This window comes from Agromyces sp. NPDC058064 (assembly GCF_042885275.1).
Classification (GTDB): domain Bacteria; phylum Actinomycetota; class Actinomycetes; order Actinomycetales; family Microbacteriaceae; genus Agromyces.
In genome coordinates, this window is record NZ_JBHVSE010000002.1 from 728,961 (window position 1) to 783,927 (window position 54,967).

Sequence of the window (54,967 nt, forward strand, 5' to 3'; positions counted from 1 at the left end):
CACGATGCAGATGCCCGGGCAGGAGACGCCGGCGTACTCGCTGTACTCGACGTTCATCCCCGAGGCGCGCGGCGACGAGAGCCGCAACGTGCTGCGCGGCTACCTCGCCGTCGACTCCGACGCGGGCGCGACCGACGGCGAGCGCTCCGACGGCTACGGCAAGCTGCGGCTCCTCACCCTGCCCGAGGACGACAACGTGCCCGGCCCCGGCCAGGTGCAGGCCAAGTTCAACTCGGACCCGAGCGTCTCGCAGTCGCTGAACCTGCTGAAGCAGGGCCAGTCCGACGTCATCAACGGCAACCTGCTGACCGTGCCGGTCGGCGGCGGCCTCCTCTACGTGCAGCCGGTCTACGTGAAGTCGACGGGTGACACGAGCTACCCGCTGCTCCAGAAGGTGCTCGTCGCGTTCGGCGACCAGATCGCGTTCCAGGACACCCTCGACCAGGCGCTCGACGTGCTGTTCGGCGGCGACTCGGGTGCATCGGCGGGCGACAACGAGGTGGAGCCCGGCACCACCCCGACGCCCGGGGAGGGCGACGGCGGCACGCCGACCTCGCCCGAGGCGCCGAGCGACGAGATGCAGGCGCTCCTGAACCAGGCGGCGCAGGCCCTGAAGGACAAGCAGGCCGCACTCGCCGAGGGCGACTGGGTGGCGTACGGCGCCGCCGACGCGAAGCTCGCGGAGACGATCTCGAAGATGATCGCCCTGACGAACGACGCGGAGAGCGGCACCGGGGGCTCGGAGGAGTCGAGCGGCGAATGACCGTCGGACTGCGGGAGGGCGACTGGCTCGACGACAACCGGGCCGGCTGGGACGAACGCGTCGGCGTGCACCTCGCGAGCACGTTCTACGACCAGGCTCCGCTGCGCGCCGGCGGGGGCGTGCTCGACCCGATCGCGCGAGCGGGGGTCGAGCGGCTCTTCCCCGACGGGCTCGAGGGCGTGCGCGTGCTGCACCTGCAGTGCCACTTCGGCTCCGACTCGCTCTCGCTCGTCAACCGCGGGGCGAGCGTCATCGGCATCGACTTCTCGCCCGCGGCCGTCGAGGAGGCACGGCGCATGGCCGCCGAGATCGGCGTCGCCGACCGCGCCCGCTTCATCGAGGCGAACGTGTACGACGCCCGCCACATGCTGCCCGAGCCCGAGTCGTTCGACCTCGTGTTCGTGACGTGGGGCACGATCAACTGGCTGCCCGACGTCGCCGAGTGGGCGCGGATCGTCGCGTGGTACCTGAAGCCCGGCGGTCGCCTCTACTTCGCGGAGGGGCATCCGACCGCGATGGTCTTCGACGGCGCCGACGGCCCCGGCGGTCTCCCGTCGATCAGGTACGCCTACCGGAGCGACGAGCCCGAGATCCTCGATGATCCCGGCGACTACGCCGACCCCGACGCGCGTCTCGAGCACGCGCGCACGTGGGAGTGGTCGCACCCGATCGACGAGGTGCTGGGAGCGCTGCGCGACGCGGGCCTCGAGCTCGAGGCGTTCACCGAGCACTACTCGGTGCCATGGCGGGTCTTTCCGGCGACGGTCGAGCTCGGCGAGGGCATGTACGGCTGGTCGGCCGAGCGCTGGCTGCCGCTGTCGTACGAACTGGTCGCACGCAACCCGGTGGTCGACTAGCGAAGAAGCCCCGGTGGTCGAGTAGCGAAGCGCATCGAGACCCCACCCTCGAACACGGCGGATGCCTCGGAGCGGGCTCGCTCCGAGGCATCCGTCATTCGGGGTCGGCTCAGTCGAGCGGCCCCTCCTCCGCGGCGCGCAGGGTGTCGCCGAGGGTGCTGCCGAGCTCGTTGCGGTAGTCGCCCGAGAGGTCCCACCACATCGCGCCGCCGAAGCCCTGCTCGGCGAGCCATTCGGCCTTCTGCGCGACCGACTTCGGGTCGTCGAGGCTCCACCACTGGCCGGTGACGGCGTCGTAGCGCCAGGAGGCGCCGATGGCGGGGTCGTAGTAGCCCTCGCCGATCGAGCGGATCTCGTAGTACGGCTTCGTGCCGATCGAGGTCACCGTCGGGTCGGGCGTCCAGACGGCGCGGTCGCCGACGGTGACGTTCGTCCAGCCCTGTCCGTAGGCGGGGATGCCGATGTTGAGCTGGTCGGGTCGCGCTCCGGCAGCCGTGTAGAGGCCGACGGCGTTGTCGAGCGCGAGGCCCCAGTTGTTCGCGCCGTCGGGGTGCAGGTTGCCCTGGTGGCCGGTGTTGCCGGTCCATCCGCCGGCGTAGTCGTAGCCCTGGATGTTCAGGAAGTCCACGACCTCGAAGAGGCGCGGGTCGGTCCATCCGCCGGCGTTCGTGTTCCATCCGCCGGCCGGGGCGAACGCGGTGAGCAGGTAGTCCTCGCCGGTCTCGTCGCCGTAGTCGTCGAGCTGGCGGCGGAACTCCTCCATCAGAGCGAGGAAGTTCTCGCGGTCGGCGGGGCTCGCGTTCGACGTCTCGCCGCCGTTGACCGGCCACTCCCAGTCGACGTCGATGCCGTCGAAGATGCCGGCGGCGACGCCCTTGCCGCCGAGGTCGCCGACCTTCGGCAGGTCGCCCTTCAGGTAGATGTCGAGGCACGAGGAGACGAGCTTCTCGCGGCTCTCGGGCGTCGCGGCCGCGGCCGAGAAGTGGTCGGACCAGGTCCAGCCGCCGAGCGAGACGAGCACCTTCGTCTCGGGGCTCACCTGCTTGAGCTTCTTCAGCTGGTTGAAGTTGCCCGCGAGGCGCTGGTGCTTGTTCTTCTGGTCGCGCTTGCCGTCGACCGAGTCCTGCGGGGAGACGAGGCGGAGGTAGTCGTTGTACGCGTCGCCCTCGCCGGGTACGTCGGTGATCTCGCAGACGAGGTTCTCGGTGACGTTGCCGAAGGCGTAGTTGATGTGGGTGACGTCCTCGATGGCGCCGTTCTTCAGCAGGTCGGCGATCTGGAAGTCGCGGGTGACGGGGGTGTCGGCCATCAGGTAGCCGACGCTGCGGTAGCCGTTGATCTCGCTCGGGCCGTCGGGGGAGTGCTTGCCGTGGGCGGCGGCCGGCGCGGTCGCCGCGGTGGCGATGAGCGCCGTGGCGGCGACGGCGACGGCCGCACCGCGGAGCAGGGGGAGTGGTGACATGGAATCCTCATCGATCGTGGTCCCGGCCGCCGCGATCACGGCGGTTGCGAGACGGTACCAAGCGAGCGGGCTGAAAGGAAAGAGTCTTAACAAAGCTTCGCGGATGCCACGGGCGAAGGCGTGCGCTCGCTGTGGAGATCTCCAACGGAATCGGCGGGGTGTGCAGATACTGCACGTTCGCCGGGTCGATCGTCGGCGCGACCTGGTTCGACCTCTGTTCGCGTCGAGGCCGACCAGGTGGTCGGGGAAGGCGGCTCGATTGGACCACCGGGGCTTCCCGTGCTAGTGTTTTCTCTTGTGCCGCGGGGTGGAGCAGCTCGGTAGCTCGCTGGGCTCATAACCCAGAGGTCGTAGGTTCAAATCCTGCCCCCGCAACAAAGAAAAGGCCCCTGATCAGGTGTTTCACCAGATCAGGGGCCTTTTGTCTTGCCGGGTTCCCGCGCAGCCCGATCATCGTTGTGCGCACGCGACGGGCCTCACTTCGTCCAGTGCGCGGAGTGCCCGTGGGTCCGAGCCGGCGCCGGGGCCGTGTAGACTCGTCCTTGTGACGCGGGGTGGAGCAGCTCGGTAGCTCGCTGGGCTCATAACCCAGAGGTCGTAGGTTCAAATCCTGCCCCCGCAACCAACAGATGAAGGCCCGGAATCGTCGAGATTCCGGGCCTTCGCCATCTCCCGGCCGGTGAACCCGGGCGACCGTCAGGACGGCAGGATGCCGGTGACCACGTCTCTCTCGCGGTGTCCGTGTTCGCGTTCCACCACGGCGATCAGGCCGGCCAGGTCGGAGGCGAGCACTTCGTCCAATCCGGCCATGCTCGAGGCGAGCTCTTCCGCCCGCGGCCCGTCGATCCGAGCGTGCAGCTCCAGTCGACTGCCCGCGTCATCGCGGTGCGACTCGTGCCGCACCGTCAAGGTGCCGCCATCGAGGAAGACGGTGTCCTGAAATGCGAGTCCGGGCACGATGTCGCTGACCATCATCGGGGTCTCCTCGCCGTCGCGGGTCTTCATCACGCCGCGGACGCCGATGCCCAGTGGTTCCTCGAGTCGGATGTACTCCATTCCGGGCGCCCACTCGGGATGCGTCGTCACGTCGCACCAGCGGGCGTGGAAGTACTCGGGGGCAACCAATGATCTCGCGGTGATCACCGGGAACGTCATCATGCCGTGGATCATACCGAGCCGATGAGATGACGCCACTTGACGAAAAATAGTTTTGCCACAAAACTATCCCTGTCGATCGCGAGCCGATCGAGCATGACAAGGAGGACATGTTGAAGATCGTCATCGCAGGGGCCGGCATCGGCGGACTCGCCACCGCACTCAGCCTGCATCGCGCCGGGTTCACCGACGTCGTGGTCTACGAGCGCGTCGGCGCGCTGCGTCCGCTCGGGGTGGGCATCAACCTTCTGCCGCACGCGGTCCGCGAGCTCACCGAGCTCGGCCTCGCCGAGGCCGTCGAGCGCATCGCCGTGAAGCCGAGCCGGCTCTCGTACTACAACCGGTTCGGCCAGCCGATCTGGTCGGAGCCCCGCGGCACCGACGCCGGCTACAGCTGGCCGCAGCTCTCCGTGCACCGCGGCGAGTTCCAGATGCTGCTCGTCGACGAGGTGCGCCGTCGCCTCGGCGACGACGCGATCCGCCTCGACAGCCGCCTCGTCGGGGTCGAGCACGGCGAGCACCACGAGTACGCGCGCTTCGCCCGCTCGAACGGCGAGGAGTTCGAGGTCACCGCCGACGTGTTCATCGCGGCCGACGGCATCCACTCGACCCTGCGCGCGCAGGAGTACCCCGAGGACGGCGCCCCCGTCTGGTCGGGCCTCGTGCTCTGGCGCGGCACCGCCACGGTGCCGGCGTACCTCGACGGCCGCACCATGATCATGGCGGGAGACGGCGAGCAGAAGTTCGTCGCCTACCCGCTCGCGCCCGCCGACGGCGACGACCCGGGGTCGCTCCGCCTCAACTTCATCGCCGAGCGGCGCGCCCCCGAGGGCACGACCGAGCTCGCCGACTGGAACCTCCCGATCGACCCCGCACCGATCGTCGAGCGCTTCTCGGAGTGGACCTTCGACTGGCTCGACGTGCCGGCGACGATCGCGGCGGCCGACCAGATCCTCGAGTACCCGATGGTCGACCGCGAGGCGCTGCCCGCCTGGCGCTTCGGCAGCTCGGTGCTCCTCGGCGATGCGGCGCACGCGATGTACCCGAACGGGTCGAACGGCGCGTCGCAGGCGATCCTCGACGCGCGCACCCTGGCCTTCCACCTCGCGAACGGCGTCGCCGCGCTCGAGACGGCGGACGGCCGCCCCGACGCGTCGGGCACGACGGCCGCGATCCGCACCGCGCTCGACGCGTACGACGCCGACCGCCGCCCCGCCACCGCACGCCTGCTCGAGATGACCCGCGCCCTCGGTCCCGAGCGCGTGATGCAGCTCGCGTACGACCGCGCGCCCGAGGGCTTCGCCGACATCCACGACGTCATCCCGGCCGACGAGCTCCAGCAGATCGCCGACGACTACAAGCGCACCGCGGGGTTCCACCCCTCGACGCTCAACGAGCGCGCCTCGCTCTCGGCGTCCGTCGAGCCGGGCCCGGTGGCAGACTGACCGGATGCCGGTGACCCGACCCGAGACCTCAGCACCCGCCGTGACGCCGACGGCCACGCAGCCGGACCCGGCGCAGGCTGCTGCCGCGCCGGCGCTCGCGCGGCTCAACCTGGTCGTCTCCCCGCTGCGGCGCGCGCTGCTCTCCGCGGCGCGCGCCGCCGAGGGGCTGCCCGACATCCCCGACGCGCAGATCGAGGTGCTGCGGGCGATCCCCGGCGGCGTGCGATCCTCGCCGGGTGCGCTGGCCGAGCAGCTCGGCCTCAGCCGTCCGACGGTGAGCAACCTCCTGAAGTCGATGGAGTCGGCCGGGCTCGTCGAGCGACTCGCGCAGGCGGGCGACGGCCGGCGCGTCGAGGTCCGCGCGACGACGAGGGCGCTCGAGCTGCTCGCCCGCTTCGACGAGGCGAGCGCGGTCATCGTCGGCGACGCGCTGGCCGAGCTCGACGCGGACGAGCGCGAGGCGCTCGCGGCGGCACTGCCGGTGCTCGAGCGCCTCAGGGGCATCGTCGAGCACCGCACCCGGCACTGAGCCGCACGGGGGAGAGCTCCCCATCGCGACGCCCCGCGGCGGGCTGCTAGCGTGCGACCGCACGCCGGGGCATCCGCGTGCGACCCCTCGAACCCTGCTCGGCCGAGACGCCGATCGAGAACGGAGTACCGTGATCCAGCGCGCCGCCGCGACCGTCGCCCTCGGGGCCGTCGCCCTCCTCCTGGCCGGCTGCGCGAGCGCAGCGACGGGCGCGAACGAGGGCGGCGAGGGCGCCGAGCAGCTCGGGAGCACCGGGGCCGGCGGCTTCGAGGCCGCGCTCGCCGCGGTGCCGGGCCCCGGGGCGGGGCCCGCCGACATCGCGTTCGCCGACTACGCCGCCGCGCGAGCCGCGCTCGGCGCCGACGAGGCGGGCGCCGGCGTCGACGCGCTGCGCCTGCTCGGCGACGAGCTCGGCATGATCCTCCCCGCCCCGTTCGGCTGGAACCGGGCCGAGCTCGCCGGCGAGGTCGACGAGACGATCGGCGTCTCGCTGGCGGACGTCACGGCCTTCGTCGACTGGCAGGGCGACGTGGGCGACGTGCTCGCGTTCGACGCACCCGACGACGCCGGCGCCCGGCTGACCGCCGCGCTCGGCGAGCCCGCCGACGGCGTCTGGGCCCATGGCGAGGAGGACGGCGGCGTCGACCTCTCGCTCGGCGAGGCCGCGATGCGGTCGCAGCGCATCGCCGAGGTCGACGGGCGCGTGGTGATCGCGAGCACGGGCGAGCTGCTCGAGCTGGTCCGCGAGGGCGACGTCGCGGCCGACGACGAGGCGCGGGCCGAGGCGGCCCGGGCGCTCGACGAGCGCGAGGTGCTCGCGGCGATGCTCAATCGTCCGTCGCTCGGCGCCGACTCGTCGTTCAGCTGGGTCGGCGGCGGCGTCTCCCACGACGGCGGCGTCACGCGCGACCACCTCGTCTGGGTCGTCGCCGAGGGCGGCGACGTCGAGGCTTCAGCCGAGCGCGTGCGCGAGAACCTCGCCTCAGGGGCGACCGCCGACGGCACGCCGTTCTCCGAGCTCCTCGAGGTCGAGGACGTCACGGTCTCGGGCCGGCTGATCATCGCCGACGCACGCCCGGTCGGCTCCGCCCCCGTCTGGTCGCAGCTGCTGTACCGCGGCGACCTCGGCTGATCGGCCGCCGCGGCCTACGCTGGAGTCATGACACCCGCTGCGGACTCCCACCACGACCACGCGGCGCCCGACGCCGGGCAGGGCGGCGAGGCATCCGACGGCGGCGAGCTCGCGATCGCGATCGCGCAGTTCGCCCCCACGGCGGATGCCGCGGCGAACCTCGACGAGATCGAACGCCTCGCACGTCACGCGGTGGGGCGCGGTGCGCGGCTGGTCGTGTTCCCCGAGTACTCGATGTTCTTCACGCCCGAGCTCGGGCAGGAGATGGCCGACGCGGCCGAGCCGCTCGACGGCGGGTTCGTGCGTGCACTGGGGGCGCTCGCGGGCGAGCTCGGCGTGCACCTCGTCGCGGGCGTGCTCGAGCGGGTGCCGGGCGACGACGCCCGGTTCTCGAACACGCTCGTCGCGCTCGACGACGGCGGGCAGTTGGTCGCCCGCTACCGCAAGCAGCACCTCTACGACGCGTTCGGCCAGCTCGAGTCGGAGCGAGTCGTCGCCGGAGCGCTCGACGAGCCCGAGATCTTCGCGGTCGATGGCGTCGAGGTCGGCATGCAGACCTGCTACGACCTGCGGTTCCCCGAGGTCACGCGGGTCATCGTGGATGCCGGCGCCGACCTCGTGCTCGTGCCCGCCGAATGGGTGCGCGGCCCCCTGAAGGAGCACCACTGGCGCACCCTCGCGCTGGCGCGGGCGATCGAGAACACGGTCTACCTCGCGGCCGCCGACCAGACGCCGCCGGTCGCCGTCGGGCGCAGCCTCGTCGTCGACCCCATGGGCGTCGAGCTCGCGGCGCTCGGCGAGCAGCCCGGGGTCGCGGTCGCCTGGATCTCGCGCGAGCGGCTCGCCGCCGTGCGACGCACGAACCCCGCCCTCGCACTCCGCCGCTACGGGGTCGTGCGGCGCTGAGGGCCCGCCCGGGCCTCGCGGCGTCGCTGCGCTAGCCGGCGGCGCCGAGCGTGGCGAGTCGCGCCGAGGCCTCCTCGAGCACGGGCATCCGCTTGCAGAAGGCGAAGCGCACGAGGCTGCGGTACGCGTCGTGCCGGTCGGCGTGCACGAACGCCGACACGGGAACCCCGACGACGCCCGCCAGCTCGGGGAGCCGCCGGCACAGCTCGGCCGCGTCGGAGAACCCGAGCGGCGTGGCATCCGCGACGACGAAGTAGCCGGCCCGGGGGAGCGCGACGGTGAACCCGGCCTGCTCGAGTCCCGCCGTGAGCACGTCGCGCTTCGCCGCGAGCGTCTCGGCCGCGCCGGCGAAGAACGCGTCGGGGAGGCCGAGGCCCGTGGCGATCGCCGGCTGGAACGGCGCGCCGTTGACGTAGGTGAGGTACTGCTTGACGGCGAGCACCGCGGTCACGAGCGGAGCGGGAGCGGTGATCCAGCCCACCTTCCACCCGGTCGTCGAGAAGGTCTTGCCGCCTGAGGAGATCGAGATCGTGCGCTCGCGGGCGCCGGGCAGCGCCGCGATCGGGCGGTGGGGCGCGTCGAACGCGAGGTGCTCGTAGACCTCGTCGGTCGCGATGAGCGCGTCGTGGCGCTCGGCGAGCTCGACGATCGTCGCCAGCACCTCGTCGTCGAAGACGGCGCCGGTCGGGTTGTGCGGCGAGTTGACGATGACGAGCCGGGTGCGGTCGGTGACCGCCCGCCGCAGCTCGTCGAGGTCGACGCGCCAGGATGCCCCGCGCCCGCCCCGCTCGTCGGCCGTCCAGTGCAGCGGCACCGTGCGGTGCACGCCGCCCGCCCGGGCGATGAGCGCCGCATAGGCGTCGTAGTACGGCTCGAAGGTGACGACCTCGTCACCGCGGTCGACGAAGGCGAGCACGGTCGCGGCGAGCGCCTCGGTCGCGCCGGCCGTCACGAGCACCTCGCTCGCCGGGTCGAAGGAGAGTCCGTACCAGTGGTGCTGGTGGGCGGCGATCGCCTGTCGGAGCACGGCGTGGCCGAGCCCGGGCGGGTACTGGTTGACGCCGTCGGCGATCGCGGCGCGGGCGGCCTCGAGGACCTCGGCCGGGCCGTCCTCGTCGGGGAACCCCTGCCCGAGGTTGATCGCCCCCGTGCGGGTCGCGAGCGCGCTCATCTCGGCGAAGATCGTCGCCGCGACGCGGCCGTCGTCGCCGAGGAGGCCGGCTCCGGCGGCGGTGCGCTGCCACGGACTGAGCCCCGACGCGGGGGAGAAGTCGCTCATGTTCACACCGTACGCGAAGCCGCGCACGGGTACGCTGGCGCAGGGCGTCGCCGCCCGTCCGGCTCGCTCGGACGAATCCCTGCTCGGTGATAGCAAGGTCATAGGAACCGCCGATCCGGGGCACAGCTTGGCGCGGGATGCTGGCATCGCTTTGGAAGGAGCAGACATGACCGACACGACTGACGGCGCACAGGGCGAGGCCCGCGACGCCGAGGTCACCGAGGAGCTCACGGCTCCCGAGGCCAGCACCACCGAGACGACCGCCGCCGCGAGCACCGCAGCCGAGACGGCCACCACCGAGACCATCGCCGAGGCGCCCGAGGCGCCCGAGGCTGCGGCTCCGGCCGCTGCTGCGGCTCCGGCCGCCGCGACGCCGGCCGCCGAGGCTCCCGCTGCACCGGCCGCCGCTGCATCGGCCCCGGCCGCAGCCGCTCCCGTCGCGCCGACTCCCGCAGCCGAGGCTCCGGCCGCTCCCGCGGCTCCGGCGCCCGCCGCGCCCGTCGCGACCGGCACCGTGTACGAGCCGGGCCAGGCCCCGCAGCCGTACCACGCCCCGCAGTACACGAAGCAGGCGGCCGCCCCCGCGACGGCCCCGACCGTTCCCGTGGCCGGGCAGGTCCCGCCGGCCTTCGGCGGCCCGCAGCCCGGAGCGACCCAGCCGACCACCCCGGTCGCGGGGGTCCCGCCCTACGGCACCGGCCCCGAGGCATCCGCCGCGCCGGCCCAGAAGCCGCGCCGCGTCGGACTCGGCGTCGCCGCCGCGATCGTGGCGGCCGCCCTCATCGGCGGCGCGTCGGGCGCGGGCATCACCGCCCTCGTGACGAGCAACCAGGACTCGAGCTCGACCGCGAGCTCGGGCACCGCCCAGAACATCGTCGTGAACGACACCGACCAGGTGACCGCGGTCACCGCCGTCGCCGCGAAGGCGAGCCCGAGCGTCGTGACCATCTCGGTCGCGGGCAACGAGGGCGCCGGCACGGGTTCGGGCATCATTCTCTCCGACGACGGCTACGTGCTGACGAACACCCACGTGGTGACCCTCGACGGCGCGACCGGCGACCCGACGATCCAGGTCAAGACGAACGACGGCCACCTCTACGAGGCCGAGCTCGTCGGCACCGACCCGCTGTCCGACCTCGCGGTGATCAAGCTCGTCGACGCCTCGGGCCTCGCCCCGCTCGAGTTCGCCGACTCCGACCAGCTCAACGTGGGCGACACGGCGATCGCGATCGGCGCGCCGCTCGGTCTCTCGGGCACCGTGACCAACGGCATCGTGAGCGCGCTCAACCGGTCGATCGACGTCGCCTCCTCGGCGGCGCCGGCCACCCCCGACGACGCGCAGAGCGACGACGGCTCGGGCGAGGGCTCGGGCGAGGGCGACGGCGGCCAGCAGGGCGGCGAGGGCGACAACCCGTTCGACTTCTTCTTCGACATCCCCGAGCAGGGCGGCGGCCAGGCCCAGCAGCCGGCAGCGAACGCCGGGCGCGTCTCGCTGCCGGTCATCCAGACCGACGCCGCGATCAACCCCGGCAACTCGGGCGGCGCGCTGCTCGACGCCGAGGGCCGCCTCATCGGCGTCAACGTCGCGATCCTCTCGGCCGGCGAGTCGGCCGAGGCGGGCAACATCGGCGTCGGCTTCGCCGTGCCGTCGAACCTCGCCGAGCGCATCGCGAAGGAGATCATCGAGGACGGCTCGGCCTCGCACGGCCTGCTCGGCGCGACGGTCACCTCGGCCGAGGCCGACGAGAAGAGCACCACGGTCGGCGCGCTCATCACCGACGTCACGCCGGGCGGCGCGGCCGAGAAGGCCGGGCTCGAGGACGGCGACGTCGTGACCGAGTTCAACGGCACCCCGATCACCGACCAGACCGACCTCACCGCCCAGGTGCGCGCACTCGCGGGCGGCTCGAAGGCCGAGCTCACGGTGATCCGCGACGGCGAGACCCAGACCGTCGAGGTCACCCTCGACACCTACGAGGGCTGAGCCGGAACGGCACGGATGCCACGGGGCGGGGCCGGATCGAGATCGATCCGGCCCCGTTCGGCGTCCACCCGGATGCCGCCCGCGCGAGCACGGCTGCTAGGCTCGATCGACCCCAGCGCGAGTGAGGAACATGCCCGAGCACCACCCCGAGACGACCCCGTCGTCGCTCGTCGGCGTGTCGTACGTCATGCCCGTGCTCAACGACGTCGCGCACGTGCGCCAGGCGGTCGAGTCGATCCTCGCGCAAGACTACGCGGGCCCCGTCGAGGTGCTCATCGCCCTCGGGCCCTCGATCGACGGCACGAACGAGCTCGTCGCCGACCTCGCGTCGCGCGACGAGCGCATCCGCGTGCTCGAGAACGCGGTCGGGTCGACGCCCGCCGGGCTCAACATCGGCATCCGCGCCGCCCGGTACCCCGTCGTCGTGCGCGTCGACTCGCACTCGATGCTGCCGAGCGACTACGCGCGCATCGCCGTCGCGACGCTCGAACGCACCGGCGCCGACAACGTCGGCGGCATCATGGACGCACGTGGCGAGACGCCGTTCGAGCGGGCCGTCGCGCTCGCCTACACGACCAAGGTCGGCCTCGGCGGCTCCGCGTTCCACGTCGGCGGCGCTGAGGGGCCCGCCGAGACGGTCTACCTCGGCGTGTTCCGCCGCGACGCCCTCGAACGCGTCGGCCTCTTCGACGAGTCGATCAAGCGAGGTCAGGACTGGGAGCTCAACCGGCGCCTCCGCGAGACCGGCGGCACCGTCTGGTTCACGCCCGAGCTCGCCGTGACGTACCGGCCGCGTTCGAGCGTCGACCGGCTCGCCCGCCAGATGTTCTCGACGGGTCTCTGGCGCGGCGAGCTCGCCCGCCGCTTCCCTGCGTCGAACGGCATCCGCTACTTCATCCCGCCCGTGATGGTGGTCGGCGTCGCCCTCGGGCTGCTGCTCGGCATCGGCGGCATCGTGCAGGCGATGCTCGGCGCGACCCCGTGGCTGCTCGTCGGCTTCGCGGCGCCGCTCGTCTATCTGCTCTTCGTCGCGGTCGCGACGTTCTCGGCCGCGCGCGGGCGCGGTGCGAGCACGGCCACATGGTTTCTCGTAGTGTTGCCGTGCATACATGTCACGTGGGGCATCGGCTTCGTACTCGGCTATCTCTCGCTGACCAGCAACATCGCACGGCACACGGGAAGGTGAGCGCGGATGTCTGACGCCCGACCGGCGACGGCGCGGCCGGCGAGCATCGCCGAGCTGCGTGCCGTCGCGCAGCCGCCCGAGGTGCGCGGGCGCCGCAACGCCGAGCACTGGACGGCGTCGCTCTACCTCCGCCGCTTCTCGATCTACCTCACGTGGCTGCTGCTCAAGACGCCGATCTCGGCGAACGGCGTCACGGGGCTCATGATCCTCGTCGGCTGGTCGACGGCGGCGGCGCTGCTCATCCCGGGCGTCTGGGGCGCGCTGCTCGCGGTCGTGCTCGGCCAGCTGCAGATGCTGGTCGACTGCTGCGACGGCGAGGTCGCCCGCTGGCGGCGCACCTCCTCGCCCGCCGGGGTGTTCCTCGACAAGGTCGGCCACTACACGACCGAGGCGCTCATCCCGCTCGCACTCGGCCTCCGCGCCGCCGCGTACCCGCTCGAGTTCCCCGCCGACTTCCTCTGGACGACGATCGGCGCGCTCCTCGCCCTCGTGATCGTGCTCAACAAGGCCCTCAACGACATGGTGCACGTCGCCCGTGCCAACGCGGGGCTCGCGAAGCTCGCCGACACCCATGGCGAGACCGCGCCGCGCGGCGGGCTCATCGCCACGCTCCGCAAGGCGGCCAGGTTCCTGCCCTTCCACCGGCTGTACCACTCGGTCGAGCTCACCCTCATCGCCTTCGCGGCCGCGCTCGTGGGTCTCGTCGCGGGGCAGCCGCTCGTCGACCGCGTGGTCGTCGCCGTCCTCCTCCCGCTCGCCGTGCTGGCCGTGATCGGGCATTTCGTCGCGATCATGGCGTCCCGTCGTGTCCGTTCCTGAGCCGCACCCCGTGCCGCGCGTCGGCGTCGTGGTGCTCACGATGGGCAAGCGCCCCGACGAGCTCCTGCGAGGCGTCGACAGCGTGCTCGCGCAGCAGGGCGTCGAGACCGACGTGGTGGTCGTCGGCAACGGCTGGGATCCGGCGACCGCCGAGCCCGCACTGCCCGCGGGCGTGCGCACCCGGCACCTGCCCGAGAACCTCGGCATCCCGGCCGGCCGCAATGCGGGCGTGCCCGACGTGTCCGGCGCGGTGCTCTTCTTCCTCGACGACGACGCGTTCCTGCCGAGCGACTCGTTCCTCGCCGACGGCGTACGGCTGCTCGCCGACCGCCCCGAGCTCGGGCTCGTCCAGCCCCGCGTCGTCGATCCGACCGGCCTCGCCTCACCGCGCCGCTGGATCCCGCGCATCCGCAAGGGCGACCCCGCGCACTCGAGCCCCGTCTTCTCGTGCTGGGAGGGCGCGGTGCTCATGCCGCGCGCGGTGTTCGACGAGACCGGCGGCTGGGCCGACCCGTTCTTCTACGCCCACGAGGGCATCGAGCTCGCCTGGCGCGTGTGGGACGCGGGTCGCGTCGCCTGGTACGAGGGCTCGCTCGAGGCCGCGCACCCCGTCATCGACCCCGCACGGCACTCGTACTACTTCCGCCTCAACGCCCGCAACCGGGTCTGGCTCGCGCGACGCAACCTGCCCGCGGTGCTGGTGCCGCTCTACGTCGGCTCGTGGACGGGCATCCAGATGCTCCGCTGGGCGCGGCAGCCCGCCGCGCTCAAGGCCTGGTTCGGCGGCTGGAGGGCCGGCTGGCGCGAGTCGCCCGGCGAGCGCCGCCCGATGCGCTGGCGCACCGTCTGGCGGATGACCCGTGCGGGTCGCCCCCCGGTCGTCTGACCGCCGAGCATCACGATCGGCGATCGCCTCGGGCAGCGCGTCCGCCACGCGGCATCCGCCCAGTCAGACCTCGCTACCCTTGGACGGTGGGATTGAGGAAAGACGCGCGACGCGCAGTGAAGCTCGCCAAGGACATCATGTGGTCGCGGCGTGCGCAGCGCGCGCTCAGGGCGAAGCTCGCCGACCGGGCGCCGCTCGAACCGCACCGCTTCAAGATCGGCGTCTACTTCGCCGACGGCAAGGTCAACCTGTACCAGCTGCGGCAGTGGTACGCACCGCTCGCAGAGCTCGCCGAGACGCACCCGGTGCTCGTGCTCACGCGGGCGTCGGGCGCCGCGCTGAAGCTCCTCGACGAGTCGCCGCTGCCCGTCGCCTACGTGCGCCGCGTCGCCGACCTCGAGCGGGTCATCCACGAGCAGGACCTGCACGTCATCCTCTACGTGAACCAGAACGCGAAGAACTTCCAGATGATGCGCTACGGGCGCCGCTGGCACGTGTTCATCAACCACGGCGAGTCCGACAAGATGTACATGACGACCAACCAGTTCAAGGCGTACGACTACGCCCTGATCGCCGGCGACGCGGCGCGTGCGCGCCTCGACAAGGTGCTGTGGGACTACGACTTCGACAAGCGGGCGATCCCGATCGGGCGTCCGCAGGCCGACCACTACCTCGACGGCAGCCCGCTGCCGTACACGCCCGACGAGCGCGAGGTCGTGCTCTACGCCCCGACGTGGGAGGGCGACCGCGCGGCCGCGGCGTACGGCTCGATCGCGTCGCACGGCGTCGCACTCGTCGAGGGCCTGCTCGCGACCGGGCGGCACCGGGTGATCTACCGGCCGCACCCGCGCTCGGGCGTCGTCGACGAGGCGTACGCGGCCGCGAACAAGCGCATCATCCAGGCGATCGAGCAGGCCAACGCCGCCGACCCCGGTGCGCAGCACGTCTTCGACGACGGGCCGAAGCTCGGCTGGCAGCTCGCCGCGGCCGACGTCGCCATCGTCGACATCTCGGCGATGGTCTACGATCGGCTCGCCGCGGGCAAGCCCCTGCTCATCACGCGGCCCGCGAACCCCGCGGCGCAGATCGACACCGGCGGGTACCTCCAGGCGTGCGAGTGGCTCGTGGCGGGATCCGGCGAGCAGCTCGTCGCCCGCGTCGACGAGGTCGCGCACGACGCCGAGGCGCTCGCCCGGCTCGGATACTGGGTCGAGCGCTACTTCGGCGACACGACGCCGGGCGTCACGACCGCGCGCTTCCACGCGGCGATCGACCACCTCATGGCCGAGTGGGAGCGGTTCGCCGCCCTGCACGCCGAGGACGGCGAGGTCGACGAGCACGACGAAGAGGGCGAGACCGACGACGAGGAGCTCGTCTAGCCGCTCGCCGGCCGCCGAGCGGTCGTCCGCCCCGTCGAGCGGGCGCCGCTCAGTGCTGCTCGGGCCGAGGGGCCGCCGACCCGATGGAGCCGACGCCGCCCTCGGCACCCTCCTCTACGCCGTGCTCGGCTCTGCTCTCGGCACCGTGCTCCGCGCCCTCGATCGGCTCGGCCGCCTCCGCCTCCGCCTGCTCGCGTCCGGCCGCGAGCCTCGTGAACGGCCGCTTCGCGGCTCGGCCGACGGCGCCGCCGACGATCCCCGCCGTGCGCGCGAGCCGCTTGCCCGTCGCGGCGAGGACGGTGTCGTCGCCGCGCGGCTCGAGCTCGGCCGGCAGCAGCGCGGGCGCCGCGCCGAAGGCCAGCCGCGACTGCGTGAGTACGCGTCGCCCGAGGACGTGGTTGCCGATGCCGCCGATGGCGGCGCCGATGCCGAACGGGATCGCCTTGCCGATGATGCCCGCGCCGCCCTTGACGGCGAACTGCTTGATGAAGACCGAGCGGAGGCGGTCGACGACGGTGCCCATCACGGCCTTCGGCAGGCTGTTCGTGATGAGCTCGCCCCAGTAGGCGCTGCGCGCGATGCCCGAGCCCGTCGCCTGGCCGGCGAACTGGCGCACGAGGTCGCTGCCCTCCTGGCCGAGCATGAGCGTCATGACGAGCGCGCGGGCGCGCTCGGGGTTCTCGACGTGGATGCCGTGCACCTCGGCGACGGACTGCGCGAAGAGCGCGGTCGCCTCCAGGAACCCGGCCGTCTCGACGCCCGAGAGCGCGAGGGTGACCCCGGTGCCGATGCCGGGCACGACGGCGGTCGCGCCGACGGCGGCGCCGCCCGTCGTGACGGCGGCGAGGTAGCGGCGCTCGAGGATGCGCACCAGCTGGTCGGGGGTCGCGCCCGGTGCGCGGCGGCGGATGCTGCGCAGGTGCGCGACGACGATCGGGCGCTGGATCGCGAGGGCCCGGTCGATCGCACGCTCGACGCCCTGCGCGCGGCCGGAGTCGGCGGCGGGGCCGGTCTGCGAGCCCGCGCCCTCGCGCGGTTCGCTCGGGCCCATCGAGGTGATCGTGTGCACACGGTCGGACATGGCGACGATCCTAGACGCCATGTCTGAGTACGAACCCTACTTGCCGGTGCCGTAGTCGTGGTTGTAGCGCGTGAGCACCTCGTCGATCGGGCCGTCGAGTGCGAGCTCGCCCTTGTCGAGGTAGAGGCCGCGGGTGCAGAAGCGGCGCAGGTCGCGCTCGTTGTGCGAGACGAAGAACAGTGTGCGCCCGCCCGCCAGCAGTTCGTCGATGCGCTCGTAGCACTTCTCACGGAACGCCTTGTCGCCGACGGCGAGCACCTCGTCGACCAGCATGATCGGCTCCTCGAGCTGCGAGATCACGGCGAACGCGATGCGCACCTTCATGCCGCTCGAGAGGTGCTTGTAGGGGGTGTCGAGGAAGTCGCCGATCTCGGCGAAGCCGATGATGTCGTCGAACCGGGCGTCGATCTGCGAGCGCGCCATGCCGTGCAGCCCCGCGGTCAGGTACACGTTGTCGCGCACCGTCAGGTCGTCGACGAAGCCGCCCGTGATCTCGATGAGCGGCGCGACGCCGCCGGCGACCGTCACCGAGCCCTCGTCGGGCAGCATGACGCCGGCGACGAGCTTCAGCAACGTCGACTTGCCCTGGCCGTTGCGGCCCACGACTCCGATCGCCTCGCCCTGGCGCACGTCGAACGAGACGTCGCGCAGCGCCCAGAACTCGCCGGGCCGGGTGCGGCGGCGGCGACCGGCGAGGAGGTCCTTGAAGGAGCGACGGCCGCGCCGGTTGCGCCGGAATCGCACCCCGAGCCCCTCGACGCGGATGTCGAACGGCTCGGTCGTCTCGCGGCCGATGCCGTCGCGCACGGATGCCTCGGTCATCAGATCTCCTTCAGCACCTGTCGCTCGGATCGACGGAAGACCCAGAGCCCGAGGGCGAGGAAGGCGAGCGACATGACCGCGGCGACCGCGACCTCGAACCAGATCAGCTGGTCGGGGAAGAACGCGGCCCGGTAGAGCGAGAAGATGCCCGAGAGCGGGTTGAACGCCGCCCAGAACTGCATGCCCTCGGGCAGGTCGGTCGAGGCGTAGATGATCGGCGTCGCGTAGAAGAGGAACCGGAGGACGAGCTTCACCGCACGCTCGAGGTCGCGGAAGAACACCACGAGCGGGGCGACGATGAGGCTGACGCCCGCGGTCAGCACGGCCTGCATGAGGATCGCGAGCGGGAAGTAGACGATCTGCCAGTGGAGCTCTGCGCCGAACAGGACGGCGAAGAGCGCGAGCACCGGCAGCGCGAAGACGAACTCGATGCCCTTCGAGAGCACGATCCTGTTGACCCAGATGGTGCGCGGGATCATCGTCGACCTGACGAGCTTCGCGTCCTTCAGGAACGCCCTGGTCGAGTCGGAGACGGCGCCGTTGAACCACATCCACGGCAGGAGCGCCGAGAGCAGGAAGACGATGTAGGGGTCGGTGCCCACGCCCTTGTTGAAGACCTGGGTGAACACGAACCAGTAGATGCCCGCCATCACGAGCGGATCGAGCACCGACCAGACGTAGCCCAGCGCGGAGGTCGAGTAGCGCACCTTGAGGTCGCGGGTCGTGAGCAGCCAGAGCGCATGCCGGTACCGCGCGAACGGCGTCCGCTGCAGCGGATGCGCGTCTCGGTACGACACCGATGCTGTGCTCATCACGCCTCTCATCGTAGATGCCTCTCCGGGGTAGATTTGATGCAGACGGGTGGCGACGTGCCGAGCCCGACTCGGAAGGAACCAGCGCCCCGTGCACCGCACCAGCACCCGCGTCATTCTCAGCTGCGCCGCGATCGGCGTCGGCGGCGGTCTCGTCGCCGCGGGCTCCGGGTACTTCGCCGGCCTCATCGCGGGCATCGCGCCCATGCTCTACGGCATCACGATCGGCACGCACTTCCTGCCGAGCGCCGTGGCACTGGCGCTCCTCAAGCGCCCAGGGGTCGGCATCCTCACGGGCTTCATCGCGGGCCTCGTCGGTGCGGCGTTCGCGCCCCACTGGATCCTGCGGTTCCTCGGCACCGGCCTGCTCGTCGGCGCGCTGCTCGAGCTGCCCTTCTTCCTCACCCGGTACAAGAACTGGTCGCCGTGGCTGTACTACGTCGCCGCGGCCGGCTCCGGCATCGTGCTCGCCGTGGGCACGTTCATCGCCCTCGGCCCCGAGCACTACGCGCCGTGGTTCTGGGTGCTCTACCTCGCCATGTTCGCGCTGAGCCCCGTGCTGTTCACCTGGCTCGGCCGGGTCATCGCCGCGTCGCTGTCGCGCGCCGGCGTCGCGCGCACCTTGCGCTGAGCGCCGGCCCGGCCGCGACGGCGCCGGGTACGACGAAGGGCGGATGCCGCAGCATCCGCCCTTCGTCTCTTGCGCTGTGTGGAGCAGGTCACACGAAGTGGTTCGCGCGCTCCAGATCTTCGGCGAAGTCGATCTCGACCGCGTAGAGGTCGGAGACGTCCATCGGCTCGACGAGGAGGCCGTTGTTCTCGATCGCGAGCTCGAGGCCGCGCTCGAAGTAGTCCTGGTCGCCGACCCGCTGCAGGTGGGCGAGGAACGTCGCCTTGTCGCGGCTCGAGATGTAGTTGATGCCGACGGCCTCGCCGAGCCCGCCCTTGACGGTCTTGGAGAGCTCCTTGATGTAGCCCTCGGCGCTCGTCGTGTACTTGACCTCTTCGTCGGAGACCTTCGCCGTGTTCACGGTCACGAACGACTGGTCGCGAGCGATGAGGGGGAGGGCCCGGTCGAGGATGGCCGGGTCGAAGACGACGTCGCCGTTCATCCACAGCACGCCGCCCGCCTGCGAGGCCGCGAGGGCCCGCATGAGCGACTTCGAAGTGTTCGTCTGGTCGTACTCCTCGTTGTAGACGAAGGACGCCTGCGGGAACGCCTCGATGATGTGCTCGAGCTTGTAGCCGACGACGATCGTCACGTCGGCGTTCGCGCCGAACGCGTGCTCGACGTTGTCGAACTGCTGGCGCATGATGGTGCGGCCGTCGCTGAGCTCGGTCAGGGGCTTGGGGAGGGATCGCCCGAGCCGGCTTCCCATGCCGGCCGCGAGAATCACGATCTGGGTGGTCACTGCATCTCCTTCGGTGGGTCGGATGCCCCCACCGGGCGACCTCGGTCAGAGGAGTTCGCCCGGAGTTCATCCGGAAGTTCACATGTGGACACGCCGTTATGCCGCAACCCAGCGTATCCGGCGGTGCTCTCGGGTCGCCATTCGGGGCAGCCGGTCGTAGTGGGATCGTGATATGACGCACAGGGAATCCACAGTCAGGCGATCGCAGCGTCGACGCGCGCTCGGCGGGCGGTCATTGGTAGGTTTGCTTGGTGACTTCCGTTTCGCGCTCTGATCACGACGACGAAGCTGCCGAAGGCACCGGTGCGGGGGCGCCTCGAAAGGGCGGAACCGCGTCGGGAGCGTCGGGCAGCGCCGCTTCGGGAGCCCGGAAGAGCGCCGGGAAATCCTCCGCGAAGACGATGACCCCCGCCGAACGGGCCGCCGCGCGATCGGCCGCCGCGAAGAAGGCGGCCGCGACCCGGCGCGCGAACAAGGCGGCCGCCGAGGCCGCCGAGCAGGGCGTCGCGACCGACCCGGGCGACTCGAAGCGCACGGGCGCGTCGAACGCCGCCTCCGCCGCCGCGCGCACCGCACGCGGGGCCGGGGCCAAGAATGCGCGCACCGCACGCGACTCGGCCGCCAGGAGCGCGGCGAGCACGCCCGGCGACCGCAGCAGGGCGACCGCGGCGGCCAGTGCGCAGCGGCAGGCGCAGCAGCGCGTCGCGGCGTCGGTCACGACCGAGACCACCGCGGCCGAGCGCGCCCCCAGGAAGCCCGCCGACCAGACGATCCCCGCGGCGGCGAGCGAGCCGCCCGTCGTCGCCGAGCGGCACGAGCCCCGCCGCGACGAGATCGACGAGACCACCACCGAACGCCGCACGCCGGTCGCCGAGGTGCGGGCGGCCGCCGTCGCGGCGAGCGAGGCGGCGCTGGCAGAGTCGGCGACCGACGAGGCCGCGTCGGGCGACGCGGAGCCGGCGGCCGTCGAGGAGCCCGTCGTCGAGGCCGTGGCGCCGGTCGCGACCGCCGCCGAGGCGATCGTCGCGGAGCCCGCGGTCGTGGAGCCCGCGGTCGAGGCGACCACCGCCGACGAGACCGCGATCGAGGAGGCCGGGCCCGAGGCATCCGCACCGCTCATCGCGGCGCAGTCGGTCGCCGTGATCCCCGCCAAGAAGAACGCCGCCCCGCGCAAGAAGCGCACCCTGCGGGTCGCGCGCCCGGCGCCGCCCGAGGGCACGCCGAACGTGCTGTCGATCACGGGGCTCGTCAAGCGCTTCGGCGAGAACACCGCCGTCGACGGCATCAGCCTCGACGTGCGTGCGGGTTCGTTCTTCGGCATCGTCGGGCCGAACGGCGCGGGCAAGACCACGACGCTCTCGATGATCACCGGGCTCCTCCGGCCCGACGCCGGCACCGTCCGCATCCACGACATCGACGCCTGGGCCGACCCGCACGCCGCGAAGCGCGCGACCGGCGTGCTGCCCGACCGCCTGCGGCTCTTCGACCGCCTGACCGGCGCGCAGCTGCTCTACTACTCGGGCATCCTCCGCGGCCTCGACAACCGCACCGTGCGCGAGCGCAGCGCCGACCTCATCGCGGCCTTCGGCCTCGACGACGCCGTCGACCGGCTCGTGGCCGACTACTCGGCCGGCATGACGAAGAAGATCGCGCTCGCGTGCGCCATGATCCACTCGCCGCGGCTGCTCGTGCTCGACGAGCCGTTCGAGTCGGTCGACCCGGTGTCGGCCGCGAACCTCACCGAGATCCTCGAGCGCTACGTCGCCGGAGGCGGCACGGTCGTGCTCTCGAGCCACGGCATGGACCTGATCGAGCGCGTCTGCGACTCGGCCGCGATCATCGTCTCCGGACGGGTGCTCGCGGCGGGCACCCTCGACGAGGTGCGCGCCGGTCACACCCTCGAAGACCGATTCGTCGAGCTCGCGGGCGGGCGCAAGGCAGCGGAAGGCATGGAATGGTTGCACAGTTTCTCCGACTGAAACTGCGCCTGCTGGCGAACATCTTCCGCCGCAGCACCTGGCAAGTGGTCGGCATCGTGCTCGGCCTCGTCTACGGTCTCGGTCTCGCGCTGCTGCTCTTCCTCTCGCTCGTGGGGCTGCGCCTCGTCGACGACGTCGAGGTCATCCGCGACGTGCTCGTCGTCGCGGGGGCTGCGACCGTCGTGGGCTTCATCGTGTTCCCGCTCGTCTTCGGCACCGAAGACACGATGGACCCCCGCCGCTTCGCCTTCTTCGGCCTGCCCGACCGCACCCTCGCGCTCGCGCTCGCGGTCGCTGGCCTCATCGGCATCCCGGCGCTCGTGCTCGCGATCGTGCTGCTGGGCACCGTCGTGACCTGGTCGCGCGGCGTCGCCGAGACGCTGCTCGCGCTCATCTCGGCGGCCCTGGCCTTCGCGACCTGCCTCCTGCTCGCCCGCGTGACGACGGCGCTCGCCTCGTTCCTGCTCTCGACGCGACGCTCGCGCGAGCTGCTGGGCGTCATCGGCCTGCTCCTCATCGTCATGCTGTCGCCGATCATCGTCGTGCTCGTCACGCTCGACTGGGCGAACTCGGGGCTCGAGATCCTCGGAGTCCTCGGCGACATCCTCGGCTGGACGCCCTTCGGCGCCGTCTTCGCGGTGCCCGGTGACGCGGCCGCCGGCGCATGGGGCCCGGCCATCCTCGAACTGCTGATCGCCGCCGCCACCCTGGGCGCGATCTGGCTCGCCTGGCAGGCGCTCGTCGCGAAGATGCTCGTGACCCCCGGTCGCGAGGCGTCGGCGAAGAGCTACCGCGGGCTCGGCTGGTTCGACCGGATGCCCCACGGTGCGACCGGTGCCGTCGCGGCGCGCAGCTTCACCTACTGGTTCCGCGACGCCCGCTACTGGGTGTCGATCGTCATGGTGCCGATCGTGCCGGTGCTCGTCATGGTGCCGCTCGGCGTCGCCGGGGTGCCCCTGCAGTACCTCGGCCTCATCCCGGTGCCGCTCATGTGCCTGTTCCTCGGCTGGAGCCTGCACAACGACACCGCGTACGACTCGACCGCGATCTGGCTGCACATCACCTCGGGCGTGCGCGGCAACGCCGACCGGCTCGGGCGCCTCATCCCGGTGCTCGTCGCCGGCGTGCTCGTGATCGGGCTCGGCAGCGCCGTCACCGTGTTCGTCCTCAACGACTGGCGCCTGCTGCCGTCGCTGCTCGGCGTGAGCACCGCGCTGCTGCTCGCCGGCCTCGGCGTCGGGTCGATCACCTCGGCACGGTTCCCGTACCCGGCCGTGAAGCCGGGCGACAGCCCGTTCCAGCAGCCGCAGTCGACGGGCGGCATCACCGCGCTCGTGCAGTCGCTGACGATGCTGGCCTCGGTGCTCGTGGCGGCGCCGGCCGCGTTCTTCGCGGCGCTCGGCATCCTCGTCGACCCGGGCTGGCACGCCGCCGCCTTCGCATCCGGCGTCGGGCTCGGCGTGCTGGTGCTCGTCATCGGCGTCTGGTTCGGCGGGCGCGTCTTCGACGCGCGCGGGCCCGAGATGATCGCCGCGGCGATCCGCGCCTAGCCGCCGCCCTCGCCGACGGCCGACCTCGCCGCCCGATCGACGCGTAGAATCGAGCGCATGATCCACACCGTGCGCGCGAGCATCGCCGACCCCGGTCAGCCGGGCGGCGGCACCGACGTCCTCGACCGCGAACTCGAGAAGCTCCTCAACGAAGAGGCCATCGAGCCGGGCGATCACGAGCGCTTCTCCCACTACGTCCAGAAGGACAAGATCCTCGAGTCGGCGATCACGGGCAAGCCCGTGAAGGCGCTCTGCGGCAAGAAGTGGACCCCGGGGCGCGACCCCGAGAAGTTCCCGGTCTGCCCGAGCTGCAAGGAGATCTACGAGCGCATGAAGGCGGGGTAGTCCGCGCGTTCGTCGCCGTCGTGCGTCGCCTCCTCGTCGATCGTGGTTCAGTGGTGGCCACGATGGCATCCCGACCGGCTTCCGGTACGTTCCGATGCGTCGGACCGGGGGTGACCGTTGGCGATCGTACGCACGGGCAAGCGCAGCACGACGGCCGTGCTGTGCGTCGCGCTGCTCGGACTCGCGGGATGCACCGCCGCACCTGAGCCCCCGGACGCCGGCGACGCGGGCGTCACGACGCTGCGCCTGGCCCGCACGGGATCGTTCGCCGACGTGCAGATCGACGCCTTCTCGGAGGCGGTGGCCACGGACTCGGGCGGCGCACTCGAGATCTCGATCGCCGAGGAGTACGAGACCGACACCAACCTCATCGAGGAGGAGATCGTCGGGGCGGTCGCCGCGGGCGAGGTCGATCTCGGCTGGATCGGCAGCCGCGTCTTCGCGGGCCTCGGCGTCCACGACCTCGACGCGCTCACCGCGCCCATGCTGATCGACTCGCTCGATGCCGAGCGGGCGGTGCTCGACAGCGGGATCGCGGCGGAGATGCTGCCGGCGCTCGACAAGCTCGGCGTGGTCGGACTCGCCGTCATGGGCGGAAGTCTCCGCCACCCCATCGCGGTCGACGCGCCGGTACTCGGGGTCGCCGACTACGCCGGCCTGCCTTTCCACGTCTTCCACGGCGAAGGCGCGTTCGAGACGCTCGCCCTCCTCGGGGCCGCGCCCGTCGACGTCCCGCCGCCCCAACGGGACAGCGGGCTGCTCGACGGCACGATCGGCGCGTTCGAGAACAGCGTGCCGTACTTCGCCTCGTCGTTCGCCGAGAAGGGCACGCCGTACCTCACCGTCGACGTCGCGCTCTGGCCGTCGATGGGCGTGCTGATCGCCGACCCCGAGGCGCTCGCGTCGCTCGACGAGTCAGCCCGCCAGGCACTGACGGGCGCCGCCGAGCAGACCGCCGAGCAGTCGGTCGACCTCGTCGACGACGAGGGCGGCGTCATCGCCGCCGCGTGCGCGGAGGGGGCGACGTTCGCGCAGGCCGGGCCCGATGCGGTCGCCGAGCTGCGAACCGCGGTGGCGCCCGAGCGGGCGCGGCTGGCCGAGTGGCCGGCGAGCCGGGGATACCTCGACCGGATCACCGAGATCGTCGCCGAGGTGGACCCGGTGACGCCGGAGATCCCGGCGGACTGCTCGGGCTGAGCAGGCCAGCGGAGCAGTTCAGCGGAGCAGTTCAGCGGAGCGGTTCAGCGGTAGTTCGTCGGAATGACCGGTTCGCCGCGGCCGAGCCGGAACGCCTCGATCGGCAGCTCCTGCATGACCTCGGCGCGGTGCGCGCGGGCCGCGGTCGTGCCCGCGGCGCCGAGGAAGGCGGGGTCGACCTCGCCCTTCGCGACGAGCTGCACCATGAGCGGGCGCAGCCGGTCGCCCGCGTCGAACTCGGCCTCGCCGTCGGGGCCGTCGCCGACGAAGACGAGCTCCTCGCGCGCCGTGCGGGTGGCGTCGAGGCGGCGGGCCGCGTTCTTGCGACCGCCGACGCTGGCCTTCTGCGTCGAGGCCTTCGCGACGGGGATCCACTCGCCGGCGTCGTCGCGCCGGGCGACGAGCTTGTAGACCATGCCGGCGGCGGGGAATCCGGATCCGGTGACGACCGCGGTGCCCACGCCGTAGGCGTCGACGGGTGCGCCCGAGAGGCCGGCGATCGTGAACTCGTCGAGGTCGCTCGTCACGGTGATCTTCGTGTCGACCGCACCGAGCGCGTCGAGCTGCTCGCGCACCGCGGCGACGACGGTGGGCAGGTCGCCCGAGTCGATGCGCACGGCGCCGAGCTCGGGGCCGGCGACCTTCACGGCGAGCTCGACGCCGCGGGTGATGTCGTAGGTGTCGACGAGCAGCGTGGTCTTCGGGCCGAACGCCTCGACTTGGGCGCGGAACGCGGCCTCCTCGGTGTCGTGCAGCAGCGTGAAGGCGTGGGCTGCCGTGCCCATCGTCGGGATGCCCCAGGTGCGGCCCGCCTCGAGGTTGGAGGTCGCGTCGAAGCCGGCGATGTAGGCCGCACGCGCCGCGGCGATCGCGGCGCGCTCGCTCGTGCGGCGCGACCCCATCTCGGAGATGGGGCGGCCGAGCGCGACCGAGACCATGCGAGCCGCGGCGCTCGCGACCGAGGAGTCGTAGTTGAGGGTCGACAGCACGATCGTCTCGAGCATGACGGCCTCGGCGAAGCTCGCCTGGATCGTGAGGAGCGGCGAGCCGGGGAAGTACGCCTCGCCCTCGCGGTAGCCCCAGATGTCGCCGGCGAAGCGGTAGTCGGCGAGCCAGTCGATCGTCGCGGGCCGCACCACCTCGTGCTCGCGGAGCCACTCGAGCTCGGCGTCCTCGAAGCGGAACCGCTGCACGAGCTCGAGCAGGCGCCCCGTGCCGGCGACGACGCCGTAGCGGCGGCCGTCGGGCAGGCGTCTCGCGAAGGCCTCGAAGAGGCTCTCGCGGTGGGCGGTGCCGTCGAGGAGGGCGGCATCGACCATCGTCAGTTCGTAGCGGTCGGTGAAGAGGGCAGCTGAGCCGGTCACGGAGTCGAGCCTACTGGGGCGGGCAGGGCGGTCGACGCGAGTTCGCCGAGCGATTCGGGGGAACTCCCGGCCGGCTCGGAGCTCCAGGCGATGACGGGCCGGTCGTTCGCGGCGGCGAGCTCGCCTCCGACGAGGGGGCAGCGTGCCGGGTTCAGCCCCCTGATCGGGGGATTGTCTCCGGTTCTAGCCGCGTTGTACCGTGTGCCAGGTCGTGCAGACGCACCCCCGCAGTCAGCGGGAAGAGCCCGACGACGTCCTGCACCGCCCGTGGGTCCGCGGCAGCGCCGCCGCAGGAGGAGGCTCTGATGTCTGATCGGTTCGGACGCCGTCCCGGCGTCGTCGCCGCGGTCGCGTCGATCGCCCTCGGGGGTGCGGTGCTCGCCGGTGCAACGCCGGCGATCGGCACGCCCGTCGTGTCGGAGCAGCGCCTCGACGCCTCGGATGCCGAGGCGTTCGACGCCTTCGGATCCGCGGTCGCGGTGTCGGGCGACCGGGTGGTGGCGGGAGCGCCGAACGGCGACGCCGACGAGATCGACTTCGGCGCGGTGTACGTGTACGAGGCGGATGGCTCGGGCGGATGGGCGGAGCGCAAGCTGACCGCGTCCGACGGCGCGGCCGGCGACCAGTTCGGGAATGCGGTCGCGGTGTCGGGCGACCGGATCGTGGTCGGCGCGCCGTCCGACGACGACCGCGGGACCGGGTCGGGTTCGGTGTACGTCTTCGAGGCGGACGGCTCGGGCGAGTGGGCGGAGCACAAGCTCACCGCGTCCGACGGCGAGTCGAACGACTGGTTCGGCCACGCGGTCGCGGTGTCGGGCGACCGGATCGTGGTCGGCGCGCCGTTCGACGACGACGGCGCGTCCGGGTCGGGTTCGGTGTACGTGTTCGAGCCGGATGGCTCGGGCGGCTGGTCGGAGCAGAAGGTGACCGCGTCCGACGGCGCAGCCGACGACACGCTCGGGTACTCCGTCGCGGTGTCGGGCGATCGGATCGTCGCCGGTGCGCGGCTCGACGACGACCGCGGTCCCGAGTCCGGTTCGGCCTACGTGTTCGAGGCGGACGGCTCGGGCGGCTGGGCGGAGCAGAAGCTCACCGCGTCCGACGGCGCAGCCAGCGACACCTTCGGATTCGCGGTGGCGGTGTCGGGCGGGCGGATCGTGGTGGGCTCGCGACTCGACGACGACTCCGGCGACGCCTCCGGCTCGGCGTACGTGTTCGAGGCGGACGGCTCGGGCGGCTGGGCGGAGCAGAAGCTCACGGCATCGGACGGAGCCGAACTGGACATGTTCGGGCACGCCGTGGCGATCTCGGGCGATCGGATCGCGGTGGGGGCGCGGCGTCACGACGGCGCGGGGTCCGATCGCGGTGCGGTGTACGTCATGGAGCTGGACGGCTCGGGCGGATGGGCGGAGCAGAAGCTCGTCGCATCCGACGGCGATGACAGCGACTTCCTCGGAACCTCACTCGCGCTGTCGGGCGACCGGGTCGTCGCAGGAACCCCGTTCAGGATTGTCGGGGGCGCGGCGTACGTGTTCACGCTCGAACCGCTCGTGACCGACGCCGACGGCGATGGAGTCGCCGATTCCCACGACGTGTGCGCGGGCACCGAACTCTCCCAGGCCGCACCGGCGGGACTGAAGAAGAACCGGTACTGGTCGACCGCGACGGGAGCCTTCGTCGACGCGAACGGCAGGCTCGCGCCCTACACGGTCGCCGACACCGCCGGATGCTCGGCGTCGCAGGTCATCGCGGTCGCGGGGCTCGGCAACGGGCACACGCGCTTCGGCATCACCCTGAGCGCGCTCGAGGCCTGGGTCGCCGCTCACTGACGCGAACCTGCGCGGCTCGCCTAAGCTAGACCCTTGTGACGGATGCACCGATCGGAATCTTCGACTCCGGGGTCGGCGGGCTCACCGTCGCCCGGGCGGTGAAGGACCAGCTGCCGAACGAGTCGATCCTCTACATCGGCGACCTCGAGCACTCGCCCTACGGGCCGAAGAAGATCGCCGACGTGCGCGGCTACGCCCTCGCCGTGCTCGACGACCTCGTCGCGCAGGGCGTCAAGATGCTCGTCATCGCCTGCAACACGGCCTCGGCGGCGATGCTCCGCGACGCGCGCGAGCGGTACGACGTGCCGGTCGTCGAGGTGATCCAGCCGGCCGTGCGCCGTGCGGTCGCCGCGACGAAGACCGGTCGGGTCGGCGTCATCGGCACCCAGGGCACCGTCTCGTCGCGGGCGTACGACGACGCCTTCGCCGCCGCCCCGCACCTCGAGCTCTTCTCGCAGGCCTGCCCCCGCTTCGTCGAGTTCGTCGAGGCCGGCGTGACGACCGGCGACGAGCTGCTCGCCGTCGCCGAGGAGTACCTCGCGCCGCTCCGCCGCGCCGACATCGACACCCTCGTGCTCGGCTGCACGCACTACCCGTTCCTCAAGGGCGCGATCTCGTACGTCATGGGCGAGGGCGTCACCCTCGTCTCGAGCGACGTCGAGACCGCGAACGACGTGTACCGCGTGCTCGTGGGCGGCGGCATGGAGCGCCGCGCCGCCGAGCCGCCGAGCTACCGCTACGAGGCGACGGGGCAGTCGACGAGTGCCTTCCTCGACCTCGCCCACCGACTCATCGCCCCCGAGATCCCGAGCGTCGAGCTCGTGCAGACGGGGGCCGTCACCCTTCCCGACCGCGAACGACTTCGACTGGAGAACAACGCATGACCGAGGCATCCGCCACCCCGATCGTTCGCGCCGACGGGCGCACGCCCGACCAGCTGCGCGAGGTGACCATCGAGCGCGGCTGGAGCGCCCACGCCGAGGGCAGCGCGCTCATCTCGTTCGGCGGCACCAAGGTGCTGTGCACCGCGAGCTTCACGAACGGCGTGCCGCGCTGGCTCAACGGCAAGGGCAAGGGCTGGGTGACGGCCGAGTACGCGATGCTGCCGCGCGCCACGAACACCCGCAACGACCGCGAGAGCGTGAAGGGCCGCATCGGCGGCCGCACGCACGAGATCAGCCGCCTCATCGGCCGCAGCCTGCGCGCGGTCGTCGACATGAAGGCGCTCGGCGAGAACACCCTCCAGATCGACTGCGACGTGCTGCAGGCCGACGGCGGCACCCGCACCGCGGCGATCACGGGTGCGTACGTCGCGATGGCCGACGCGATCGAGTGGGCACGCGGCCAGAAGTTCATCGGCCAGCGTGCGACGCCGCTCATCGACACCGTCTCGGCGGTCTCGGTCGGCATCATCGACGGCACGCCCATGCTCGACCTCGCCTACGTCGAGGACGTGCGCGCCGAGACCGACATGAACGTCGTCGCCACCGGCCGCGGCCTCTTCGTCGAGGTGCAGGGCACGGCCGAGGGTGCGCCGTTCGACCGCCGAGAGCTCGACTCGCTGCTCGACCTCGCGCTCGCCGGCACCGCCTCGCTCACCGAGCTCCAGCGGGCCGCGCTCGCCGCGTCGCTCGCGGCGGGGGAGTGAGCGTGGCCGCGCTCGAGGTCGTGCTCGCGACCCACAACGCGCACAAGGTCGCCGAGTTCCAGCGCATCCTGGGCGAGCGGATGCCCGGCATCACCGTGCTGCCGTACGACGGGCCCTCGCCCGTCGAGGACGGCACGAGCTTCGCCGAGAACGCGCTCATCAAGGCGCGCGCGGCGGCGCTGCACACGGGCCGGATCGCGCTCGCCGACGACTCGGGCATCGGGGTCGACGTGATGGGCGGTGCGCCCGGCATCTTCTCGGCCCGCTGGGCGGGCCACTCGGCCGGCGATGTCGAGAACGTGCGGCTGCTGCTCGCGCAGCTCGGCGACGTGCGCCGGCCGAACCGCGGGGCGGCGTTCCACTGCACGATCGCGGTGGTCGTGCCGGCTGCGCTGACGGGCTCCGGCACCGATGACGAGTTCGTCGCCGAGGGGCTGTGGCGCGGCGCGCTCGCCTACGAGCCGCGGGGCTCGCACGGCTTCGGCTACGACCCCGTGTTCGAGCCCGAGGGGCACGAGGTCACCGCGGCCGAGCTGCTGCCCGAGCAGAAGAACGCGATCAGCCACCGGGCCCGCGCCTTCGAGGCGCTCATCCCCGAGCTCGAGCGCATCGCGGCCCGGGTCCGCACCGCGGCCGAGTAGCCCGCGGTCGGTTCGGGCGCCTCGGCGACGGGCCGGCCTCAGCCGGTGATGAAGGCCGTCACCCGGTCGGCGAAGGCGTTGAACGCCGTGCCGGTCGTGAGCATGGCCCAGCCGTGGCCGACCCCGTCGGCGATGATCGTGACGTCGTCGCTCGCGGTCGCGTCGGCGAGCTGCTGCAGCTCGTCGACGCCGACGGTCGTGTCGTCGGGCGCGACCGCGAGCAGGATCGGCGCCGTGAGCGCGGGTGCGTCGTCGAGCGAGTCGTAGCCGCGGAAGGCGAGCGGTCCGGAGAGGTCGACGACCCCGTCGAGGACACCGTCGTCGCCGTCGCGCCCGCCCGCGACGATCGCCGCGGTGCCGCCCATCGAGGCGCCCACCACGACCACCCGTTCGGCGCCGTGCTCGCGCGCCCACTCGGCGGCGGCGAGGATCGCATCGGCGCCGTCGTCGACGACGTGGTTCGCCTCGCGGGGGCACTCGGTCTCGCCGTAGCCGCACGAGTTCACGAGCAGCACCTGCACGCCCCGCTCGGCGAGCGTCGAGGCGTAGGGCCAGAACCCGCACCCGTCCTGGTTGCGCTGGTGCGCGAAGATCGCCGTCGTCGCGCCCTCGCCCGCGACGCCCACGTCGAAGCTCGCGTCGCCGACGGGCAGCCGCATCGCGGTGGACTCGACGCCGGTGTCGCCGCAGCGCTCCGACGGCGGCAGCGGCTCCGACGGGGCGGCGTCGGCGGGCGAGGCCGGCGCGGCCGCCTCGTCGGACGCGGCCGCGCCGCCCGGGTCGGAGCCGGCCGCGCATCCGGAGAGCGCGGCGACGAGGCATCCTAGGGTGAGAGCGAGTGCGATGGCGGGCGTGCGACGCGACGGCATGCCCCGCAGCCTAGGGCCGGGCGGCGACGGGCCGCGACCCCCGGCCGACCCGCTGCCGCGCCCGCGGCGGCTGCCATGCCGATGAGAACGCGACTCATTCCTGATTGGCCGAACGGGCCCTCGGGCCCCTGCGGGCGACCTACGCTGGAAGGGACATGGCACACGATCACTCCCACGACCACGCGGCGACCGCGAATCGCACCCGCCTCGGGACCGCGATCGCGATCATCGGCGCCTTCGTCGTCGTGCAGGTCGTCGGCGGCCTCGTGAGCGGCTCGCTCGCGCTGCTCGCCGACGCGGGACACATGACGAGCGATCTCATCGGCCTCGTCGTCGCGCTCGTCGCCGCGTTCGTCGCCGCGCGGCCGGCGACCGACCGGCAGACCTACGGGTTCCGCCGTGCAGAGGTCTTCGGGGCGCTCATCAACGGGGTCATCCTCATCGTCGTCGCGGTGAGGGTGACGATCGGCGCGATCGGGCGCCTCGTCACGGGCGCCGAGGGCGAGGCGCACGAGGTGCAGGGCGGCCTGATGCTCGCCGTCGCCGTGGTCGGGCTCGCCGCGAACATCGCCGCGATGCTCGTGCTGCGCGGCGGCGCGAAGGACTCGATCAACCTGCGCGGCGCGTACCTCGAGGTGCTCGGCGACACGATCGGCTCGGCGCTCGTGATCGTCGCCGCGATCGTCATCCTGCTGACCGGGTGGAGCGCCGCCGACCCGATCGCCTCGCTCGGCATCGCCGCGCTCATCGTGCCGCGCGCGCTGTCGCTCCTGCGCGACGTCGTGCGCGTGCTCAGCGAGGGCGCGCCGGCCGAGACGGATGTCGCGGAGATCCGCGAGCACATCCTCCGCACGCCGGGCGTGGTCGCCGTGCACGACGTGCACGTGTGGCAGATCACCTCGGGGCAGCCGGTGTTCACGGCGCACGTCGAGGTCGAGCCCGAGGTCTTCGAGACGGGGCGCACGGGTGCGCTGCTCGACGAGCTCGGCGGATGCCTCAGCGAGCACTTCGACGTCGCGCACTCGACGTTCCAGCTGGAGCCCGGCGGCCGCGCCGAGCAGGAGCAGGGCTCGCACTGCTGAGCCTCGCCCCGCCCACGACGACGAATGCCCCGGGGCTGCCGCAGGCGGCGGCCCCGGGGCATGCTCGAGGATTCGACGGTCAGTGCTCGTCGTGCTTGGGGCCGCGCTCGAAGACGTCGGCGTCGAGCACGAGCTGCTCGGCCTCGGCCTCGTCGGTGATGACGTCTTCACCGGCGGCGGCGGCCTTCTTCGCCTTGCGGCGCTCGCTGAGGTAGTGCCACAGGGTGACGAGCGCTGTGCCGCCGACGGCGGCGAGGAGGATCAGGTCGATGTACTCCTTCACGAGGTCGGCGACGAAGGGGATGAACCCGATCGCGTAGCCGAACATCGTGAGGCCGAAGCCCCAGAGCACCGCGCCGATGAAGTTGTAGAGCGTGTACTTGCCCTTGGGCATGTGCCCGACGCCCGCGGCGACCGGCGCGAAGGTGCGCACGATGGGCACGAAGCGGGCGAGGATGATCGTCAGGCCGCCGAAGCGCTCGAAGAAGGCGTTCGTGCGTTCGACGTTCTTGACGCTGAACAGCCCCGACTCTTTGCGTTCGAAGATCGTCGGACCCGCCTTGTGGCCGATGTAGTAGCCGACCTCTCCGCCGAGGAACGCGGCCAGGCCGATGAGCAGCGCGACCCACCACACGCTGATGCCGAACACGCCCTCGGGCGAGCCGGGCAGCGGGTGCGAGAGCAGGCCCGAGATCACGAGCAGGGTGTCGCCCGGCAGCAGGAAGCCGACGAGCAGGCCCGTCTCGGCGAACACGATGCCGCACACGACGAGCAGTGCCCAGGGGCCGGCCCCGGCGATGATCGTCTCAGGATCGAGCCAGGGGATGAGTGCGGTGTGGACCATGTGCGGTGGCTCCAGTCGTCGGACCCGGCGCCGTGCTTACGGCACGGCGTGGTCAGCAGGCGGCGGGGTTTCGTTGCAGTTTACCGAGCGCTCGCCGAGCGCGGCATCCCACTGCAGGATGACCCGTGCCTCCCTCCGCGGAGTGATCGCCCCCGCCCGCGACCGTGCGGCGCGGGTCAGGCCGCGAGCGCGTCGAAGATCGCGCCGTTGAGCCGGAACGAGTTGCGCACCTCGTCGATGAGGGCGTCGACCTGCGCCGGCTCGAGGGCGAGGGCGTTCATCGCCTCGCGGTAGCCGCGCTTGTACCGCACGACGCCCTCGTCGGCGGCGATGTCGAAGCGGTAGAAGGCGAGCTGCTCGGGCGTCGCGCCGTAGTGGCGGGCCACGAGGCGCGCGATGGCCTGGCCGCCCGAGAGGTCGCCGAGGTAGCGCGTGTAGTGGTGCGCGAGGAAGCGCACGTCGTCGTCGGCGAGGGCGCGGAGGTGCGCCGCGTACTCGGCGGTGGCGGGCAGCGCCGGGTGAGTCTCGCGCCAGTCGGCGGCGCCGAGCGCCGCGAGGTCGGACTCGATGGCCGCCATGCGCGCGAGCTCGGGGTCGAAGACCGCGGGGTCGCCCTCGCGGATGCCCCGGGCCTCGAGCGCCTCGTAGACCCACGCGAACTGCGCGAGGTAGCGGGTGTAGTCGTCGAGCGTCAGCTCGCCGCCCATGAGCTCGGTGATGAAGCCGCGCGACTCGGTGGCACGGTGGTCGTCGGCCGAGGCGGCGCGCACGAGGGCGGCCACGTCGAGCGGTTCGGCCGCGTCGTTCTCGGCTGCGAGGGAGCTCGGGGCGGCGGTGGTGGTGACGCTCGACATATCGGTCCTTCGGGTGGAGAGGTTCGGCAGGGACACAGGTAAGGCTTACCTTACCGTGCAGGAGTCGGGATTTCAGCACCTGTGTCGGACGTCGGGCGTAACGTCGCCGCCATGCGCTACGGATTCATCTACCCGGGCAGCGATCCCGAGGTCGCGGTCGAACTCGCCGAACTCGCCGAGCGGCACGGCTGGAACGGCTTCTTCGTCTGGGAGGGCATCTGGGCGACCGACCCGTGGTCGGTGCTCGCGGCGGCGGCCATGCGCACGAGCCGGGTGCGGCTCGGCACCATGCTCACGCCCGTTCCGCGCCGGCGCCCGTGGGAGCTCGCCGGCCAGACGATGACGGTCGACCGGCTCTCGCGCGGGCGGGTGACGCTCTCGGTCGGGCTCGGCGTGCCCGAGGAGGCCGAAGACCGCTTCTGGATCTTCGAGCACGACCCGGGCCGGCGCGAGCGCGCCGAGCTGCTCGACGAATCGCTCGAGCTGCTGCCGAAGCTCTGGCGCGGCGAGCCGTTCGAGCACGAGGGCCCGCACTACACGGTGCGTCGCGCCGACGCGATGCTGCCGCTGCCGCCCGTGCAGGCGCGCATCCCGATCTGGGCGGTCGGGCTCTGGCCGAGCACGAAGTCGATGCGCCGCGTCGCCCGGCTCGACGGCTGGCTGCCGAACTTCGCCCCGCCCGGTGAAGGCGCCGCCGGCCCCGACGCCCAGCGCGAGCTGTTCACGCCCGCGATCGGCGCCGAGGCGATGGCCTGGCTCACCGCCGAGCGCGAGCGGCTCGGGCTCGCCGACGCCCCGTTCGACTGGGTGCAGGAGGGCACGACCGCCGGCGTCGACCCGGCGGCCGATGCGGCTGCGGTGCGACCCTGGGCCGAGGCCGGGGCGACGTGGTGGCTCGACACCGACTGGTCGGTGCCGGCCGAGCGCATCACGGAGTACTCGCGCGAGCGGGTCGCGGCGGGGCCGCCGCGGGTCGACTGAGTCGACGACGAGGTGGCGCATCGCCCCGTCTGGGTGCACCCTGGGTTCCGCCCGACCGACGAAATCGCGTAGCCCCACCGAGGCGATCCGTGAGATCCTCCTCAGCATGCGCCGCTCTGTGATCCTCGGGATCGTCGGAATCATGCTCGTCGCGGCCTCCGCGATCGGATGCGTCGTCGACCGGATCCACTGGGCCGGGATTCCCGAGATGGCGTTCGCCCAGCCCTGGCAGGGTCCTGCCATGTTCGGCCTCCTGTCCGTCGTCTCGGTGCTGGCGGGCTTCATCGGGATGCTCCTGATCGGAATCTGGATCGGGGAGGCGTCGGCTCGTCGGCGCCGACGGTGAGATTCGCGGAATACTCCCAACAGAGGCAGTGTGAAGTGATGGCCTCGGCGACGGGCCATGAGGCCGGAGTACGGCGACGGCGATCTCGCGGTTTGCCCATACCCTCGACGAGGATGCAGCAGCCTCAAGAACGGTCTGGGCACTTGCGCCCAGACCGTTCTTCGCATCAGTCGGTATCAGCTGCGACGAAATCAGCCCGTCGTCGATACCGAGGCATCGTCGATGACGAACGAGGTCTGCAGCGAGTAGTCCTCCGCACCGGTGAAGGTCAACGTGACCGTCTTACCGGCGAACGCGCCGAGCGAATAGCTCTTCGCCGTGTAGTTGGCTTCGTTGAGGTTCGACCACTGTGCGAGGGTCGTTGCTGCCCCGCCTGCCGGGGTGGCCGTGAGCTTCAGCGTGTCGTACGCGTTCGCGAGGTTCTCGGCCGAATCGATGCGCAGCCAGAATCGCAGCGTTGCGTTCGTGCATCCGGCAGGCACGGTCACCGTCTGAGACAGGGTCTCGGTGTTTGCCGATCCGAAGCCGTTCAGCCACGCCTTCCAACTGCCGGTGCGGGGAGGTTGAAGGGTAGTGCGGTTGTCGACGACGCCGGAGCTCGCGGTCCACGGTGAGGCCGTGCCGGTCTCGAATCCGCCGTTGCCGATCAGTTCAGCAGCTGTGCAGCTGCTGCCGCCTCCACCGCCGGCCATCTGGGCGAGCTTGTTCGACTGCACGACCGCGTTGCTCCACGCGAACTCGTTGTTGTCGCTGAACACGTAGTAGCTCGACCCGTTCGGCATGAGCGCCACCGTGATGCCGCCAAATCCCGACATGAATGGTACGGAGAACGGGTTTGTGAAGGAGGCGTTGTCTGCGGTCGTGAACTCACGTGCCCAGAACGCGTTGTTGTAGCGGAACGGCACCGACCCGGAAGTTGTCACTCCACGATCGGCCGAATCGCGTTGAAGGGTCGCGTCGAGCAGGCCGGGATGCAGAAGCTGTTGACCGCCGGCGACGCCGTCATCGACGGTGAGAAGCTTCGCCATCTTGGCGATGTCATCTCGAGTCCAGAACATGCCGTAGCCGCCGAACGCTGCACCGGTCGCGGAGTTATCGGTGCGGAGGGTGGTCAATGCGTCCGGGCCGATCTTCGCAGGCTTGAGCACCTCGTCGCGGAACATCGCGAAGATCTCCGCGCCGGACCCGGCGCGATCCTTCAGCAGGTCGTCCATCGCCCGTGTCGCGAGGAAGGTGTCAGACGTGTGATAGGTCCAGACGCTCCCGGGCGTCGTCTTGTGCGGGAAGGACAGCGCGGTCGACATCTTCTGGGTGTAACCCTCCGCGGTGAAGAAGTCGAGCATCGTCGAGCCCGATTCGTCCACTTCGTAGTCGGCTGAGGTGTAGTTGCCTGTGGCCATGTCGAGCGCATGGTTGATCGTGACGCCGTTCCAGGCGGTGAGTCCCGATGCTTCGGTGACGTGGTCCTTCACGAGCTCGTTGGCGACTTCGGCCCCGTATTTCTGTGCGAGGCGCATGAGCGCGACTCCGCCGAACGCGGACTTGGCCGTCGAGTACGACGGGAGGAGGAGTTGCCCGCAGAACGGGTATGCACCCTGCCGGGTCGGGCAGTCACCGACGTAGTTGGTGCCGTTGTAGAAGAACCCGTACGTGCTGAGGGCGCTCGCAGTTATGCCGCCGCCGAACGCAGAGAGGTCGACCCCGGCAGTCGGGTTGTCGGTCGCGAGTGCGGCGATCGGCTTGGTCGGTAGCCGGTCGGCGACCTCCGCTGCGTAGGCGTTGCGCACGACATCCGGTGAGGCGACGCCGCCGGCGGTGTAAGTAGCTCCGACTTGACCCCAGAGATCGAACTGGAAGTACTCGCACGTCTCACTGGTCACCTGGTAGCGCACCTTCGACACCGAGGTAGTGGTGAACAGAAAGCTGAGGACGCCGTTGTGCACGCAGTTCGCATTGCGTTCGATCAGCGCGAACGGGAGGGCGGCGCGGGTCTGGCCCCCGTCCCCGTTCTCCTGCCAGGCGCGGCCGGGGCCGACCGCGAGGTTCCAGTACGGGCTGCCGGTTATCTGCACGCCCCGGACCAGGGGCACCAGATGGCTGCCGTTCTGGACCAGTTGCACCGAGAATGGCGGCAAGTGCTTGAGTGCTTCGGTGCCGGCATAGCCGTACGGGTCCTTCAGCGCCGTGAAGCCGCCGGCGGTCGCGACCCCGTTCAAGGTGAGCGTTCCCTCGAAGGCATTGGTCGGCGGCGCGGCGGCGGTTGGCAGTGCGAATGCACTGTTGGCGACGGTCGCCGCCGGGGCGGTCGTGGAGGTCAGCTGAGCCGCGGTCAGCACTGACCGGGTCACAGCACCGGACCCAGTAAGCGGGTCACCTGGCACCGGAGTCGCAGCAGCGGACGCTGGAGCGACTCCAAGTCCGAGGACGGACGCCGCAGCCAACGCGATGATGGCTGCGGCGGAGAATGTTCGACGCATCTGCGTTCCTTTGTTCGAGTGGACAGCTCAGTAGTTCGAGTCGAGAGGTGTTCGGGGAGCTCAGCCGGCGACGGGCAGGGCGACGTCGTCGATGACGAACCAGGTCGCTCGGCGCAGGTTCTCGCTGCCGTTCAAGGTGATCGTGATCGTCTGGCCGGCATAATCGCCGAGCGGCACCGTCTCGAGCGTGTAGTCCTGGGCGTCCTGGTTCGTCCACCGGACGAGGCGCGTGGTGCTGCCGGTGGCATTGGTCACGTTGAGGTCGAGCTTGTCGTAATTGTTCGCGAGGACTTCCTCGGTGACGATCCGTAGCCAGAGTCGCAGCGTCGCAGTGCTGCAGCCTGCTGGGATTGTCACGGTCTGGCTCAGCGATGCGGTGCTCCCGCCGTCACCGACACCGTTCATCAGTGCCTTCCATGAGCCGGAGTGCGCTGGCTGCACGGCGGTGCTGCCGTCGATGACCCCGGCGGATGCCGTCCATGGTGCGGCGTTCCCCGTCTCGAAGCCACCGTTGCCGATTGCGTCGGCGGCGCTGCATCCGCCGCCACCGGATCCACCGCCCTCGACCATCGGGGCGAGCTTGTTGGATTCCATCACGGTGGCTGACCAAGCGAATTCGTTGTTGTCGCTGAAGACGTAGTAGCTGGAGCCGTTCGGCATGAGCGTGACCGTGATGCCCCCGTACCCCGACATGAACGGCACCCAGAACGGCGAGGCGTAGGCGGGGTCGTCGCTGCTGTCGAAGTCGAGCGCCCAGTATCCGTTGTTGTACTTGAACGGTGTGGTGCCACTCGTGGTGAGGCCGCGGTCGACGGGGTCGCGTTGCAGGCTCGCATCGAGGAGGCCGGGGTGCAGCAACTGCTGACCGTCGGCGATGCCGTCGTCGGCCGTCAGGAGTTTCGCGACTTTCGCGATGTCGTCCTGGGTCCAGAACATCCCGTACCCGCCGAAGGGAGCACCGTTCGGTGAATTGTCGGTGCGCAGCGTGGTGAGGGCATCGGGTCCGACCCCAGCAGGTTTCAGCACTTCGTCGCGCAGCATCGAGAAGAGGTCGACGCTCGCGCCCGCCTGGTCCTTCAGCAGGTCATCCATCGCGCGCGTCGCGAGGAAGGTGTCGGAGGTGTGGTAGTTCCATTTCGTGCCAGGCGGCGCCTTGCGCGGGAACGAGAGGGCGACGGACATCTTGTCCGCATACGCCTCAGCATCGAAGAAGTCGAGCATGACCGCGCTCGATTCGTCGCGCTCGAAGAGGGCCGAGTTGTAATTGCCGGTCGCCATATCGAGTGCGTTGCCGATGGTGACACCGCTCCAGGCCGCCCCGCTCGCCCCGGGGATGTGAGCGGATATCGTCTCGTTCGCGACGGTCTGTCCGTACTTCTGTGCGAGCCGCATGAGCCCGATGCCGCCGAAAGCGGACTTGGCCGTCGAGTACGAGGGCAGCAAGAGCTGACCGCAGAACGGGTAGGCGCCTTGTCGAGTCGGGCAGTCCCCGACGTAGTTGATGCCGTCGTAGACGAAGCCGAATGTGCTGAGAGCGCTCGGAGTGACACCCGAGCCGAACACCGAAGGGTTGACTCCCGTGCCCGGATGATCAGTCGCGAGTGCCGCAATCGGCTTCGTCGGGAGTCGACCCGCGACTTCGGACGCATATGCGCTCCGGATCCCGTCGGCGTCGGGGATGCCGCCGGGACTGTAGCTCGCGTCGACCTGCCCCCAGAGGTTGAACTGGAAGTACTCGCACGTCTCACTCGTCACCTGGTAGCGCACCTGCGAGACGGTCGTCTGGTCGAACAGGAAGCTGAGCAGTCCGTTGTGCACGCAGTTCGCGTTGCGCTCGATGAGTGCGAATGGCAGGGCCGCGCGAGTACGGCCACCGTCGGCGGTTTCGCTCCACGCCCGTCCGGCTCCGACCTGGAGGTTCCAGACCGGGCTGCCGGTGAACTGCAGACCGCGGGCGACCGGTACGAGGTGGCTTCCGTTCTGCACCAGCTGGACCGAGAACGGCGGCAGATGCTTCCGGGCTTCGACGGCGTCGTAGTTCGCGGAGTCCTTCACTTTCGCGAACCCGCCGGCGGTCGCGACGCCGTCCAGCGTGAGCGTGCCCTCGAACGAGGCGAGCGGGGCAGCGGCGTCAGAGGGGAGCGCGAAGGCACTGTTCGGGATGACGCTCGTCGCAGTGCCAGCCGTGAGCTGCGCTGCGGTCAGCAAAGTTCGCGGTGCAGCGCCTGAACCTGTGAGCGGATCGCCCGGAACCGGGGTGGCGGCTGCCGCCGCCGGCGGCGCGATTCCGATGAATGCGGACGCTACGAGCGCCGCGGTGACGAGGATGGGGGTGGAACGACGCACGGGATCTCCTTCAGGCCATTCGGAAGGGACGGTTCGAACGTTGCCCAGTGTGGCCGTGCACCCGTGATTCGTCCACGACCTCTTCGGCCCCAATCCGATGCTCAGCGGGCATCGTGAGGCGAGGGAGTTCCTCAGGCTGTGGTCAACCCTGGTTCGGCGGATACGTCTCGACGAGGAATCGCTCCAGCTCGTCGACGCACTGCTCGATCTGCGTACTTGCGTAGTGCATCTCATCCCAGACGCCGAACAAGGTGATGACGAGTGGGCCGGTGGTGGTATCGATCGGGAGTGTGGTGAGCCCGAAGCGAGGATCGTCGGACAGGATGCAGATGCCGCGACCCGCGGCGGCGAGCGCCTGCGCAAGCGGGGGTGACTCTGTCTCCAGGGCTGCGGTGAACCTGAGGCCGGCACGCGCAGCGGCCGAATCGAACATCTGCCGGACGCCGTGGGCACGGCTCATCACGACGAGTGGCTGTTCCACCAGATCGGCGATGTCCACGATTTCGCGGGAGGCGAGCGGATGATCCCGGCGCATCTGCGCCCAGAGGAACGCCTGCCCGACCACCTTCGCGCGAAGCTCGGACGGCGGGATCCGTGTACCGACCGCGAAGTCCGCACGACCGCTCACAACAGCGCTGTAGACATGCTCGGGCATCGTCTCGACGACGTTGCCGATCACGCCCTCTCGGCCGGAGCGAACGATGAATGGAGCGACGATGTCCGCGGCGGTCGTCGGGGCGGCGACGACCGTCAAATCCGAGGTCTTCCCCCTCGAGATCGCTGACGCGGTCGCGGCAGCCTGGGACGCCCGACCGACGAGGTCCTCCGCGACCGGGCGGAAGCGGCGGCCAGCAGCGGTGAGCGCAAGTCCTCGCGCGGACCGCTCGAACAATTCGAACCCGAGGTCTTGTTCGAGGCGCCGTATCTGGCGGCTCAGCGACGGCTGCGCCACCCTGAGAACCGCCGACGCGGCGTGCAAGGTTCCGGCATCACATACAGCGAGGAAGTAGCGCAGCAGGCGCAGGTCCATCGATACCTCCCGGGCATCACTTCGACGGAATCTAGGTATTGGCGTGTTAAGGATTGCTCTCCATAGACTGGCCGAACTTCGCCGCAGAAGACACCCCCGGGCGGCGAATCCAGATCTGGAGGCAGACATGGCAACCACCCGAGCGCGACGTCTTCGCGCACATGCATTCCTCGCTCTCGGAGCCGCCGGCGTCGTCGGCCTCGCGGGCTGTACAGCAGGCGGCGGCGCCGCGAACGCGGACGCCGACACGTCGGTGCTGAGCGTCGCCGCATCGGCGGCCATCACCACGTGGGACCCGGTTCGCTCGTTCTCGACCGAGGCGCTCTACCTCGGCAACGTCTACGAGCCGCTCCTCTGGAAGAATGCCGAAGGTGCCGCCGAGGACTTCACCCCCGGCATCGCCGAATCGTGGGAGACCAGCGAGGACGGCCTCACCTGGACGTTCACGATCCGCGAAGGCGCAACGTTCCACGACGGCGAGCCCGTCGACGCCGAAGCCGTGAAGGCAAGCATCGAGGCGGCGAAGGACCACGCCGGCGCATCGTTCATCTGGGCGCCGCTCGAGTCGATCGAGGCGACCGACGACCGCACCGTCGTCATGCACCTCTCGTACTCCGCCCCCATGGACCTCGTCGCCGCTTCGACCTACGGTGCCTGGATCGTCTCGCCGAAGGCGCTCGCGGCCTCGGCCGACGACGAGCAGTACTTCGAGCAGGGCATCGACGCGGGCACCGGCCCCTACACGGTGAAGTCGTACACCCCCGGCGAGAAGGTCGTGCTCGAGGCCTACGACGACTACTGGAACGACGACGCCGCACCGACCTACGACATCGTCGACATCGAGATCACTCCCGACGCGGTCACCGCGCAGCAGATGCTCACCTCAGGCGAGGTCGACCTCGCCACGAATCTGCCGCTCGAGAACGTCGACACCGTCGCCTCCGACCTCGGCACCGAGGTGCGCACCGCGAACTCGCCATTCAACTTCGTCGGGTTCTTCAACACCACGCGGCCGCCGCTGGACGACCCCAAGGTGCGCCAGGCGCTCAGCTACGCCGTCCCGTACGACGACGTCATCGAGGTCGGCGGCCAGGGCTACGGCACGCAAGCCCACGGTCCCGTGCCGAAGGGCATCTTCCCTTACTCCGAAGACGTGCCTCAGTACACGCAGGACCTCGACAAGGCCAAGTCGCTCCTGGAGGAGGCGGGCCACGGCGACGGGCTGAAGCTCACCCTCACCTACGCCTCGGAGAACTCGTCTGAGGCGCGATTCGTGCCGCTCATCAAGGACGCGTTCGCCAAGATCGGCGTCGAGCTCGACGTGCGTGCCGAACTGTTCAACCAGCAGTGGGAGAACGCCAAGGCGGACCCGGCGACGGCGCAGGACATCTTCGTCGTCTACTACTGGCCGACCTACAGCGACGCCGGTGCCGACAACCTGTACTCGCTCTTCCACTCGAGCGACGCCCCGTTCTTCAACCTCAGCTACTGGAAGAACGGCGAGTACGACGCCCTCGTCGAGGAGGCCGGAACACTCACCGGCAGCGACCGGGACGCCGCGCAGGGGAAGTACGAGGAGGCCATGAACCTGCTCGTCGACCAGGCGCCCGGCTTCTTCCTCTACGACGCGCAGGCCGTGACCGTGGCGCCGCCCGCGCTCGAGGTCCCCGACTTCAACGAGAACTACCCGTTCACGACGTTCTTCGCACCCATCACACCCGCGAGCTGAGCCCCACCCCTCGAGACGGGCGGGCCGACTAGGTCCGCCCGTCGCACCCCTCACCCTTGCGCCACCCAGGAGACCCCATGTTCCGCTTCCTCGCCGCCAGGCTCGGGACCGCGGTGCTCGTTCTCGTCGTGCTCACGCTCGTCGTGTTCGTGCTCTCTCGCGTCATCCCCGCCGACCCGGCGGTCGTCTACGCCGGCCCGAAGGCGCCGCCCGAAGAGCTCGCCCGCATCCGTGAGAAGTTCGGCTTCGACCAGCCCCTCTTCATGCAGTACTTCTCCTACCTCGGCGGACTCGTCACCGGTGACTGGGGCGACTCGCTCGCCACCAAGCGCCCCGTGCTCGACGAACTCGCGACCCGCCTGCCAGCCACCCTCGAGCTACTCTTCGCCGCCATGCTCGTCGCCGTCGTCTTCGGCATCGTCCTCGGCGTGGTCGCGGCGAAGCGACCGGGCAAGGCGCTCGATGGGACGATCCGCTTCCTGGCGATCGGCGGGGTGTCGATTCCTGCGTTCTGGCTCGGCCTTCTGCTGCAGGTGCTCTTCGTCGGCAACCTCGGATGGCTGCCCGCGACGGGCCAGTTCTCAACCGAGGTCGAGTACGTCTCGCCGATCACCCACGTCACCGGGTTCGCGCTCTTCGACAGCCTCATCACCGGCAACTGGACCGCCTACGCCGACGGTGTCGCGCACCTCATCCTGCCCGCCATCACGCTGGCGGCCTACCCCCTCGGGCTCATCGCCCGCATGACCAGGGCCTCGATGCTCGAGGTCATGGGCCAGGACTTCGTCTTCACCGCGAACGCCTACGGGCTGCGCGACGCCATGATCCGCTGGCGGCTCGCCCTGAAGAACGCACTACCGCCCACGATGACGATCATCGGCCTCGCCGCGGCGTACACGCTCACCGGCACCTTCTTCGTCGAGGTCGTCTTCAACTGGCCCGGTATCGGGCAATTCGCCGCGGGAGCGATGCTCGCCGTCGACTACCCGGCGATCATGGCGATCACCCTGCTCGGTGCCGCGGGCTATCTCATCGCGAACCTCGTCGTCGACATCGTCCAGGCCCGACTCGACCCGAGGGTGACGCTCTCATGACCGCAACAACCGCTCTGCCCGCCTTCGTGCCCGTCGGCGACCGACCCGTCGGCCGAATCGTGCGAGTGCTCCGCACCGACCGCCTCGCCGCCCTCGGGCTCGCACTCATCGTGCTCGTCGTCGTGCTCGCAATCGCCGGTCCGTGGATCGCCCCCTACCCGGCGCAAGGGCATGGGGAGACCAACATCGCGACCCGCAACCTCGCCCCGAGCGCCCTGCACTGGTTCGGTACGGACCAGCTGGGCCGGGACATCCTCAGCCGCGTCATCATCGGCGCGCGCCCCGCGCTCACGATCTCGCTCTTCGTCGTCGCGGTCGCCGCGCTCGTCGGCATCCCGCTCGGAGCGATCGCCGGCTACCGAGGTGGATGGCTCGACCAGGTGCTCATGCGCGTCACCGAAGTCTTCCAAGCCTTCCCGCCGCTGCTGCTCGCCATGGTCACCGTCGCGATCCTCGGGCCGAGTCTCGCGAACGCCGGCATCGCACTCGCGATCTGCTGGTGGCCCTGGTACGCCCGACTCGTCCGCGCCGAGGCACGCTCTCTCCGCGACCGGCCGTTCGTCGAGGCTGCTCGCTCCGCCGGCGTACCCGCGTGGCGCATCCTGCCACGCCACATCCTGCGCAATTGCATGACTCCGGTGCTCGTGCAAGCGACCGTCGACGTCGGCAGCGTCGTGCTCGCCGCCGGCTCACTCGCGTTCATCGGCCTCGGCGCCCAACCGCCCGCGCCCGATTGGGGTCTCATGGTCGCCGAGGGTCGCGGGCAGATCTTCACCGCCTGGTGGATCTCGACCTTCCCCGGTCTCGCGATCTTCGTCACCGTGCTCGGATTCAATCTCCTCGGCGATGCGCTCCGCGACCTCTTCGACCCCCGACAGGTGAAGCGATGACCAACCACAACTCGTCCGAACTTCTCCGAATCGAAGACCTCGAGATCACCTTCCAAGAACGCGGCACACTGACGAACCGTCCACTGCGCGGGGTAACACTCGCCGTGGACCCGGGTGAAATCGTCGGCATCGTCGGCGAGACCGGGTGCGGGAAGAGCCTCACCGGACTCGCAGTGCTCGGCCTGCTGCCGAAGGGGGCGGTGCCGAGCGGTCGCGTGCTGATCGATGGAGTCGAGCAGTCCTTCGACGGTCGCGGCGCCGCGCGCGGCAACGACATCGCCATCGTGTTTCAGAATCCCGGCACCGCATTCAACCCGGTCTTCACGCTCGGCCGTCAGATGGGCGATGTCGTCGCCCGGCATCGCCGGCTCAACCGTGCCGCCGCGAAGGCGCATATCGTGAACTACCTCGAACAGGTCGGACTGCCCGACCCGGAACGGGTGTTCGCGAGCTACCCGCACGAACTCTCGGGCGGCATGCTCCAACGCGCGATGATCGCGATGGCCCTGCTCTGCGAGCCGAAACTCCTCATCCTCGACGAGCCCACGACCGCGCTCGACGTGACGATCGCGAAGCAGATCCTCGAACTCGTGCTGTCCCTGCGCGACCGCTTCGGATTCGGGGTGCTGCTCATCACGCACAACCTCGGCGTCGTCCGCGAGGTGTGCGACCGCATCGCGGTGCTCTACGCGGGACGGGTCGTCGAAACCGGTCCGACCGACGCCGTGCTTGCGACTCCCGCCCACCCCTACACTCGCGGACTTCTCGGCGCGCTTCCCGCCCGCCACCGGCCGGGACAGCCGCTCGACGCGATTCGCGGCGCGGTGCCGGGGAACCTGCTCAGCCTCGCCGGCTGCTCGTTCCGGGAGCGTTGCCCTATCGCGGTGGATGCATGCGCAACAGTCGACCCTGGGCTCGATCCCGTCGCGCCACTCCATGAGGCTGCCTGCATCCTGTCGACCGGTGTCGATGGAGCACACTCCGTCGAAGGGAGCCACGCATGAACGCGATGCTGAGCGTCCAGAACATCGTGAAGACCTACCGAGCACACGGTACCGAGGTGCGCGCCGTCGACGGCGTCTCCTTCGAAGTCGAGGCCGGCACGACCTTCGGACTCGTCGGCGAGTCCGGCTCCGGCAAGAGCACCATCGCGAGATGCGCGCTGCGTCTCATCGAGCCGGATTCCGGCGGCTCGAGCATCGACGGTGAACCGATCGGCAATCTGCGCGGCCGAGTGCTGCGCGAGCTCCGGGCACGCACCGGCATGGTCTTCCAGAACCCCGTCGCCGCACTGAATCCGCGACTCACGATCGAGCAATCGATCGGCGAGCCACTGCGCACGCACACGCGACTGCGACGGCAGGCACTGGCGCATCGGGTCAACGAGTTGCTCGACGAGGTCGGCCTCGCGCGAGCTCACGCCAACCGGCTCCCGCACCAACTTTCAGGCGGGCAATGTCAGCGCGTGGGCATCGCGCGGGCCCTCGCAACCCGGCCCAGACTCCTGGTACTCGACGAGCCGACGAGCGCGCTCGATGTCTCCGTACAGGCGCAAGTGTTGAACCTCCTGCAAGAGCTGAAACGCGAGCACTCGCTCAGCTACCTCCTCATCTCGCACGATCTCGACGTCGTGAGATACATGAGTGATGCAGCTGGGGTGATGCGCAGAGGCGAACTGGTCGAGGTCGGCGCCGCACGCGACGTGCTCGTACGCCCGCGGCACGAGTACACCCGACGTCTGCTGGCAGCGATGCCGGAAACCCCCGGTGCCATACCTCTCGGCGAAGTGGATACTACCCCCGCAGCGCCACCCACCGACGATCACGACCCCGACGGGTCCATCACCACCATCGACGCTCAAGAGAACAGGATCCGCCAGTGACGTCATTGCTGCCGACGGGAACCGGCCGAGGAACCCACCCACCGCGCACCGGGGCAGGCCCGATGGACGCGCCGACGCTCGAGACCTGGCAGGACGCGCCGCACAACCGTTGGGCGTTCGCCCACGTCGCAGAGCTCGTGCCGACGGCACCCATCGCACACCGGCCCGCCCGTCCGTTCGACGGCACCCCGAGAACGAACGGCCTCGCAGAGACGCTGCCCGGCATCGAGGAACGCCTCGAACAGAGCTATACGGACGCCCTCGTCGTCGTCCGCCGCGGGGAACTCGTGGCCGAGTACTACCGGGCGGGCATCACCGCGGAAACGCCGCACCTGCTGATGAGTGTCTCGAAATCCATCTGCGGACTCACCGTCGGCACCCTCGTCGACGAAGGGGCCATCGACGTTGACCGCCGCATCGACGAGTACGTGCCGGCGCTCGCCGGCAGCGCGTACGGTGACGCGACCGTGCAGCAAGTCCTCAACATGACGGTCGACGTCGAGTACGACGAGGACTACCGCAACCCCGCGTCGCATGTTCAGGCGCAGGACCGCGTCGCAGGATGGCGTCCACGACTTCCGGGCGATCCAGCTGACACGTACGCGTTCCTCGCCTCCCTGAAGGGCGGGAGCCAGCACGGTACGCACTTCAAGTACTGCTCGGCGGGTACCGACGTGCTCGCCTGGGTCGTCGAGAACGTGACGGGGCTGCGGTACGCCGACGCCGTCTCGGCGCGGCTCTGGTCGCGGCTCGGCTGCGAGCACGACGCGAGCATCACCGTCGACCCGGGAGGATTCGGTTTCGCCAACGGCGGCATCTCCTGCACCGCTCGTGACCTCGCCCGGGTGGGAGAGCTCATGCTCGGCGAAGGAATCGTCAACGGCGAACGCGTGGTGTCAGCGGAATGGGTGCGACGCACGCGCAACGGCGGCGACCCAGACGCGGCGAACGGCACCGTGTTCCAGCGGGTCCATCCGGGCGGCGCGTATTCGAATCAGTGGTGGATCACCGGCAGCGAACGCGGCGACTACTACGCGGTCGGTATCCACGGGCAATTCATCTGGGTCGACCCGTCGACCAGCACGGTCGTGGCGAAGTTCTCCTCGTGGCCCGAACCTGTAACTGAGCACTGGAATCGACTGCACGCCGAACTCTTCCGCGACATCTGCAACGCGGGAACGTAGTTCGGGACTTCGTCATGTCACAGGCCGCCGACCTCACGACCCGTCGTCCTTGGAAGGGCGCGAGTTTCGTGCCGCGATGCCGAGTCATCAGCATGCCGGGGCGCTCCAGCGCTGCCCGGAGGTCGATCGCCGGTCGACCGTCCGACGAGGTCGTCAGGGCAAGCCAGTGTCAGTCAGTCAGTCAGTGCGGAAGGAGGGACTTGAACCCTCACGCCCGAAGGCACAGGAACCTAAATCCTGCGTGTCTGCCGATTTCACCACTCCCGCGAGTGCCCGACAAGTCTATGCGCGCAGCGCCTCGCGCCGCGGCCGGAGGAGGAGCAGCACCACGACGAGCAGCGCGGTGCCGATGAGTGCGATCGGCAGGTCGAGGAACCACTGCATCACGAGGAACGGCGGCACGATCGCGAGCACGACCGCGGCGGCCGTCGCGACGGGCGAGGGCGCGCGGAACCCCGGCGGGATCGCGGTCGGCAGTCGCTCGAATCGCACGAGCAGCGGCGCGATCGCGAAGACGATGCCGAGCACGACGACGAGGGCGATGGGGCGGCTCGCCCACCATGCGGCGCTGCCGGGCTCGGGTGCTGCGCCCGGGATGAGGAGCGAGAGCCCCTCGACGACGATGATCACCGGCAGGTGCCAGAGGTACACCGTCATGGCCCGGCTGCCGACGAGGTAGACGACCGCCTGCGCGGGGCGGCGCTGCATGAGGGCGCTCAGCGGCCGGTGGAGCGCGCTCATCAGGCTGATCTGCGCGATGCCGAGCAGGGCCAGCGGCGCCGTCGGCGGGTTGAGGTTCACGAGCATGTCGGGGGAGTACCACCCGATCGCGACGAGCGGCCAGATGACGAGGTACGCCGCCGCCGCGATGCCGACGAGCGTGGCGACGCGACGCCGGCGGAACCAGCCGTCGGAGTACCAGAACCCGAGCTGCTGCACGAAGAGCCAGATGAAGAAGAGGTTCGCGAGGCCGATGGCGGCGATGCCCGTGGTGATGCGCAGGGCGTCGATCGCGACGGCGCCGGCGGCGAGCACCACGAGCGTCCTGACGGGGGCCCGCTCGTGCAGCTGCGACATCCACGGCACCGCGCACTGCGCGATGAGGAACGCCGCGAGAAACCAGAGCGGCGACCCCGTGCCGGTCGCGACGGTGTCGAGGAGGGCGGGGTCGACCCCGATGAGGGTGGCGACGCCGAGCACGACCGAGAAGAAGACGAAGAGCGGCAGTGCGGGGCCGGCGAGCCGCAGCACCCGTCCGCGGACGAAGGCGGTCGCATCGCCGCCGCGACGGCGCAGGCTGCGCCAGGCGGCGAGGGCGGTGAAGCCGCCGACGGCGAAGAAGAGCGGCATGATCTGCCCGAACCAGGTCGCGGCCGCGAACCACGGCTGCGCCTCGAGCGGTCGCGAGACGACGAGCGAGCCGTCGGGCGCGTAGCCGACGCCGATCATGAGCAGGTGGATGACGACGACGAGCAGGATGCAGGCGACCCTCGCGAGGTCGACCACGAGGTCGCGCGAGGCGAGTGCGGCCTCGGCGGCAGCCCGGTCGGCCGCGGGGGCCGAGGCTGCGGCGGGCTCTGGCGTCGACGGCGTCGACGACGTCGATCGCGGCTCTGCGGTCATGGTTCTCCGTTGCGGGCGGGTCGGGTGAGCCCGAGCCTAGCAACGCCGCGGCGCCCCTCCGCAGTGGTCGCGGAGGGGCGCCGGGCGCGTGTCGCGGGCTCAGCGCGCGGAGCGCGAGGCGTCGTGCCCGAAGAGCATGCGCGCGAGCACGAGCATCATGACGATGAAGGCGCCGACGACGGGCAGCGGAGCCCACCACCAGCCCACCGTGAAGCCGAGCACCGGCACGAGCGCGAAGGCGGTGAGCCAGATCACGGCCGAGTAGATGCCGAAGCGGGCGGCCGCGGCCGGGTCCTCCTCGAAGCGGTTGCCCGCCCGGGCGGCGTCGCGGTGCATGGTGAGCACCCACGGCTTGTGCCGGTTGGTCTGGGTCGCGCCGAGCGCGCTGAGCACCGCGATCGCGACGACCACGAGCACTGCGGCGAGCACGAGCCAGACGAGGTCGAGCCGCACCGCGACGACGGCCGCGAAGCCGAGCCCGGCCACGAGCACGCCCGTGGCGGTGCCGAAGAGCAGCGCACGGCCGGTCGGCAGCGGGTAGTTCGTCGTCGTCTCCTGGTGGAGCGCGTCGCCGGTGATCACACCGATCGCGAGGCCGAGCACCGCGGCGATCGCGATGAGCGCGCCGGTGGCGAGCGGCAGCACGGGAGTGAGCCCGAGCACGAGCGTCACGAGCGCCGCCGCGGCGACGATGCCGAGCACCACGGTGCGCACCACGAAGGCGGGCTTCGGGCGCACGCGGTGGCGTTCGGCGAGTTCGGCGGCGGATGCCCCGGGGCGCGCGCCGCGCGGTGCAGAGGCCCGCCCCGTGGCATCCGCCTCGATGCTCTCGCCCGCCGCCTCGGCGACGAGGGCGCGCACATCGCCGAGCTCGTCGACGGCGCGACGCGCGGCCTCGGCGGGGGAGGCGCCCGCGACCTCGAGCTCGGCGACCCGCGAGAGCAGGTTGTCGCGGATCTCCTCCTTCAGGTCTTGCGCCTCGGGAGTGGGGTCGATGCCGGCGAAGGCCTCGTCGAGGAGGCGGTGCACCTCGGTCGAGGTGCGGGGGCTGCGGTTGTCGCTCATCGCAGGGAGCCTTTCGTGTTCGTCGGCGCCGCCTGGCTGCCGAGCAGGGAGTCGATGATGGTGCGGGTCGCGACCCAGCTCGCCACGTTCTGGCGGAAGGCCGCGCGGCCCGCGTCGGTGATGCGGTAGTACTTGCGCCGGCCGCCCTGCGACTCGTCGCCCCAGTACGCCTCGGCGAGGCCGTCGCGCACGAGCCGGCGGTAGCTGGCGTAGAGGGTGGCCTCTTTGATCTCGTAGCCGCCGCCCGTCGCATCGCGGATGTGCTTGTAGATCTCGAAGCCGTAGCTGTCGTGCTCGCGCAGCACGCCGAGCACGATCGTGTCGGTGTGCCCGCGCAGCAGGTCGGCCGCGAAGGCGTCGCCGGAAGCCGCTGAATCTTGGATCATGTTGAGTACTGTAACAGATCAAGTACTCGATGTGAACACCATGATGGATGCCTCGTTGTGGATAACTTCGGGGCGGGGTGTCCCGGGCGCTCCATGATGGGTGCCATGTCCGACGCCGTCCGCACCATCGCCGAGCGGGTGCGCACCCGCGTGCTGCGCGACGGCGTCGACCTCGCGGGCGACGACGAGCTCGCCGCCCGCTACGCCCGCGACGAGGTGCGCCGCTACAGCGAGCGCGCGCTCGGCGGGGCGCACGCCGGCCTCGGCGACGAGCACGGCACCGCCCGCGAGGTCGTCGCCTCCCTCACCGGGTACGGTGCGTTGCAGCCGTTCTTCGACGACGACGAGGTCGAGGAGATCTGGATCAACGGCCCGACCCGCGTGTTCGTCGCCCGCGGGGGCGTGTCGGAGCTCACGACGGTCGTGCTCTCCGACCGTGAGGTGCGCGAGCTCGTCGAACGGATGCTCGCCCACACCGGCCGCCGGGTCGACCTCAGCTCGCCGTTCGTCGACGCGTCCTTGCCCGACGGGTCGCGCCTGCACGTGGCGATCCCCGATGTGGCCCGCTCCCATTGGGCGGTCAACGTGCGCAAGTTCCAGCGGCGCATCCGATCGCTCCAGTCGCTCGTCGAGCTCGACTCGCTCACACTGCAGGCGGCCGAGTTCCTCCGCATGTCGGTGCTCGCCGGGGCCAACATCCTCGTGTCGGGCGCGACGCACACCGGCAAGACGACGATGCTCAACGCGCTCATGTCCGGGGCCCGCATCGGCGACCGCGTCGTCACCGTGGAGGAGACCTTCGAGCTCGACCTCGACGTGCGCGACCTCGTCGCCCTGCAGTGCCGGCAGCCGAACCTCGAGGGCAGCGGCGAGATCACCCTCCGTCGCCTCATCAAGGAGGCGCTGCGCATGCGGCCCGACCGGCTGGTCGTCGGCGAGGTGCGCGAGGCCGAGAGCCTCGACCTCCTGATCGCCCTCAACTCCGGCGTGCCCGGCATGTGCACCATCCACGCCAACTCTGCGCGCGACGCCCTGGTCAAGCTGTGCACGCTGCCGCTCCTCGCCGGCCGCAACATCGACTCGGCGTTCGTCGTGCCGACGGTCGCGAGCTGCATCGATCTCGTCGTGCATCTCACGATCGATCGTGACGGCCGTCGCCGCGTCGCCGAGATCAGCGCTCCCACGGGCGGATGCTCCGGGGCGGAGGTCGAGACCGAGGCGATCTTCGAGACGCACGACGGGGCGCTGGTCGCAACCGGTCGCCGACCGGCGCGGCTCGAGAAGTACCGGGCGCGCGGCTTCGATCCCGGTCACGTGCTCGGAGGCCCGCGATGAGCCTCGTGCTGGGCGCAGTGCTCGGCCTCGGCCTGCTCCTCCTCGCCGCGCCGTTGCTGTGGCCGCGTCGCGACGAGCGGCGCCCCGCGTCCCGGGTGCTGGAGCAACTGCACGGCGAACTCGCGCTCGCCGGGCTCGGCAGCGTGCCGGTCGCCGTCGTCGTGGCGGTCAGCCTGATGCTCTCCCTGGTGGGCGGTGCGCTCGCGCACGCCGTCTTCGGCATCCCGTTCCTCACGGTCACCGGCGCGGCGCTCGGCGCGCTGCTCGTGCCGATGGTCGTACGCGGGCGGGCCGTTCGTCGACGAGCGGCCAATCGGGCCGTCTGGCCCGACGTCGTCGATCACCTGGTCGCATCCGTCCGCGCGGGCATGTCACTGCCCGAGAGCATCGGCGCGCTCGCCGAACTCGGCCCGGCTCCGACCCGGGCCGCCTTCGCCGCGTTCGAGCGCGAGTACCGGCGCACCGGCAACTTCTCGGCCTGCCTCGACAGCCTGAAGGCCGAACTCGCCGATCCCGTCGCCGACCGGATCATCGAGACGCTGCGCATGGCGCGCGAGGTCGGCGGCAGCGACGTGACGGCGGTGCTGCGCGGTCTCGCGGGCTACCTCCGCGAGGACGCGGCGCTCCGTGCCGAGGTCGTCGCCCGGCAGTCGTGGATCCGCAATGCCGCGCGTCTCGGCGTCGCGGCACCCTGGCTCCTGCTCCTCGTGCTCGCGTCGCGACAGGAGGCGATCTCGGCCTACGACTCGACGGCCGGGACGATGCTCATCCTGGTCGGACTCGGTGTCACGCTCATCGCGTACCGCAGCATGATCGCGCTCGGCCGCCTGCCCGAGGAGCGTCGATGGTTCACCTGAACGCGACGGCGTTGAGCCTCGCACTCGGCATCGTCGCCGGACTCGGTCTCTGGCTCATGATCTCCGCCGTGCCGCGCATCGGACGGCCCCGTCTCGCTGAACGGGTCGCCCCGTACATCGCCGATCTGTCACCGGAGGCCCGGGCCCTGCTCGCCAGGCGCCCCGCCGACCCGACCCCGGTGCTCGGTGTCGTCGTCGGACCAGTGCTGCGGTGGCTGCGCGGCGTGATCTCGTCGTGGCTCGGCGGCAACGAGATCATCGCGAAGCGTCTCAGGCAGGCCGGCTCGTCGAAGGGCGTCGAACGGTTCAGGGGCGAGCAGCTGGCCTGGGCCGCGATCGGCTTCGCGATCGGCGCGGCGCTGGCGCTCGTGGCCCCGGGATTCGGCGGCATGCCGGCGATCGTGCGGCTCACCGCGCCGTTCCTCGGAGCCGCGGTCGGCGCGGTCGCCAGGGATTGGCTGCTGCAGCGCAGCGCCCGGCGCCGCCTCGCCCGCATCTCATCTGAGCTCCCCACGGTGCTCGAGTTCCTCACCCTGAGCCTCACGGCCGGCGAGGGCATGCTCGATGCGCTCCGCCGGATGGGTGCGGCCGGAAACGGCGAGCTTTCACGCGAATTCGCCGTCGTCGTCTCGAGCGTCGGCACCGGCGTGCCCCTCGCCACGGCCCTGACCGAGCTGCGAGACGGTGTCGACCACGCGGGTCTCTCGCGGGCGCTCGACCAGGTTCTCGGTGCACTCGAGCGCGGCGCCCCGCTCGCCGCCGTGCTGCGATCGCAGGCGGGCGACGCACGCGAGGCCGCGAAGCGCACGGTGATCGAGCTCGCCGGTCGCAAGGAGATCGCCATGCTCGTGCCGCTCATCTTCCTCATCCTTCCGGTGACCATCGCGTTCGCGCTGTTCCCCGGCTATCTCGTCCTGCAGACGGGCTTCTGATGCCCGACCACGAAAGGAACCCCGATGCGACTGCGACTCACCGCGATCCGACGGCGCCTCCGCGAGGAACGCGGCGATGTTCCGGGCTGGGTGCTCATCACCCTCATGACGGCCGGGCTCGTGATCCTCATCTGGGGTCTCGCGGGACCGGCCCTGAGCGACGTGTTCAATCAGGCGATCGAACGGGTGCTCGGAGCCTGAGCCGTCGGGCTCCTGTCGCAGCGGTACGTCGGCTTCTGCGTGACGACCGCGGTTCGGCCGTCGTCGAGTTCACGCTCGTCGGAGTGCTGCTCACCGCACTCGCGCTCGCAGTCGTTCAGCTCGCGCTCGCCCTGCACGTGCGCAACACCGTGCTCGATGCCGCTGCCGAGGGCGCAAGGTACGCCGCGCTCGCCGGTGCCGACGACGCCGACGGTGTCCAGCGCACGCGCGAGCTGATCAGCGCGGCGATCTCGGCGGACTTCGCCCAGGACATCTCGGCGAGCCGCTCGAGCCTCGACGGGGTGCCGGTCGTCGCCGTGACGGTGAGGGCCACGATGCCGGTCGTCGGACTGCTCGGCGTCGATCGCGGGATGGAGGTGACCGGCCATGCCGCAGTCGAGCACCTCGAGTGAGCGGCTCCCGCGACGACGCGATGGGTGCCGTGACGGTGAGCGCGGTTCCGCGTCGCTCGAGTTCCTCACCGTCGGGATGCTGCTG

52 protein-coding genes and 3 tRNA genes (2 of these 55 only partly in view) are annotated in these 54,967 nt (G+C 70.9%); 37 read left to right on the top strand and 18 right to left on the bottom strand.

The window, feature by feature from the left end; genetic code table 11:
* Positions 1 to 763 carry the end of a UPF0182 family protein gene (locus ACFVSL_RS09250; protein WP_386940402.1) on the top strand. Its footprint begins 2,171 nt before the window's first position, so 763 of the gene's 2,934 nt are visible here — the last part of the coding sequence; its start codon lies beyond the left edge, outside the window; its stop codon occupies positions 761 to 763.
* Positions 760 to 1,620, top strand: coding sequence for a class I SAM-dependent methyltransferase (locus tag ACFVSL_RS09255; protein WP_386940404.1), 861 nt, complete (start codon positions 760 to 762; stop codon positions 1,618 to 1,620). The genes ACFVSL_RS09250 and ACFVSL_RS09255 overlap by 4 nt, the downstream gene beginning before the upstream one ends.
* 109 nt (positions 1,621 to 1,729) lie before the next feature.
* Here ACFVSL_RS09255 and ACFVSL_RS09260 read toward each other — a convergent pair whose 3' ends face one another.
* The gene (locus tag ACFVSL_RS09260; RefSeq protein ID WP_386940406.1) at positions 1,730 to 3,082 is read right to left on the bottom strand and encodes a glycoside hydrolase family 18 protein; all 1,353 of its coding nucleotides are present in this window, start codon (positions 3,080 to 3,082) and stop codon (positions 1,730 to 1,732) included.
* A gap of 301 nt (positions 3,083 to 3,383) precedes the next feature.
* Here ACFVSL_RS09260 and ACFVSL_RS09265 point away from each other — a divergent pair.
* Positions 3,384 to 3,457: transfer RNA gene (locus tag ACFVSL_RS09265), tRNA-Met, on the top strand.
* A 173-nt stretch (positions 3,458 to 3,630) separates the two neighbouring features.
* Positions 3,631 to 3,707: transfer RNA gene (locus tag ACFVSL_RS09270), tRNA-Met, on the top strand.
* 71 nt (positions 3,708 to 3,778) lie between these two features.
* Here the strand turns inward: ACFVSL_RS09270 and ACFVSL_RS09275 are convergent.
* Positions 3,779 to 4,252, bottom strand: coding sequence for a hypothetical protein (locus tag ACFVSL_RS09275; protein ID WP_386940407.1), 474 nt, complete (start codon positions 4,250 to 4,252; stop codon positions 3,779 to 3,781).
* Positions 4,253 to 4,350: 98 nt separating this feature from the next.
* Between ACFVSL_RS09275 and ACFVSL_RS09280 the strand changes: the two genes are divergently transcribed.
* From ACFVSL_RS09280 to ACFVSL_RS09295, 4 genes are all read left to right on the top strand, one after another.
* The gene (locus ACFVSL_RS09280; RefSeq protein ID WP_386940409.1) at positions 4,351 to 5,682 is read left to right on the top strand and encodes a flavin-dependent oxidoreductase; all 1,332 of its coding nucleotides are present in this window, start codon (positions 4,351 to 4,353) and stop codon (positions 5,680 to 5,682) included.
* A 4-nt stretch (positions 5,683 to 5,686) separates the two neighbouring features.
* Positions 5,687 to 6,211, top strand: a complete 525-nt coding sequence (locus ACFVSL_RS09285; protein ID WP_386940410.1) for a MarR family winged helix-turn-helix transcriptional regulator — start codon at positions 5,687 to 5,689, stop codon at positions 6,209 to 6,211.
* 130 nt (positions 6,212 to 6,341) lie between these two features.
* Entirely contained in the window at positions 6,342 to 7,343 is a 1,002-nt protein-coding gene (locus ACFVSL_RS09290) for a hypothetical protein (protein ID WP_386940412.1), read from the top strand.
* Positions 7,344 to 7,370: 27 nt separating this feature from the next.
* Positions 7,371 to 8,249, top strand: coding sequence for a carbon-nitrogen hydrolase family protein (locus tag ACFVSL_RS09295; RefSeq protein WP_386940414.1), 879 nt, complete (start codon positions 7,371 to 7,373; stop codon positions 8,247 to 8,249).
* Between the two features lie 31 nt (positions 8,250 to 8,280).
* On the opposite strand, the gene ACFVSL_RS09300 is transcribed toward ACFVSL_RS09295, so the two are convergent.
* Positions 8,281 to 9,528 (bottom strand): aminotransferase class I/II-fold pyridoxal phosphate-dependent enzyme, encoded by a 1,248-nt coding sequence (locus tag ACFVSL_RS09300; RefSeq protein WP_386940416.1) that lies wholly within the window; start codon positions 9,526 to 9,528, stop codon positions 8,281 to 8,283.
* Between the two features lie 166 nt (positions 9,529 to 9,694).
* On the opposite strand from ACFVSL_RS09300, the gene ACFVSL_RS09305 reads away from it, so the two are divergent.
* The 5 genes from ACFVSL_RS09305 to ACFVSL_RS09325 all read left to right on the top strand — a co-directional run bounded on the left by ACFVSL_RS09305 (position 9,695) and on the right by ACFVSL_RS09325 (position 15,782).
* A complete protein-coding gene (locus tag ACFVSL_RS09305) occupies positions 9,695 to 11,512 on the top strand; it encodes a S1C family serine protease (protein WP_386940418.1) in 1,818 nt (605 codons plus the stop codon).
* Positions 11,513 to 11,642: 130 nt separating this feature from the next.
* On the top strand, positions 11,643 to 12,698 hold the full coding sequence (locus tag ACFVSL_RS09310) for a glycosyltransferase family 2 protein (RefSeq protein WP_386940420.1): 1,056 nt from the start codon (positions 11,643 to 11,645) through the stop codon (positions 12,696 to 12,698).
* A 6-nt stretch (positions 12,699 to 12,704) separates the two neighbouring features.
* Positions 12,705 to 13,517, top strand: a complete 813-nt coding sequence (locus tag ACFVSL_RS09315) for a CDP-alcohol phosphatidyltransferase family protein (protein ID WP_386940422.1) — start codon at positions 12,705 to 12,707, stop codon at positions 13,515 to 13,517.
* A gap of 40 nt (positions 13,518 to 13,557) precedes the next feature.
* Positions 13,558 to 14,403: a glycosyltransferase family 2 protein gene (locus tag ACFVSL_RS09320; protein ID WP_386941132.1), complete on the top strand. Its 846-nt coding sequence runs from the start codon at positions 13,558 to 13,560 to the stop codon at positions 14,401 to 14,403.
* 86 nt (positions 14,404 to 14,489) lie between these two features.
* Positions 14,490 to 15,782, top strand: a complete 1,293-nt coding sequence (locus ACFVSL_RS09325) for a CDP-glycerol glycerophosphotransferase family protein (RefSeq protein WP_386940424.1) — start codon at positions 14,490 to 14,492, stop codon at positions 15,780 to 15,782.
* A 49-nt stretch (positions 15,783 to 15,831) separates the two neighbouring features.
* Here the strand turns inward: ACFVSL_RS09325 and ACFVSL_RS09330 are convergent, their stop codons facing one another.
* Genes ACFVSL_RS09330 through ACFVSL_RS09340 form a run of 3 tightly spaced genes read right to left on the bottom strand, consistent with a single transcriptional unit; the run spans position 15,832 to position 18,497 of the window.
* A complete protein-coding gene (locus ACFVSL_RS09330) occupies positions 15,832 to 16,863 on the bottom strand; it encodes a hypothetical protein (RefSeq protein ID WP_386940426.1) in 1,032 nt (343 codons plus the stop codon).
* Positions 16,864 to 16,899: 36 nt separating this feature from the next.
* Positions 16,900 to 17,685, bottom strand: a complete 786-nt coding sequence (locus ACFVSL_RS09335; protein ID WP_386940428.1) for an ABC transporter ATP-binding protein — start codon at positions 17,683 to 17,685, stop codon at positions 16,900 to 16,902.
* The gene (locus tag ACFVSL_RS09340; protein WP_386940430.1) at positions 17,685 to 18,497 is read right to left on the bottom strand and encodes an ABC transporter permease; all 813 of its coding nucleotides are present in this window, start codon (positions 18,495 to 18,497) and stop codon (positions 17,685 to 17,687) included. Before ACFVSL_RS09340 ends, ACFVSL_RS09335 begins: the two co-directional genes overlap by 1 nt.
* Before the next feature lie 91 nt (positions 18,498 to 18,588).
* Between ACFVSL_RS09340 and ACFVSL_RS09345 the strand changes: the two genes are divergently transcribed.
* Entirely contained in the window at positions 18,589 to 19,128 is a 540-nt protein-coding gene (locus ACFVSL_RS09345) for an ECF transporter S component (RefSeq protein ID WP_386940432.1), read from the top strand.
* A gap of 88 nt (positions 19,129 to 19,216) precedes the next feature.
* Here the strand turns inward: ACFVSL_RS09345 and ACFVSL_RS09350 are convergent, their stop codons facing one another.
* Positions 19,217 to 19,909, bottom strand: a complete 693-nt coding sequence (locus ACFVSL_RS09350) for an NTP transferase domain-containing protein (protein WP_386940434.1) — start codon at positions 19,907 to 19,909, stop codon at positions 19,217 to 19,219.
* A 401-nt stretch (positions 19,910 to 20,310) separates the two neighbouring features.
* On the opposite strand from ACFVSL_RS09350, the gene ACFVSL_RS09355 reads away from it, so the two are divergent.
* From ACFVSL_RS09355 to ACFVSL_RS09370, 4 genes are all read left to right on the top strand, one after another.
* A complete protein-coding gene (locus tag ACFVSL_RS09355) occupies positions 20,311 to 21,888 on the top strand; it encodes an ATP-binding cassette domain-containing protein (protein WP_386940436.1) in 1,578 nt (525 codons plus the stop codon).
* Positions 21,864 to 23,438, top strand: coding sequence for a hypothetical protein (locus tag ACFVSL_RS09360; protein WP_386940438.1), 1,575 nt, complete (start codon positions 21,864 to 21,866; stop codon positions 23,436 to 23,438). Before ACFVSL_RS09355 ends, ACFVSL_RS09360 begins: the two co-directional genes overlap by 25 nt.
* Before the next feature lie 57 nt (positions 23,439 to 23,495).
* Positions 23,496 to 23,783 carry a DUF3039 domain-containing protein gene (locus tag ACFVSL_RS09365; RefSeq protein WP_386940440.1) on the top strand — a complete coding sequence of 96 codons (288 nt, stop codon included), beginning with the start codon at positions 23,496 to 23,498 and terminating at the stop codon, positions 23,781 to 23,783.
* 117 nt (positions 23,784 to 23,900) lie between these two features.
* A complete protein-coding gene (locus ACFVSL_RS09370; protein WP_386940442.1) occupies positions 23,901 to 24,980 on the top strand; it encodes a TRAP transporter substrate-binding protein in 1,080 nt (359 codons plus the stop codon).
* Between the two features lie 44 nt (positions 24,981 to 25,024).
* Here the strand turns inward: ACFVSL_RS09370 and ACFVSL_RS09375 are convergent, their stop codons facing one another.
* Positions 25,025 to 26,344: a nicotinate phosphoribosyltransferase gene (locus ACFVSL_RS09375; protein WP_386940444.1), complete on the bottom strand. Its 1,320-nt coding sequence runs from the start codon at positions 26,342 to 26,344 to the stop codon at positions 25,025 to 25,027.
* Between the two features lie 305 nt (positions 26,345 to 26,649).
* On the opposite strand from ACFVSL_RS09375, the gene ACFVSL_RS09380 reads away from it, so the two are divergent.
* Genes ACFVSL_RS09380 through rdgB form a run of 4 tightly spaced genes read left to right on the top strand, consistent with a single transcriptional unit; the run spans position 26,650 to position 30,462 of the window.
* A complete protein-coding gene (locus tag ACFVSL_RS09380; RefSeq protein WP_386940446.1) occupies positions 26,650 to 28,173 on the top strand; it encodes an FG-GAP repeat protein in 1,524 nt (507 codons plus the stop codon).
* A gap of 35 nt (positions 28,174 to 28,208) precedes the next feature.
* Positions 28,209 to 29,057 (top strand): glutamate racemase, encoded by an 849-nt coding sequence (murI, locus tag ACFVSL_RS09385; protein ID WP_386940448.1) that lies wholly within the window; start codon positions 28,209 to 28,211, stop codon positions 29,055 to 29,057.
* Positions 29,054 to 29,821, top strand: a complete 768-nt coding sequence (rph, locus tag ACFVSL_RS09390; RefSeq protein WP_386940450.1) for a ribonuclease PH — start codon at positions 29,054 to 29,056, stop codon at positions 29,819 to 29,821. Before murI ends, rph begins: the two co-directional genes overlap by 4 nt.
* A 2-nt stretch (positions 29,822 to 29,823) precedes the next feature.
* Entirely contained in the window at positions 29,824 to 30,462 is a 639-nt protein-coding gene (rdgB, locus tag ACFVSL_RS09395) for an RdgB/HAM1 family non-canonical purine NTP pyrophosphatase (protein WP_386940452.1), read from the top strand.
* Between the two features lie 38 nt (positions 30,463 to 30,500).
* Here rdgB and ACFVSL_RS09400 read toward each other — a convergent pair whose 3' ends face one another.
* Positions 30,501 to 31,331 (bottom strand): alpha/beta hydrolase family protein, encoded by an 831-nt coding sequence (locus ACFVSL_RS09400; RefSeq protein WP_386940454.1) that lies wholly within the window; start codon positions 31,329 to 31,331, stop codon positions 30,501 to 30,503.
* A 155-nt stretch (positions 31,332 to 31,486) separates the two neighbouring features.
* Here ACFVSL_RS09400 and ACFVSL_RS09405 point away from each other — a divergent pair, with 155 nt between their 5' ends.
* Complete coding sequence (locus ACFVSL_RS09405) at positions 31,487 to 32,413, top strand: cation diffusion facilitator family transporter (protein WP_386940456.1); 927 nt, start codon at positions 31,487 to 31,489, stop codon at positions 32,411 to 32,413.
* Between the two features lie 79 nt (positions 32,414 to 32,492).
* Here the strand turns inward: ACFVSL_RS09405 and ACFVSL_RS09410 are convergent, their stop codons facing one another.
* Together ACFVSL_RS09410 and ACFVSL_RS09415 are read right to left on the bottom strand one after the other, a co-directional pair.
* Positions 32,493 to 33,257 (bottom strand): DedA family protein, encoded by a 765-nt coding sequence (locus ACFVSL_RS09410; RefSeq protein ID WP_386940457.1) that lies wholly within the window; start codon positions 33,255 to 33,257, stop codon positions 32,493 to 32,495.
* A gap of 176 nt (positions 33,258 to 33,433) precedes the next feature.
* Positions 33,434 to 34,111 (bottom strand): heme oxygenase (biliverdin-producing), encoded by a 678-nt coding sequence (locus ACFVSL_RS09415; protein ID WP_386940458.1) that lies wholly within the window; start codon positions 34,109 to 34,111, stop codon positions 33,434 to 33,436.
* A gap of 111 nt (positions 34,112 to 34,222) precedes the next feature.
* Here ACFVSL_RS09415 and ACFVSL_RS09420 point away from each other — a divergent pair, with 111 nt between their 5' ends.
* Complete coding sequence (locus ACFVSL_RS09420; protein ID WP_386940460.1) at positions 34,223 to 35,092, top strand: LLM class flavin-dependent oxidoreductase; 870 nt, start codon at positions 34,223 to 34,225, stop codon at positions 35,090 to 35,092.
* A gap of 106 nt (positions 35,093 to 35,198) precedes the next feature.
* A complete protein-coding gene (locus tag ACFVSL_RS09425) occupies positions 35,199 to 35,438 on the top strand; it encodes a hypothetical protein (protein WP_386940461.1) in 240 nt (79 codons plus the stop codon).
* 191 nt (positions 35,439 to 35,629) lie between these two features.
* On the opposite strand, the gene ACFVSL_RS09430 is transcribed toward ACFVSL_RS09425, so the two are convergent.
* The 3 genes from ACFVSL_RS09430 to ACFVSL_RS09440 form a co-directional block, all read right to left on the bottom strand.
* Positions 35,630 to 37,774 (bottom strand): hypothetical protein, encoded by a 2,145-nt coding sequence (locus tag ACFVSL_RS09430; protein ID WP_386940462.1) that lies wholly within the window; start codon positions 37,772 to 37,774, stop codon positions 35,630 to 35,632.
* Positions 37,775 to 37,975: 201 nt separating this feature from the next.
* Positions 37,976 to 40,261 carry a hypothetical protein gene (locus ACFVSL_RS09435; RefSeq protein WP_386940463.1) on the bottom strand — a complete coding sequence of 762 codons (2,286 nt, stop codon included), beginning with the start codon at positions 40,259 to 40,261 and terminating at the stop codon, positions 37,976 to 37,978.
* Between the two features lie 142 nt (positions 40,262 to 40,403).
* Complete coding sequence (locus ACFVSL_RS09440; protein WP_386940465.1) at positions 40,404 to 41,291, bottom strand: LysR substrate-binding domain-containing protein; 888 nt, start codon at positions 41,289 to 41,291, stop codon at positions 40,404 to 40,406.
* Positions 41,292 to 41,418: 127 nt separating this feature from the next.
* On the opposite strand from ACFVSL_RS09440, the gene ACFVSL_RS09445 reads away from it, so the two are divergent.
* The 6 genes from ACFVSL_RS09445 to ACFVSL_RS09470 all read left to right on the top strand — a co-directional run bounded on the left by ACFVSL_RS09445 (position 41,419) and on the right by ACFVSL_RS09470 (position 48,070).
* Positions 41,419 to 43,020 (top strand): ABC transporter substrate-binding protein, encoded by a 1,602-nt coding sequence (locus ACFVSL_RS09445; RefSeq protein WP_386940466.1) that lies wholly within the window; start codon positions 41,419 to 41,421, stop codon positions 43,018 to 43,020.
* 77 nt (positions 43,021 to 43,097) lie between these two features.
* A complete protein-coding gene (locus tag ACFVSL_RS09450) occupies positions 43,098 to 44,114 on the top strand; it encodes an ABC transporter permease (protein ID WP_386940467.1) in 1,017 nt (338 codons plus the stop codon).
* Positions 44,111 to 45,004 (top strand): ABC transporter permease, encoded by an 894-nt coding sequence (locus ACFVSL_RS09455; RefSeq protein WP_386940469.1) that lies wholly within the window; start codon positions 44,111 to 44,113, stop codon positions 45,002 to 45,004. The genes ACFVSL_RS09450 and ACFVSL_RS09455 overlap by 4 nt, the downstream gene beginning before the upstream one ends.
* Entirely contained in the window at positions 45,001 to 46,008 is a 1,008-nt protein-coding gene (locus tag ACFVSL_RS09460) for an ABC transporter ATP-binding protein (RefSeq protein WP_386940470.1), read from the top strand. Before ACFVSL_RS09455 ends, ACFVSL_RS09460 begins: the two co-directional genes overlap by 4 nt.
* Positions 46,005 to 46,886 (top strand): ATP-binding cassette domain-containing protein, encoded by an 882-nt coding sequence (locus tag ACFVSL_RS09465; protein WP_386940472.1) that lies wholly within the window; start codon positions 46,005 to 46,007, stop codon positions 46,884 to 46,886. The genes ACFVSL_RS09460 and ACFVSL_RS09465 overlap by 4 nt, the downstream gene beginning before the upstream one ends.
* A gap of 62 nt (positions 46,887 to 46,948) precedes the next feature.
* Entirely contained in the window at positions 46,949 to 48,070 is a 1,122-nt protein-coding gene (locus tag ACFVSL_RS09470; protein ID WP_386940473.1) for a serine hydrolase domain-containing protein, read from the top strand.
* A gap of 185 nt (positions 48,071 to 48,255) precedes the next feature.
* Here the strand turns inward: ACFVSL_RS09470 and ACFVSL_RS09475 are convergent.
* The 4 genes from ACFVSL_RS09475 to ACFVSL_RS09490 form a co-directional block, all read right to left on the bottom strand.
* Positions 48,256 to 48,337, bottom strand: a tRNA-Leu gene (locus ACFVSL_RS09475).
* A 15-nt stretch (positions 48,338 to 48,352) separates the two neighbouring features.
* Complete coding sequence (locus tag ACFVSL_RS09480) at positions 48,353 to 49,693, bottom strand: acyltransferase (protein WP_386940475.1); 1,341 nt, start codon at positions 49,691 to 49,693, stop codon at positions 48,353 to 48,355.
* 99 nt (positions 49,694 to 49,792) lie between these two features.
* Positions 49,793 to 50,758: a permease prefix domain 1-containing protein gene (locus tag ACFVSL_RS09485; protein ID WP_386940477.1), complete on the bottom strand. Its 966-nt coding sequence runs from the start codon at positions 50,756 to 50,758 to the stop codon at positions 49,793 to 49,795.
* The gene (locus ACFVSL_RS09490) at positions 50,755 to 51,144 is read right to left on the bottom strand and encodes a PadR family transcriptional regulator (RefSeq protein WP_386940479.1); all 390 of its coding nucleotides are present in this window, start codon (positions 51,142 to 51,144) and stop codon (positions 50,755 to 50,757) included. Before ACFVSL_RS09490 ends, ACFVSL_RS09485 begins: the two co-directional genes overlap by 4 nt.
* Positions 51,145 to 51,249: 105 nt before the next feature.
* On the opposite strand from ACFVSL_RS09490, the gene ACFVSL_RS09495 reads away from it, so the two are divergent.
* The 6 genes in view from ACFVSL_RS09495 to ACFVSL_RS09520 are tightly spaced (at most 35 nt apart) and all read left to right on the top strand, a layout consistent with a single transcriptional unit that may run on beyond the window.
* Positions 51,250 to 52,479, top strand: a complete 1,230-nt coding sequence (locus tag ACFVSL_RS09495) for a CpaF family protein (RefSeq protein ID WP_386940481.1) — start codon at positions 51,250 to 51,252, stop codon at positions 52,477 to 52,479.
* On the top strand, positions 52,476 to 53,336 hold the full coding sequence (locus tag ACFVSL_RS09500) for a type II secretion system F family protein (protein WP_386940483.1): 861 nt from the start codon (positions 52,476 to 52,478) through the stop codon (positions 53,334 to 53,336). The genes ACFVSL_RS09495 and ACFVSL_RS09500 overlap by 4 nt, the downstream gene beginning before the upstream one ends.
* Entirely contained in the window at positions 53,324 to 54,268 is a 945-nt protein-coding gene (locus ACFVSL_RS09505; RefSeq protein WP_386940485.1) for a type II secretion system F family protein, read from the top strand. The genes ACFVSL_RS09500 and ACFVSL_RS09505 overlap by 13 nt, the downstream gene beginning before the upstream one ends.
* A 24-nt stretch (positions 54,269 to 54,292) precedes the next feature.
* Positions 54,293 to 54,469, top strand: a complete 177-nt coding sequence (locus ACFVSL_RS09510) for a hypothetical protein (protein ID WP_386940487.1) — start codon at positions 54,293 to 54,295, stop codon at positions 54,467 to 54,469.
* A gap of 35 nt (positions 54,470 to 54,504) precedes the next feature.
* Complete coding sequence (locus ACFVSL_RS09515; RefSeq protein WP_386941133.1) at positions 54,505 to 54,882, top strand: TadE/TadG family type IV pilus assembly protein; 378 nt, start codon at positions 54,505 to 54,507, stop codon at positions 54,880 to 54,882.
* Positions 54,857 to 54,967, top strand: partial view of a TadE family protein gene (locus tag ACFVSL_RS09520; RefSeq protein WP_386940489.1) — the start only. The gene runs 375 nt beyond the window's last position; only the first 111 of its 486 coding nucleotides appear in the window; its start codon is at positions 54,857 to 54,859; its stop codon lies off the right edge, out of view. Before ACFVSL_RS09515 ends, ACFVSL_RS09520 begins: the two co-directional genes overlap by 26 nt.

What these genes read in the sequence shown, in the direction of transcription:
- ACFVSL_RS09255 (WP_386940404.1), top strand. Translation starts at nt 760, where the DNA reads ATGACCGTCGGACTGCGGGAGGGCGACTGGCTCGACGACAACCGGGCC.
- ACFVSL_RS09260 (WP_386940406.1), bottom strand. Translation starts at nt 3,082, where the DNA reads ATGTCACCACTCCCCCTGCTCCGCGGTGCGGCCGTCGCCGTCGCCGCC.
- ACFVSL_RS09275 (WP_386940407.1), bottom strand. Translation starts at nt 4,252, where the DNA reads ATGATCCACGGCATGATGACGTTCCCGGTGATCACCGCGAGATCATTG.
- ACFVSL_RS09285 (WP_386940410.1), top strand. Translation starts at nt 5,687, where the DNA reads ATGCCGGTGACCCGACCCGAGACCTCAGCACCCGCCGTGACGCCGACG.
- ACFVSL_RS09295 (WP_386940414.1), top strand. Translation starts at nt 7,371, where the DNA reads ATGACACCCGCTGCGGACTCCCACCACGACCACGCGGCGCCCGACGCC.
- ACFVSL_RS09300 (WP_386940416.1), bottom strand. Translation starts at nt 9,528, where the DNA reads ATGAGCGACTTCTCCCCCGCGTCGGGGCTCAGTCCGTGGCAGCGCACC.
- ACFVSL_RS09305 (WP_386940418.1), top strand. Translation starts at nt 9,695, where the DNA reads ATGACCGACACGACTGACGGCGCACAGGGCGAGGCCCGCGACGCCGAG.
- ACFVSL_RS09310 (WP_386940420.1), top strand. Translation starts at nt 11,643, where the DNA reads ATGCCCGAGCACCACCCCGAGACGACCCCGTCGTCGCTCGTCGGCGTG.
- ACFVSL_RS09315 (WP_386940422.1), top strand. Translation starts at nt 12,705, where the DNA reads ATGTCTGACGCCCGACCGGCGACGGCGCGGCCGGCGAGCATCGCCGAG.
- ACFVSL_RS09320 (WP_386941132.1), top strand. Translation starts at nt 13,558, where the DNA reads ATGGGCAAGCGCCCCGACGAGCTCCTGCGAGGCGTCGACAGCGTGCTC.
- ACFVSL_RS09330 (WP_386940426.1), bottom strand. Translation starts at nt 16,863, where the DNA reads ATGTCCGACCGTGTGCACACGATCACCTCGATGGGCCCGAGCGAACCG.
- ACFVSL_RS09335 (WP_386940428.1), bottom strand. Translation starts at nt 17,685, where the DNA reads ATGACCGAGGCATCCGTGCGCGACGGCATCGGCCGCGAGACGACCGAG.
- ACFVSL_RS09340 (WP_386940430.1), bottom strand. Translation starts at nt 18,497, where the DNA reads ATGAGCACAGCATCGGTGTCGTACCGAGACGCGCATCCGCTGCAGCGG.
- ACFVSL_RS09355 (WP_386940436.1), top strand. Translation starts at nt 20,311, where the DNA reads ATGACCCCCGCCGAACGGGCCGCCGCGCGATCGGCCGCCGCGAAGAAG.
- ACFVSL_RS09360 (WP_386940438.1), top strand. Translation starts at nt 21,864, where the DNA reads ATGGTTGCACAGTTTCTCCGACTGAAACTGCGCCTGCTGGCGAACATC.
- ACFVSL_RS09365 (WP_386940440.1), top strand. Translation starts at nt 23,496, where the DNA reads ATGATCCACACCGTGCGCGCGAGCATCGCCGACCCCGGTCAGCCGGGC.
- ACFVSL_RS09380 (WP_386940446.1), top strand. Translation starts at nt 26,650, where the DNA reads ATGTCTGATCGGTTCGGACGCCGTCCCGGCGTCGTCGCCGCGGTCGCG.
- rph (WP_386940450.1), top strand. Translation starts at nt 29,054, where the DNA reads ATGACCGAGGCATCCGCCACCCCGATCGTTCGCGCCGACGGGCGCACG.
- ACFVSL_RS09400 (WP_386940454.1), bottom strand. Translation starts at nt 31,331, where the DNA reads ATGCCGTCGCGTCGCACGCCCGCCATCGCACTCGCTCTCACCCTAGGA.
- ACFVSL_RS09405 (WP_386940456.1), top strand. Translation starts at nt 31,487, where the DNA reads ATGGCACACGATCACTCCCACGACCACGCGGCGACCGCGAATCGCACC.
- ACFVSL_RS09410 (WP_386940457.1), bottom strand. Translation starts at nt 33,257, where the DNA reads ATGGTCCACACCGCACTCATCCCCTGGCTCGATCCTGAGACGATCATC.
- ACFVSL_RS09415 (WP_386940458.1), bottom strand. Translation starts at nt 34,111, where the DNA reads ATGTCGAGCGTCACCACCACCGCCGCCCCGAGCTCCCTCGCAGCCGAG.
- ACFVSL_RS09420 (WP_386940460.1), top strand. Translation starts at nt 34,223, where the DNA reads ATGCGCTACGGATTCATCTACCCGGGCAGCGATCCCGAGGTCGCGGTC.
- ACFVSL_RS09425 (WP_386940461.1), top strand. Translation starts at nt 35,199, where the DNA reads ATGCGCCGCTCTGTGATCCTCGGGATCGTCGGAATCATGCTCGTCGCG.
- ACFVSL_RS09440 (WP_386940465.1), bottom strand. Translation starts at nt 41,291, where the DNA reads ATGGACCTGCGCCTGCTGCGCTACTTCCTCGCTGTATGTGATGCCGGA.
- ACFVSL_RS09445 (WP_386940466.1), top strand. Translation starts at nt 41,419, where the DNA reads ATGGCAACCACCCGAGCGCGACGTCTTCGCGCACATGCATTCCTCGCT.
- ACFVSL_RS09450 (WP_386940467.1), top strand. Translation starts at nt 43,098, where the DNA reads ATGTTCCGCTTCCTCGCCGCCAGGCTCGGGACCGCGGTGCTCGTTCTC.
- ACFVSL_RS09455 (WP_386940469.1), top strand. Translation starts at nt 44,111, where the DNA reads ATGACCGCAACAACCGCTCTGCCCGCCTTCGTGCCCGTCGGCGACCGA.
- ACFVSL_RS09460 (WP_386940470.1), top strand. Translation starts at nt 45,001, where the DNA reads ATGACCAACCACAACTCGTCCGAACTTCTCCGAATCGAAGACCTCGAG.
- ACFVSL_RS09465 (WP_386940472.1), top strand. Translation starts at nt 46,005, where the DNA reads ATGAACGCGATGCTGAGCGTCCAGAACATCGTGAAGACCTACCGAGCA.
- ACFVSL_RS09470 (WP_386940473.1), top strand. Translation starts at nt 46,949, where the DNA reads ATGGACGCGCCGACGCTCGAGACCTGGCAGGACGCGCCGCACAACCGT.
- ACFVSL_RS09480 (WP_386940475.1), bottom strand. Translation starts at nt 49,693, where the DNA reads ATGACCGCAGAGCCGCGATCGACGTCGTCGACGCCGTCGACGCCAGAG.
- ACFVSL_RS09485 (WP_386940477.1), bottom strand. Translation starts at nt 50,758, where the DNA reads ATGAGCGACAACCGCAGCCCCCGCACCTCGACCGAGGTGCACCGCCTC.
- ACFVSL_RS09490 (WP_386940479.1), bottom strand. Translation starts at nt 51,144, where the DNA reads ATGATCCAAGATTCAGCGGCTTCCGGCGACGCCTTCGCGGCCGACCTG.
- ACFVSL_RS09495 (WP_386940481.1), top strand. Translation starts at nt 51,250, where the DNA reads ATGTCCGACGCCGTCCGCACCATCGCCGAGCGGGTGCGCACCCGCGTG.
- ACFVSL_RS09500 (WP_386940483.1), top strand. Translation starts at nt 52,476, where the DNA reads ATGAGCCTCGTGCTGGGCGCAGTGCTCGGCCTCGGCCTGCTCCTCCTC.
- ACFVSL_RS09505 (WP_386940485.1), top strand. Translation starts at nt 53,324, where the DNA reads ATGGTTCACCTGAACGCGACGGCGTTGAGCCTCGCACTCGGCATCGTC.
- ACFVSL_RS09510 (WP_386940487.1), top strand. Translation starts at nt 54,293, where the DNA reads ATGCGACTGCGACTCACCGCGATCCGACGGCGCCTCCGCGAGGAACGC.